The sequence below is a fragment of the Corynebacterium sp. HMSC071B10 genome, from assembly GCF_001814825.1.
Lineage (GTDB): Bacteria > Actinomycetota > Actinomycetes > Mycobacteriales > Mycobacteriaceae > Corynebacterium.
In genome coordinates, this window is the sequence record NZ_KV818026.1 from 1 (window position 1) to 56932 (window position 56932).

At 63.8% G+C, this 56932-nt stretch carries 50 protein-coding genes, 1 tRNA gene and 1 pseudogene (1 of these 52 cut by a window edge); 25 read left to right on the top strand and 27 right to left on the bottom strand.

What is annotated here, in order from left to right; genetic code table 11:
* The 5 genes and pseudogenes from HMPREF2990_RS11100 to HMPREF2990_RS11120 all read right to left on the bottom strand — a co-directional run.
* Nucleotides 1-244, bottom strand: a pseudogene (locus HMPREF2990_RS11100) (HNH endonuclease); the annotation flags it as partial.
* 102 nt (nucleotides 245-346) lie between these two features.
* Nucleotides 347-1972 (bottom strand): MFS transporter, encoded by a 1626-nt coding sequence (locus HMPREF2990_RS11105; protein WP_246817545.1) that lies wholly within the window; start codon nucleotides 1970-1972, stop codon nucleotides 347-349.
* 81 nt (nucleotides 1973-2053) lie between these two features.
* Complete coding sequence (locus HMPREF2990_RS11110; protein ID WP_070764684.1) at nucleotides 2054-2584, bottom strand: GNAT family N-acetyltransferase; 531 nt, start codon at nucleotides 2582-2584, stop codon at nucleotides 2054-2056.
* 89 nt (nucleotides 2585-2673) lie between these two features.
* The gene (locus HMPREF2990_RS11115; RefSeq protein WP_070764685.1) at nucleotides 2674-3282 is read right to left on the bottom strand and encodes an LGFP repeat-containing protein; all 609 of its coding nucleotides are present in this window, start codon (nucleotides 3280-3282) and stop codon (nucleotides 2674-2676) included.
* 64 nt (nucleotides 3283-3346) lie between these two features.
* Complete coding sequence (locus HMPREF2990_RS11120) at nucleotides 3347-4027, bottom strand: type 2 periplasmic-binding domain-containing protein (RefSeq protein WP_070764686.1); 681 nt, start codon at nucleotides 4025-4027, stop codon at nucleotides 3347-3349.
* Between the two features lie 24 nt (nucleotides 4028-4051).
* Here HMPREF2990_RS11120 and HMPREF2990_RS11125 point away from each other — a divergent pair, with 24 nt between their 5' ends.
* Nucleotides 4052-4411, top strand: a complete 360-nt coding sequence (locus HMPREF2990_RS11125) for a DUF5997 family protein (RefSeq protein ID WP_070764687.1) — start codon at nucleotides 4052-4054, stop codon at nucleotides 4409-4411.
* On the opposite strand, the gene glyA is transcribed toward HMPREF2990_RS11125, so the two are convergent.
* Nucleotides 4408-5700, bottom strand: coding sequence for a serine hydroxymethyltransferase (glyA, locus tag HMPREF2990_RS11130; protein ID WP_070764688.1), 1293 nt, complete (start codon nucleotides 5698-5700; stop codon nucleotides 4408-4410). The two genes, HMPREF2990_RS11125 and glyA, sit on opposite strands and share 4 nt — an antisense overlap.
* A 148-nt stretch (nucleotides 5701-5848) precedes the next feature.
* Between glyA and coaA the strand changes: the two genes are divergently transcribed.
* Nucleotides 5849-6784 (top strand): type I pantothenate kinase, encoded by a 936-nt coding sequence (coaA, locus tag HMPREF2990_RS11135; protein WP_070764689.1) that lies wholly within the window; start codon nucleotides 5849-5851, stop codon nucleotides 6782-6784.
* A 3-nt stretch (nucleotides 6785-6787) separates the two neighbouring features.
* Here coaA and HMPREF2990_RS11140 read toward each other — a convergent pair whose 3' ends face one another.
* Genes HMPREF2990_RS11140 through mca form a run of 3 tightly spaced genes read right to left on the bottom strand, consistent with a single transcriptional unit; the run spans nucleotide 6788 to nucleotide 8779 of the window.
* Nucleotides 6788-7558 (bottom strand): isoprenyl transferase, encoded by a 771-nt coding sequence (locus HMPREF2990_RS11140; protein WP_038589441.1) that lies wholly within the window; start codon nucleotides 7556-7558, stop codon nucleotides 6788-6790.
* A gap of 26 nt (nucleotides 7559-7584) precedes the next feature.
* Nucleotides 7585-7896 (bottom strand): hypothetical protein, encoded by a 312-nt coding sequence (locus HMPREF2990_RS11145; RefSeq protein ID WP_070764690.1) that lies wholly within the window; start codon nucleotides 7894-7896, stop codon nucleotides 7585-7587.
* A 25-nt stretch (nucleotides 7897-7921) separates the two neighbouring features.
* The gene (gene mca, locus HMPREF2990_RS11150; protein ID WP_141757901.1) at nucleotides 7922-8779 is read right to left on the bottom strand and encodes a mycothiol conjugate amidase Mca; all 858 of its coding nucleotides are present in this window, start codon (nucleotides 8777-8779) and stop codon (nucleotides 7922-7924) included.
* Between the two features lie 127 nt (nucleotides 8780-8906).
* Between mca and HMPREF2990_RS11155 the strand changes: the two genes are divergently transcribed.
* The 3 genes from HMPREF2990_RS11155 to HMPREF2990_RS11165 all read left to right on the top strand — a co-directional run bounded on the left by HMPREF2990_RS11155 (nucleotide 8907) and on the right by HMPREF2990_RS11165 (nucleotide 10528).
* A complete protein-coding gene (locus HMPREF2990_RS11155) occupies nucleotides 8907-9377 on the top strand; it encodes a DUF4307 domain-containing protein (protein WP_070764692.1) in 471 nt (156 codons plus the stop codon).
* Nucleotides 9378-9501: 124 nt separating this feature from the next.
* Nucleotides 9502-10020 (top strand): transcription elongation factor GreA, encoded by a 519-nt coding sequence (greA, locus tag HMPREF2990_RS11160; protein ID WP_070764693.1) that lies wholly within the window; start codon nucleotides 9502-9504, stop codon nucleotides 10018-10020.
* 43 nt (nucleotides 10021-10063) lie between these two features.
* Nucleotides 10064-10528: a hypothetical protein gene (locus HMPREF2990_RS11165; RefSeq protein WP_070764694.1), complete on the top strand. Its 465-nt coding sequence runs from the start codon at nucleotides 10064-10066 to the stop codon at nucleotides 10526-10528.
* A gap of 60 nt (nucleotides 10529-10588) precedes the next feature.
* Here HMPREF2990_RS11165 and HMPREF2990_RS11170 read toward each other — a convergent pair whose 3' ends face one another.
* Nucleotides 10589-11365, bottom strand: coding sequence for a Bax inhibitor-1/YccA family protein (locus HMPREF2990_RS11170; RefSeq protein WP_070764695.1), 777 nt, complete (start codon nucleotides 11363-11365; stop codon nucleotides 10589-10591).
* 103 nt (nucleotides 11366-11468) lie between these two features.
* On the opposite strand from HMPREF2990_RS11170, the gene HMPREF2990_RS11175 reads away from it, so the two are divergent.
* From HMPREF2990_RS11175 to HMPREF2990_RS11190, 4 genes are read left to right on the top strand one after another with little or no spacing between them, the layout of a single operon-like run.
* Nucleotides 11469-12467, top strand: coding sequence for a suppressor of fused domain protein (locus HMPREF2990_RS11175; protein WP_083317165.1), 999 nt, complete (start codon nucleotides 11469-11471; stop codon nucleotides 12465-12467).
* Nucleotides 12468-12524: 57 nt separating this feature from the next.
* The gene (locus tag HMPREF2990_RS11180) at nucleotides 12525-13283 is read left to right on the top strand and encodes an SDR family NAD(P)-dependent oxidoreductase (RefSeq protein WP_070764696.1); all 759 of its coding nucleotides are present in this window, start codon (nucleotides 12525-12527) and stop codon (nucleotides 13281-13283) included.
* 11 nt (nucleotides 13284-13294) lie between these two features.
* Nucleotides 13295-14851 carry a phytoene desaturase family protein gene (gene crtI, locus HMPREF2990_RS11185; RefSeq protein ID WP_070764697.1) on the top strand — a complete coding sequence of 519 codons (1557 nt, stop codon included), beginning with the start codon at nucleotides 13295-13297 and terminating at the stop codon, nucleotides 14849-14851.
* Nucleotides 14852-14865: 14 nt separating this feature from the next.
* A complete protein-coding gene (locus HMPREF2990_RS11190; RefSeq protein WP_141757903.1) occupies nucleotides 14866-15675 on the top strand; it encodes a hypothetical protein in 810 nt (269 codons plus the stop codon).
* A 17-nt stretch (nucleotides 15676-15692) separates the two neighbouring features.
* Here HMPREF2990_RS11190 and HMPREF2990_RS11195 read toward each other — a convergent pair.
* Nucleotides 15693-15769: transfer RNA gene (locus HMPREF2990_RS11195), tRNA-Leu, on the bottom strand.
* A 171-nt stretch (nucleotides 15770-15940) separates the two neighbouring features.
* On the opposite strand from HMPREF2990_RS11195, the gene HMPREF2990_RS11200 reads away from it, so the two are divergent.
* Together HMPREF2990_RS11200 and HMPREF2990_RS11205 are read left to right on the top strand one after the other, a co-directional pair.
* Nucleotides 15941-16963, top strand: a complete 1023-nt coding sequence (locus tag HMPREF2990_RS11200; RefSeq protein WP_070764699.1) for a DNA cytosine methyltransferase — start codon at nucleotides 15941-15943, stop codon at nucleotides 16961-16963.
* A complete protein-coding gene (locus HMPREF2990_RS11205; protein ID WP_070764700.1) occupies nucleotides 16960-17601 on the top strand; it encodes a CPBP family intramembrane glutamic endopeptidase in 642 nt (213 codons plus the stop codon). The genes HMPREF2990_RS11200 and HMPREF2990_RS11205 overlap by 4 nt, the downstream gene beginning before the upstream one ends.
* On the opposite strand, the gene mfd is transcribed toward HMPREF2990_RS11205, so the two are convergent.
* Both mfd and HMPREF2990_RS11215 read right to left on the bottom strand, forming a co-directional pair.
* On the bottom strand, nucleotides 17591-21220 hold the full coding sequence (gene mfd / locus HMPREF2990_RS11210; RefSeq protein ID WP_070764701.1) for a transcription-repair coupling factor: 3630 nt from the start codon (nucleotides 21218-21220) through the stop codon (nucleotides 17591-17593). The genes HMPREF2990_RS11205 and mfd overlap by 11 nt on opposite strands.
* A 4-nt stretch (nucleotides 21221-21224) precedes the next feature.
* Nucleotides 21225-21863 (bottom strand): TetR/AcrR family transcriptional regulator, encoded by a 639-nt coding sequence (locus HMPREF2990_RS11215; protein ID WP_070764702.1) that lies wholly within the window; start codon nucleotides 21861-21863, stop codon nucleotides 21225-21227.
* 217 nt (nucleotides 21864-22080) lie between these two features.
* Between HMPREF2990_RS11215 and HMPREF2990_RS11225 the strand changes: the two genes are divergently transcribed.
* Nucleotides 22081-24114, top strand: a complete 2034-nt coding sequence (locus tag HMPREF2990_RS11225) for an acyltransferase family protein (RefSeq protein WP_070764703.1) — start codon at nucleotides 22081-22083, stop codon at nucleotides 24112-24114.
* Here the strand turns inward: HMPREF2990_RS11225 and HMPREF2990_RS11230 are convergent.
* Entirely contained in the window at nucleotides 24092-25507 is a 1416-nt protein-coding gene (locus HMPREF2990_RS11230; protein ID WP_246817546.1) for a multicopper oxidase family protein, read from the bottom strand. The genes HMPREF2990_RS11225 and HMPREF2990_RS11230 overlap by 23 nt on opposite strands.
* A gap of 121 nt (nucleotides 25508-25628) precedes the next feature.
* Between HMPREF2990_RS11230 and HMPREF2990_RS11235 the strand changes: the two genes are divergently transcribed.
* Genes HMPREF2990_RS11235 through hisC form a run of 5 tightly spaced genes read left to right on the top strand, consistent with a single transcriptional unit; the run spans nucleotide 25629 to nucleotide 31760 of the window.
* Nucleotides 25629-26873, top strand: coding sequence for an MFS transporter (locus HMPREF2990_RS11235; protein WP_070764705.1), 1245 nt, complete (start codon nucleotides 25629-25631; stop codon nucleotides 26871-26873).
* 60 nt (nucleotides 26874-26933) lie between these two features.
* Entirely contained in the window at nucleotides 26934-28373 is a 1440-nt protein-coding gene (gene glmU / locus HMPREF2990_RS11240) for a bifunctional UDP-N-acetylglucosamine diphosphorylase/glucosamine-1-phosphate N-acetyltransferase GlmU (RefSeq protein WP_070764706.1), read from the top strand.
* 9 nt (nucleotides 28374-28382) lie between these two features.
* Complete coding sequence (locus HMPREF2990_RS11245) at nucleotides 28383-29360, top strand: ribose-phosphate diphosphokinase (RefSeq protein WP_070764707.1); 978 nt, start codon at nucleotides 28383-28385, stop codon at nucleotides 29358-29360.
* Nucleotide 29361: 1 nt separating this feature from the next.
* Entirely contained in the window at nucleotides 29362-30714 is a 1353-nt protein-coding gene (locus HMPREF2990_RS11250; RefSeq protein ID WP_239244818.1) for an amino acid permease, read from the top strand.
* Between the two features lie 11 nt (nucleotides 30715-30725).
* Nucleotides 30726-31760 carry a histidinol-phosphate transaminase gene (hisC, locus tag HMPREF2990_RS11255; RefSeq protein WP_070764709.1) on the top strand — a complete coding sequence of 345 codons (1035 nt, stop codon included), beginning with the start codon at nucleotides 30726-30728 and terminating at the stop codon, nucleotides 31758-31760.
* On the opposite strand, the gene HMPREF2990_RS11260 is transcribed toward hisC, so the two are convergent.
* On the bottom strand, nucleotides 31757-33226 hold the full coding sequence (locus HMPREF2990_RS11260) for an NAD-dependent succinate-semialdehyde dehydrogenase (protein WP_070764710.1): 1470 nt from the start codon (nucleotides 33224-33226) through the stop codon (nucleotides 31757-31759). The genes hisC and HMPREF2990_RS11260 overlap by 4 nt on opposite strands.
* Nucleotides 33227-33341: 115 nt before the next feature.
* On the opposite strand from HMPREF2990_RS11260, the gene HMPREF2990_RS11265 reads away from it, so the two are divergent.
* From HMPREF2990_RS11265 to HMPREF2990_RS11280, 4 genes are all read left to right on the top strand, one after another.
* On the top strand, nucleotides 33342-34289 hold the full coding sequence (locus HMPREF2990_RS11265) for a M78 family metallopeptidase domain-containing protein (protein ID WP_141757905.1): 948 nt from the start codon (nucleotides 33342-33344) through the stop codon (nucleotides 34287-34289).
* Nucleotides 34290-34463: 174 nt separating this feature from the next.
* On the top strand, nucleotides 34464-35102 hold the full coding sequence (locus HMPREF2990_RS11270) for a 50S ribosomal protein L25/general stress protein Ctc (protein ID WP_070764712.1): 639 nt from the start codon (nucleotides 34464-34466) through the stop codon (nucleotides 35100-35102).
* Nucleotides 35103-35163: 61 nt separating this feature from the next.
* Nucleotides 35164-35721, top strand: coding sequence for an aminoacyl-tRNA hydrolase (gene pth, locus HMPREF2990_RS11275; protein WP_070764804.1), 558 nt, complete (start codon nucleotides 35164-35166; stop codon nucleotides 35719-35721).
* Between the two features lie 10 nt (nucleotides 35722-35731).
* Nucleotides 35732-36559 carry a fumarylacetoacetate hydrolase family protein gene (locus HMPREF2990_RS11280; RefSeq protein ID WP_070764713.1) on the top strand — a complete coding sequence of 276 codons (828 nt, stop codon included), beginning with the start codon at nucleotides 35732-35734 and terminating at the stop codon, nucleotides 36557-36559.
* On the opposite strand, the gene HMPREF2990_RS11285 is transcribed toward HMPREF2990_RS11280, so the two are convergent.
* Complete coding sequence (locus HMPREF2990_RS11285) at nucleotides 36544-37449, bottom strand: nitronate monooxygenase (protein WP_070764714.1); 906 nt, start codon at nucleotides 37447-37449, stop codon at nucleotides 36544-36546. The two genes, HMPREF2990_RS11280 and HMPREF2990_RS11285, sit on opposite strands and share 16 nt — an antisense overlap.
* Here HMPREF2990_RS11285 and pth (HMPREF2990_RS11290) point away from each other — a divergent pair.
* Entirely contained in the window at nucleotides 37448-38038 is a 591-nt protein-coding gene (gene pth, locus HMPREF2990_RS11290; RefSeq protein WP_371576169.1) for an aminoacyl-tRNA hydrolase, read from the top strand. The two genes, HMPREF2990_RS11285 and pth (HMPREF2990_RS11290), sit on opposite strands and share 2 nt — an antisense overlap.
* Here the strand turns inward: pth (HMPREF2990_RS11290) and HMPREF2990_RS11295 are convergent.
* Genes HMPREF2990_RS11295 through HMPREF2990_RS11305 form a run of 3 tightly spaced genes read right to left on the bottom strand, consistent with a single transcriptional unit; the run spans nucleotide 38035 to nucleotide 40591 of the window.
* Complete coding sequence (locus tag HMPREF2990_RS11295; protein ID WP_070764715.1) at nucleotides 38035-38559, bottom strand: NADPH-dependent FMN reductase; 525 nt, start codon at nucleotides 38557-38559, stop codon at nucleotides 38035-38037. The two genes, pth (HMPREF2990_RS11290) and HMPREF2990_RS11295, sit on opposite strands and share 4 nt — an antisense overlap.
* Before the next feature lie 57 nt (nucleotides 38560-38616).
* Nucleotides 38617-39297: a potassium channel family protein gene (locus HMPREF2990_RS11300; RefSeq protein ID WP_070764716.1), complete on the bottom strand. Its 681-nt coding sequence runs from the start codon at nucleotides 39295-39297 to the stop codon at nucleotides 38617-38619.
* On the bottom strand, nucleotides 39290-40591 hold the full coding sequence (locus HMPREF2990_RS11305) for a TrkH family potassium uptake protein (RefSeq protein ID WP_070764717.1): 1302 nt from the start codon (nucleotides 40589-40591) through the stop codon (nucleotides 39290-39292). Before HMPREF2990_RS11305 ends, HMPREF2990_RS11300 begins: the two co-directional genes overlap by 8 nt.
* Before the next feature lie 47 nt (nucleotides 40592-40638).
* On the opposite strand from HMPREF2990_RS11305, the gene HMPREF2990_RS11310 reads away from it, so the two are divergent.
* A complete protein-coding gene (locus tag HMPREF2990_RS11310) occupies nucleotides 40639-42228 on the top strand; it encodes a peptide chain release factor 3 (protein ID WP_070764718.1) in 1590 nt (529 codons plus the stop codon).
* Here the strand turns inward: HMPREF2990_RS11310 and HMPREF2990_RS11315 are convergent.
* The 3 genes from HMPREF2990_RS11315 to HMPREF2990_RS11325 all read right to left on the bottom strand — a co-directional run bounded on the left by HMPREF2990_RS11315 (nucleotide 42225) and on the right by HMPREF2990_RS11325 (nucleotide 45205).
* On the bottom strand, nucleotides 42225-43088 hold the full coding sequence (locus HMPREF2990_RS11315; RefSeq protein WP_070764719.1) for a patatin-like phospholipase family protein: 864 nt from the start codon (nucleotides 43086-43088) through the stop codon (nucleotides 42225-42227). The two genes, HMPREF2990_RS11310 and HMPREF2990_RS11315, sit on opposite strands and share 4 nt — an antisense overlap.
* Before the next feature lie 73 nt (nucleotides 43089-43161).
* Nucleotides 43162-44052, bottom strand: a complete 891-nt coding sequence (locus HMPREF2990_RS11320; RefSeq protein ID WP_070764720.1) for a patatin-like phospholipase family protein — start codon at nucleotides 44050-44052, stop codon at nucleotides 43162-43164.
* Nucleotides 44053-44056: 4 nt separating this feature from the next.
* Nucleotides 44057-45205: a YihY/virulence factor BrkB family protein gene (locus tag HMPREF2990_RS11325; RefSeq protein ID WP_070764721.1), complete on the bottom strand. Its 1149-nt coding sequence runs from the start codon at nucleotides 45203-45205 to the stop codon at nucleotides 44057-44059.
* 236 nt (nucleotides 45206-45441) lie between these two features.
* Here HMPREF2990_RS11325 and HMPREF2990_RS11330 point away from each other — a divergent pair, with 236 nt between their 5' ends.
* Together HMPREF2990_RS11330 and HMPREF2990_RS11335 are read left to right on the top strand one after the other, a co-directional pair.
* A complete protein-coding gene (locus tag HMPREF2990_RS11330) occupies nucleotides 45442-46866 on the top strand; it encodes an HNH endonuclease signature motif containing protein (RefSeq protein WP_070764722.1) in 1425 nt (474 codons plus the stop codon).
* Nucleotides 46867-46875: 9 nt separating this feature from the next.
* A complete protein-coding gene (locus HMPREF2990_RS11335; RefSeq protein WP_070764723.1) occupies nucleotides 46876-47274 on the top strand; it encodes a hypothetical protein in 399 nt (132 codons plus the stop codon).
* Nucleotide 47275: 1 nt separating this feature from the next.
* Here HMPREF2990_RS11335 and HMPREF2990_RS11340 read toward each other — a convergent pair whose 3' ends face one another.
* From HMPREF2990_RS11340 to HMPREF2990_RS11360, 5 genes are all read right to left on the bottom strand, one after another.
* Nucleotides 47276-48769: a DASS family sodium-coupled anion symporter gene (locus tag HMPREF2990_RS11340; protein WP_246817549.1), complete on the bottom strand. Its 1494-nt coding sequence runs from the start codon at nucleotides 48767-48769 to the stop codon at nucleotides 47276-47278.
* Between the two features lie 67 nt (nucleotides 48770-48836).
* On the bottom strand, nucleotides 48837-51077 hold the full coding sequence (locus HMPREF2990_RS11345) for a zinc metalloprotease (RefSeq protein ID WP_070764725.1): 2241 nt from the start codon (nucleotides 51075-51077) through the stop codon (nucleotides 48837-48839).
* Nucleotides 51074-52630 carry a Rib/alpha-like domain-containing protein gene (locus HMPREF2990_RS11350; RefSeq protein WP_070764726.1) on the bottom strand — a complete coding sequence of 519 codons (1557 nt, stop codon included), beginning with the start codon at nucleotides 52628-52630 and terminating at the stop codon, nucleotides 51074-51076. Before HMPREF2990_RS11350 ends, HMPREF2990_RS11345 begins: the two co-directional genes overlap by 4 nt.
* A 39-nt stretch (nucleotides 52631-52669) precedes the next feature.
* Nucleotides 52670-54769: a zinc metalloprotease gene (locus HMPREF2990_RS11355; protein WP_141757907.1), complete on the bottom strand. Its 2100-nt coding sequence runs from the start codon at nucleotides 54767-54769 to the stop codon at nucleotides 52670-52672.
* Between the two features lie 460 nt (nucleotides 54770-55229).
* On the bottom strand, nucleotides 55230-56932 hold the 3' portion of the coding sequence (locus HMPREF2990_RS11360; RefSeq protein WP_070764728.1) for a zinc metalloprotease. The gene runs 616 nt beyond the window's last position; only the last 1703 of its 2319 coding nucleotides appear in the window; its start codon lies off the right edge, out of view — the gene reads right to left on this strand; it ends in the stop codon at nucleotides 55230-55232.

Genomic DNA, 56932 nt, shown 5'->3' on the forward strand with positions numbered 1-56932 from the left:
AGCGGGTGATGTAGGCAAGTGTGTCCAACCGGTGGCCGTTGACGCGCGCGCCTTCCTGGGCACGCGCCTGGTACTTCGTGTGCGAGGTTTTCCCGCACAACACGCTCGCGGTGTCGCGTAACTGCTTTGCGCGGTCGTGTTGGATGCCGTGTGCCTGCAATTGGGCAAGCTCAAGTCCGGCCGCTGCGTGAACGAAGTCGTATCCGCAGCGGTCAACCAAAGCAAGTGCATCCAAATCTGTCATGCACCCGACGATAAACCACGTTTACCTGCCAAACCAAGGGAATGTGAGAATACACCCATTATTGGCCCGAAACGGAACCAACGACCCAAAACTTGCGTCTAATCATGGTTGGGCGTTTGCAGATTGGCGCTGCACCATCAGCGCGCCGAGAAGGCCGAGCACCAGGAAGGCTGCGGAGAAACCGATGGACCAGGCCGCGGAGTGTGCGAACGCGGCGGAGAGGCTCTCCACTATGGCGTCGCGGTCGCTGCCGAGTGAGGCGACGAGGGGGTCGTTGGGCGCGGCGTCGCGAAGCTGCGCGATGGTGGAGCCGGCGGAGGCTTGGGTGGCGTGCGAGAGACCGTCGAGAAGCTGCGGGGGCAAGCCCTCGAGCGCCGCTGGGATTGTGCGGGCCATCGCCGCCGCCAGCGCAGAGCCGGCGATCGCGGCACCGAGGGCGGAGCCGAGCTGGCGGACCGTCGACTGGGTGGCGGAGCCGGCACCGGAGAGTTCCTCCGGGATATCGCGCAGCACCGTCGAGGTCAGCTGCGCGGACGCCAGGCCGAGCCCGATACCGTACAGCACGAGCGCTGCGACCAGCCACCACGTCCCCGCTTGGGTGTCCACCAGCCAGGCCAGCAGCGCCACGCCGACGACCTCGAGGCCCAGGCCAAGTACAACGACGCCGGGCGCGGTCAGCCGCGCGGCGAGGTGGCGGGCGGCGGCCCCGGAGGCGAAGGCACCGAGTGCCATTGCGGCGAGGACGAGGCCGGTGGAGAGCGTCGATAAGCCGACAGCATTGATGAGGAAGAGCGGGAGGACGAACATGAGGGAGAACTCCCCGATCGCCACGGTCGCGGCGGTGAGGTTGCCCCAGGAGAAGGTGCCGACCTTGAACAGGTGTAGGTCCAGGAGCGCGTCGCGGCCGTTGCGCGCGCGGTGCAGCTCCCAGCGGACGAAGAGCCCGATGAACACGATCCCGATCCCGATGGCCAGGGGCACCGGCGAGAGAGACCACTGCTGCGGCCACGACCAGCTGCCGATCTGGAGGGTCTCTTTCTTGGTCCACCAGCCGAGCGTGGTCGCCTCGATCAGACCGAAGACGATCAGGCCGAAGCCGATCGCCGAGGTGAGCAGGCCGTCGACGTCCACACCGCGGGCGTCGCGCTTGCCGTAGGTCTGCGGCACCCAGGCAAAGATGCCAACGAGCACGAGCGCGCCCAGCGGGAGATTCACCCAGAAGATCCAACGCCAGGAGGCGTACTCGGTGAGCACGCCGCCGAGCAGCGGGCCGAGCGCAGCAGTGCCGCTCATCACCGCACCCCAGACGCCGAAAGCTGCGGCGCGGTCCTTGCCGCTGAACAGGGAGTTGACCGAGGACAGCGTCGCCGGCAGCACCAGCGCCCCGCCGACGCCCTGGACCGCGCGGGCAGCGATGAGGCTGCCTGCGCCGCTCGCCGCCGCAGCGAGGAGCGAACCGCTTACGAAGAGGATCACGCCCGTGGCGAAAGTCGTGCGTCGGCCGATGCGGTCACCAAGCCTGCCCGAGCCTAAAAGCAGGGCGGCGAAGATCACGTTGTAGATCGCGTTGACCCACTGCGCGTTGGTCAGGCTGAGATCCAGGGCGGAGATCATCGTTGGCAACGCCACGCCGACGATCGTCCCGTCCATGACGATCAGCGCCAGCCCGAAGGCAAGGACGGCAAGGGCTTTCCACCGATTCGTGGTTTGAGTATTCAGCGTGTGCACGATCATCCTTTCGACGATTCCGACAGTAGGCCTGGTCAGACACTGTCAACATCGACCGATCGGATGATTCGCGGTTACACCTTACTTCTGATCGGGCTTGGGAAGCAGAAGCTCGTAGATGTCAGAGTCGCGCCACTCCCCGGCCTTCTCGCCGTAGGTCATCTTCGCCATATGGTGGAAGGTGCCAACTTTTTCAAAGCCGCGCGAGATGTGCAGGCCGGCAGAGCCGGTGTTCTCCGGGAAGATCCAGGAGTGGATCGACCACTTGTCCAGCTCGATGCAGGTGGCGATGAGCTTGTCCAGAAGCGCGCCGGAGACACCCATGCCGCGCGAATCCGGGTGCGTGTAGATGGAGTCCTCCACCACGCCGTGGAAGACACTGCGCGAAGACGCCTTCGCGGCCGCCACCCAGCCGAGGACCTTCTCGTCGTCCTCGGCGTCCACAGCTACGAAAGCGGTCTCGATGATCTTGCCGCGGGAGAATTCTTCCCACGTCTGGCCGCGCGTTTCGTAGGTGGCGTTTCCTGTGCTCAGTCCCATTTCATAGATCGCCCTGACCTGCGTGTAGTCCTCTGGGCGCATTGGACGAATGTTGAAACCGTTTTTGGTCATGCGCTCCATTCTCATGCGCAAAAAGCCCTCGCGCAAACTGCGCAGAGGGCTTCGTTTCACCACGGCGGGTGAGGTGCTAAAACGGGGCTTTAGGCCTCGTTGATAATAGGCGCGAACGCACCGTCTTCACCGCGGGTCCACTCGATGGTGCCGTGCTCAAACTCCTGGATCCAGCCGGACTCATTCGGCAGCGGGGTCTCCGCCTCCGTGGGGAAGCCGAGGACGGACTCGTGGTTGCCGTTAATCCACTCGTTGGCGATCTCGCCCCAGATCGGCGCGCCACCGGTGTTCTCGTTCCAGGTGACGTAGTGCTCGCCGTCGTAGGAGACGATCCAGCCGTTCTCGGTCTCTTCGACGGAGACTGGCTCGCCCCAAGCATCGTCGGCGTACTTGTCCATCGCGGCTGCCAGGCCGGACGGTGCCATTACAGACTCGCCGTCAGCGGTAGCGATCTCCGCAGTGTCGCCCTCAGCGCCCTCAGCACCTTCTGCATCCTCGGTGTTGTCGGCCCCCTCAGCGCCCTCGGCATCGGTTGCGTCTGCGTCAGCGGTCTCGGTTGCGGTGTCCACCTCGGTTGCGGTCTCCTCGACCACGGAGGTGCCGTCGGTGCTCTCCGCATCGTCAGAGGAGCAAGCAACCAGGCCAGTTGCCAGGGAGAGGGCTGCTGCGGATGCGGCGAGCTTGCGGGAGATGGTCATAAACTAAGCACTCCTTTGTACGTTTTTGTACTGATTTATTACGGCCCCATTATGCAGGCTTTGCTTATCGACGCCGCCGCTTCCCACCCTTACGGGGGTGATTTGCACGCTGCCCCTTGCGGAAATCACCGGTATGCGCCTTAGTGCGCGTCTTCTCCAGTTTGGCTGCCTGGGTCGTGCGCGAGGAGCGCACGGAACGCCCCTTGGTGATGCCGACGAAATCCTGAATCGCGTCGCAGTCGTCGGCTTTTCGCCACACAAGCGCCACCGGCGTCGGTGCCACCGAGGGACCAGTCACCTCGAGCGGGACGACCTGCTTCTTCGAGAGGTGGGTCAACAGCGGCAGCGGGCCGTAGGCAATGCCGACGTTCGCGGCCACGACCTGCAGCGCCTCACGCACCGCGCCAACGTCTGGCCGCTGCGAAAATGCAAGATTCACGTGCTCGCCTTCCAGGTCACGCTCGGCGACCTTCTCCCCCACTTCGGCGTAGACAGAGTCTTTCGGTACAGCCACCCCCGGCGCTTCCTCGTAGAGGCGCACCACGTGAAAGTCTTCGCTCGCCTCGTCAAGCCGCGGGTCGGGCAGGCGGATGAGGGCGACGGGAGGTGGGGACGACGGGGCGTCGATAAGCAGGGCCCAAGGGTCGGGAGAATCGACCGCCTCGATGCGATTGCCGGTGGCCTGCTGGTAACGGCGGATCCACTTCCCCGGCGCGGAGCCGGTGACGAAGGCGAAAGAGAGCATGGACAGAATGCTACCGTGTGCAGCATGACTCAGAAGACGCCGTCGAGCACGGCCATGAAGCCGGAAACCGCCGCCAAGAAGCTGGGCGTGTACCTGCCCGCCACTCCGCAGGAGTTTCAGGAGGGTGCGGTCACCCACGCCGAGCTGCGCGAACTGCAGCACAACCCGCCGGAGTGGCTCAAAGAGCTGCGGCTGAACGGCCCGCACCCGCGGCCGGAGGTGGCGCGCAAGCTCGGTATCTCCATTACCGCGCTGAAGAAGCACGAGATGGATCGCCCGCTGACCACCGCAGAGATCAGCGAGCTGCTGAAAAATCAGCCTGATTGGCTGCGCGAAGCCCGCGCCGCGCTTGCCGCGCAGCGCGGTGACGCAGAAGAAGCCTAGAGCATCTTCCAGTCTTCCAGCTCTGGGTAGAGCGGGTACTTCTCCGCCAGCTTGTCGACGCGGGCGTGCAGCGCCTCAACGTCGGCAGCCTCGCCCTTGATCAAGGTCTCGGCGATGATCTCGGAGACCTCGATGAAGTCTTCCTTGCCGAAGCCGCGGGTTGCCAGCGCCGAGGTACCGATGCGCAGACCGGAGGTGACCTTCGGCGGGCGCGGGTCAAACGGCACGGCGTTGCGGTTGACGGTAATGCCCACGCTGTGCAGCAGGTCCTCTGCCTGCTGGCCGTCCATCTTGGAGTTGCGCAGGTCCGCGAGCACCAGGTGCACGTCGGTGCCGCCGGAGACGACGTCCACGCCAGCCTCCTTCGCATCTGGCTGGGTGAGGCGCTCGGCGAGGATGCGTGCGCCCTCGATGGTGCGCTCCTGACGATCCTTGAACTCGGGCATGCCCGCGATCTTGAACGCGGTGGCCTTCGCCGCAATGACGTGCATGAGCGGGCCGCCCTGCTGGCCGGGGAAGACCGCGGAGTTGAGCTTCTTGTGCAGGTCCTCGTCGTTGGTGAGGATGAAGCCGGAGCGCGGGCCACCGATCGTCTTGTGCACGGTGGAAGAGACCACGTGAGCGTGCGGCACCGGGGAGGGGTGCACACCGGCGGCAACCAGACCAGCGAAGTGGGCCATGTCGACCCACAGGTAGGCGCCGACCTCGTCGGCAATGGAGCGGAACTCAGCGAAGTCCTCGTGGCGCGGGTACGCGGACCAGCCGGCGATGATCACCTTCGGCTTGACCTCGCGCGCCTGCTCGCGCAGCTTCGCCATGTCGATGGTGTGGGTGTCTTTTTCCACCTCGTAGGCGGCAACGTTGTAGAGGCGGCCGGAGAAGTTGATCTTCATGCCGTGGGGGAGGTGACCGCCGTGCGCCAGGCTCAGGCCAAGGATGGTGTCCCCCGGCTCCGCGAGCGCCATGAGCACGGCCGCGTTCGCCTGCGCGCCGGAGTGCGGCTGTACGTTGGCAAACTTCGCGCCGAAGACGGCCTTGGCGCGTTCGATAGCCAGCTCCTCGACCACGTCGACGTGCTCGCAGCCGCCGTAGTAGCGCTTGCCCGGGTACCCCTCGGCGTACTTGTTGGTCAGCACGGAGCCCTGCGCCTGCAGGACGGCACGCGGCACGAAGTTCTCGGAGGCGATCATCTCCAGGGTGTTGCGCTGCCTGCTCAGCTCGTTGACAATGGCGTCGTGCACCTCTGGGTCAAAGGTGGCGAGATCCTGGTAGCGGAAGTCTTCAGACACGTGCTCCGGGTCCTTTCACTTGTATTCAGTAGCAATTCTGCGCAGCTGCGTTCAAAGCGGCCGCTGGCTAGCAGTATAAACGGCCAACCGGGCGCGCGGGGCCACCTGTATTCACCTGCCCTCACGGGTGGATGGAAGAATAGCTGGCATGGCTCAAGGCGCACGGGGCTTCGATTCCAGCCCGTATCTGGATTTCCACCGCGATGACTGGCGCAAGCGGCGTGCGAAGATGCCGCAGGTGCTCACCGCAGACGAGGTAGAAAAGCTCAGCGGTATCGGCGAGAACCTGGATCTGGAGGAGGTCGCGGACATCTACCTGCCGCTGTCGCGCCTGATCCACCTGCAGGTGCGGGCGCGCCAGAAGCTCACCAACGCCACCGAGACCTTTATCGGCGGCGACCCGGGGCACGTGCCCTTCATCATCGGGCTGGCAGGCTCGGTGGCGGTGGGCAAATCCACCACCGCGCGCGTGCTGCAGGTGCTGCTGCAAAGGTGGGATTCGCACCCGCGGGTAGATCTGATCACCACCGACGGCTTCCTCTACCCCACCGCGGTGCTGGAAGAGCGCAACTTGATGGCGAGGAAGGGGTTCCCGGAGTCCTACGACCGCCGTAACCTCATGCGCTTTGTTACCGAGGTGAAATCAGGCAAGCCCGTGGTCAAGGCCCCGATTTACTCGCATAACGCCTACGACATCCTGCCCGGCGAATACATCGAGGTCCGCCAGCCCGATATCCTCATCCTGGAGGGCCTCAACGTGCTGCAGACCGGGCCAACGCTCATGGTCTCAGACCTGTTCGACTTTTCCATCTACGTCGACGCCGCGACCGAGCATATCGAGCACTGGTATATTTCGCGCTTCCTCAAGCTGCGTAACACCGCGTTTACGAAGCCGGGCGCGCACTTTGCCAACTACGCGGGCCTCGACGACACTGCCGCCTCGCGCGAAGCCCGCGAGCTGTGGCAGTCGATCAACCTGCCGAACCTGGTGGAAAACATCCTGCCGACGAAGGTGCGGGCGTCGCTCGTGCTGCGCAAGGGCTTCGACCACACCGTGCAGCGGGTCCGCATGCGCAAGATGTAGCCGCTACTTTCCAAACCGACGCGAGCGCTGCGAGTATTCACGCAGCGCGCGCAAGAAGTCGATCTTGCGGAACGCCGGCCAGTAGGTATCGGTGAACCAGATCTCCGAGTACGCGGCCTGCCACAGCAAAAATCCTGAGAGGCGCTGCTCTCCCGAGGTGCGGATGACCAAATCCGGGTCCGGCTGGCCAGAGGTGTAGAGATGCTCGGAGATGGAATCCACCGTGACTGCCTCCGCGATCTCGGCGGCGCTGGCCCCCTTGCCCGCCTCGTCCTGGATGAGCTCGCGTACCGCGTCGACAATCTCCTGGCGGCCCCCGTATCCCACCGCGATGTTCACGGTCAGCCCGGCCTTGCCCGTAGTCGACGCCGCGGAGCGCTGCATGCGCGCCACCACGTCCTCCGGCAACAGATCAAGGTGGCCGACAAGACGAACGCGACACGTGTAGTGCTCGGTGGCGAGGCCGTCGATGACGTCCGAGATGATGTCAAAAAGCAGCTCGACCTCTTCGGACGTGCGCTGGAGGTTCTCCGTGGACAGCAAATAGAGCGTGACGACGTCCACGTCCATCTCGGCACACCAGCGCACGAGCTCGCCGATTTTGGCCCCGCCCGCGCGGTGCCCCTGCGAGATGTCGCTCAGCCCGGCCTCGCGGGCCCAGCGGCGGTTGCCGTCGGCCATCACGGCGATGTGCTTCGGCCGCTTCTTGCCGCGCAGCTCGCGCCGCAGGCGGTACTCGTATAGCGGGTACAGGATCTTTTCCAGCACAGTCACGCCCCTCACCTTACCTTTTGGCGCTGCTAGAAGATGCGCTTCTTGCTCCGGTCGTACACGCCGGCTTCCTGCATCGCTTTGTCCACCGCCTGTGTATCGAAGGGATCAATGCCGTGCGCTTGCGCGAACTGCTGGCGGCGACGGAAGCGGGAGAAGCGCCGGTGAAACGCGTATCCGAGCGTGAGGATCGCCGCAGCCAGCACGACGATGATCAACAGCCCCACCGGCGAGGCCTTGCCAAAGTCCGGCCCGACCGGCGTTTCCGCCGGTGCCTGGGCAAGCACAAAACTGGTGGCGTTGGTGGCGGAGGCGGCCAGCGTGGAAAACATCGAGCTCATTGTTCTTTAAGCGTCCTTCACTTCTCTACTTCTCTGCGGCGGGTATCCCCGCGAACAGGTCATCCTCGGGCAACGTCGTCTCAACGCGGCTGCGCGCGAGCTCAAACTCCTCAGTCGGCCAAACTTCCTGCTGGTCTTCGACCGGGCTGGCCAGAAACGCGCCGGCCGGGTCGATCTGCGTGGCGTGTGCCCTTAGGGCCTCGGCTCGGTTGGAAAAGTACTCGCTGCACTCCACCCTGGTGGTCACTCGGCTCATCACGTCCGCCTTGTTCTGCTCCCAGCGGGCAATCATCAGCTCGTAGGGGCTGGGCTTGCCCTGGGCAAAGAGCCGCTCCTGCAAAAGCTTCATGCGCTGCAGGATGAAACCGTGGCTGTAGTACATCTTCAGCGGCGTCCACGGCTCGCCTGCCTCGGGCGCAAACTGCGGGTCGCCGGACTTCTCCCAGGCCAGCATGGAAATGGCGTGCACCATGAGGTGGTCCGGGTGCGGGTAGCCGCCATTTTCGTCGTAGGTGATGATCACGTGCGGGCGGAACTCGCGTATCGACGCCACGAGCTTCTTAGTCACCACCACCGTGTCCTGCACCGCAAAGGAGCCTTCCGGCAGCGGCGGCCGCGGGTCGCCCTCTGGCAGCCCGGAGTCCTGGTAGCCGAGCCATTCGTGCTCGACGCCGAGCGCAGACACCGCGCGCGCCATTTCTTCCTCGCGCACCGCGATGATGTTTTCCAGCACCCCGGGGCGGTCCATCGCCGGGTTGAGAATGTCGCCGCGCCGGCCGTCGGTACAGGTCACTACCTTCACGCGGTGCCCTTCGGCGGCGTAGCGCGCCATCGTTGCCGCACCCTTGGACGACTCGTCGTCGGGGTGGGCGTGGATTGCCATTAACCGCAAGCCAGTCACTGAGAAACTCCAACTTTTGTAGGGGGTAGTGCGTTAGCTTCGGCCCATCTTAGTACGATCAGGGTCAAAGTCATCTTTCACTCCCGCAGCAGTTTGTGAGGTCACCGTAGTGTCTAGCTCGAGGTCGCACTCCTCTTCCACTTCCACCCGCCAGCGTTATGGTGCAGACGCGGAGAAGAGCTCGAACCTCCCCGGGCGCATCGTGGCTATTGCCGCTGTGTTGCTCGTCGGGTTCATGATCTTCGCCGTCGCCCGCGTGGTGAGCGACCGCTCCGCGCAGCCGATCAGCGCGGATTTCATCTCCCAGGAGCGCGTCGACGATAGCACCTCCCGCCTGTGGATCGACGTGACCCGCGACGACCCGGAGGTTCCCGCCTATTGCATCGTGATCGCGGTGGACTACAACCACGCTGAGATCGGGCGTCGTGAAGTGGTGCTCCCCGCAGGGGGCGAGACGATGCAGCGCATCCCGGTAGACATGCCGGTCAGCGGGGACCTCGCCTCGGGCCGCGTCTACGGCTGTTCTGAGCAGATCCCGCCCTACATGGATGCGCAGAGTGCCTTCTACGCTGCCAGGTAGCACCTCGCCAGTGTGATAAAATCCCGGCTGTATATTTGTACGAGCAAGAAGAGTGTTCCGTCGGACTGTGCCCGACCTGTATACCAGGCGGGCTCGTTTGACGTATGAGGGAAGGGTAAACCGCATGGCTGATACGCAGAAGCAGTACATCACCCCGGAGATGAAGGCCAAGCTCGAGGCAGAGCTGCAGGCGCTGATTGATAACCGCCCGGTCGTCGCAGCCGAGATTAACGAGCGCCGCGAGGAAGGCGACCTGAAGGAGAACGCGGGCTACGACGCAGCGCGTGAGCAGCAGGACCAGGAAGAGGCCCGCATCAAGCAGATCTCTGAGCTGCTGGCCAACTCCACCACCGAGCGCACCGGTGTGGTCGAGGGCGTCGCGCACGTGGGTTCTGTCGTGCACGTCTACTACGACGGTGACGAGAACGATAAGGAGACCTTCCTGATCGGGACCCGCGCGGCCTCCACCGGCAACAAGGACCTGGAGACCTACTCGGAGAACTCCCCGCTGGGCGCTGCCGTGGTTGGTGCCTCCGAGGGCGAAACCCGCACCTACACTGCCCCGAACGGCCGCGAGATTTCGGTGACGATTCTTAGCGCGGAGCCGTATGATTCTGTTAAGGCGTCCACGCCGCGCGCTTAACCCGCTAGATTTTAAAGTTCAACCTTAAAGAAGGACTGATCCTGTGATTTCCGTTTCCCGCACCGCTGCGGCCGGCCTCGTCGCCGTGGCAGCTGTCTCCCTCGCCGCATGCCACCCGCCGCACCAGGTCGATTCTGAGCAGAAGGTCGACACCGCTACCAGCCAGAAGGCTGAGTCGCTGGCATCCTACGGCGCTACCACCACCGTCTCCAGCGCCACGGCCACCTCCGCGGCTGTGGCGGATGAGACGCCGACGATTGCCAACTGCGGCGCTGTCGAGCTCGAGCGCCCGACCGAGTTGACGCTGGATTGCCAGGGCCAGGACGATGTCCTGCGCAACATCACCTGGGATTCCTGGGAGGCAGACATGGCCACCGGCACCGGTACCCGCAATGCGCAGCAGCCGGAGGTTGCCATCTCGCTGAGCAACCCGCAGGTGGTCAACGGCGTGCTGGCCTACACCGACATCACGGTGGACGGCACCGCGATCTACCCCGAGGGCAACTAGCCCACAGCGTAAAAGCCCGGCCCCGCAAAGATTGCGGGGCCGGGCTTTTGTTGTGCGCGCCTAGCGGTTTTGGAAGATGTAGAGCAGGCGCAGGATCTCGGTGTAGAGCCACACGAGGGTCACGGCGAGGCCGAGTGCCACGCCCCACGCAGCCTTCTCGGGCGCGCCGGTGCGCACCAACTTGTCAGCCACGTCGAAGTCCTGCAGGAAGGACAGGGCGGCCAGCACGACGCAGACCAAGCCGAAGATGATGGCGAGCGTGCCACCGCCGCGCAGCGGGTTGATCCCGGTGAAGATAGCGAGCAGGAAGTTGCCCAGCGCCATGATGGCCACGCCGAAGATCAGGCCAGTGATGATGCGGTTGAAGCGCGGCGTCACACGGATGGCACCCGTGCGGTAAACCACGAGCATGCCGATAAAGACGCCGATGGTGCCGACGATCGCCTGGAAGACGATCATCATGCCGTTCGAGTCACCGACCTGCATGCCCGCGAACAGGAAGGAGAAACCGCCGACGAACAGGCCCTCGAAGACGGCGTAGAGCAGCGTGAGAGTCTTCGAGCCGAAGTTCTTCGAGAACGCGTGCACGAGCACGGTAATGAAGGCGGCGATGGCACCGCCGAAGGTCAGCATCATGCCGAGGCCCATATTGGAGAGGCTCAGCATGAAGTTCGCGATCGCGAAGACGACGATGACAGCGAGCGTGATGCCGGTCTTGCTCACCACGTCATCGATGGTCATCGGGCGGTCGGCGTCCTGCATCTGCGGCTGGTAGCCGTAGCCCTGCTGGTGCTCTGCCTGGGGCAGGTTTTTCAAAACTGGGTTGTTACTTCGCACTTTGAGGTCGAGTCCTTTCAGTGAAGCTTTCGCATGTCCGTTCTTCACAATATGTAACGCACCACTGCCTTGGAAAGTTCCCGAGCGGGCCTAAAGTGTTGGTATGCAGCTGCCCAGTTGGGGCGCGCCAGAGCTGTTTGCCCGCGCCCATCCTCAAAGGTTTCGCCCCGCGCTCGTGGGCGACGCGTTGCGCGAACGCCTGATTTCGTGCACCAGCGACCCGGATCCTTTTGCCACGTCTTACCGCGGCGTGGACATCCTCGCCTTCCGGGTCGATGCGCCACTGCCCCATTGGCTGTATTCCACTTTTGGGCTCGCGCCGGTGCGTTCCTCGCAGCCTCTGGCTGGTACCCATACGGAGCTGACCTTGCGGGTGCCGGTTACACACGACCCGCTGCCTCCGGTGTGGCCCGCCGCGCTTCTCGCACACTTGGTGCGCCACATCCGGCACCGCGGGGCGAGCATCGAGCCGGGTCACTACATGGACTTGCGCCACCCAGTGCGTCCCGACGCCCGCCTGACCGGGCTGAGCTTCGTCACCGACCCGATCCTCGGGCTGGTGGATGGCCCTCTGGCGCTCGCCCAGTTCACCTACGCGGTCGGGCTCACCACAGCCGACCTTGAGGCGGCACTCGCATGGGATCCACTGAAGCTCACGGGCGTGCTTGGCGACGTCTTCCCGCTCGGACTCAGCGACCCCGAACGCGCGGATCTCGCCGCAGATCCCCAGGCTGCGGCCCGGATCGCGGCAGCGACCGCAGCCGAAGGCTCGAGCATTGGTGCGGCGAGCGTGCGCCTGCTCGACGCGGAGCCGGGTGGGCGCGTCGACGTCGACATCGCCGGCGCGCGGGCAATCCTGCGCGCAATGCGCCACCGGCTCCCCTTCGACCGCAGCTTCGCACTTGTCGAGGACACCGGCAACGCATGGCTGCTATTCGAACCCGACACAACTGCGGCGCTACTGCCACAGGACCAGGGGCTGCTCATTCACACTCCAGAAAACCTGCGCAACGAAATCCTGGCCACCCTGGATGCGAAGCCAGGCAAGTACAGCTTCGTCAGCGCACCCCTGACGTTGCACGTGGTGGACACCAGCACGTAAGGCCCGGAAGTTTTACAGTGGGGAAAGCAAGGTACACGCATAAGGAAAGGACTCCCCATGGGTATCTTTGACAATCGCGTCGCGCTGGTCACAGGCGCAGGTTCCGGTATCGGCAAGGCAATCGCCCAGGACTTGGCCGCCCACGGCGCCAAGGTCGTGGCCAGCGACATCAATCTGGAGGCTGTAGAGGCAGTCGTCGCTGAAATCGAAAACCACGGCGGCACCGCCAAAGCCTTCACCCAGGATGCCTCGAGTAAGGAGGACAACGCCGCGGCGGTCGCCTTCGCGGTGGAGCACTTCGGTGCGCTGCACCTGGCGGTCAACAACGCGGGCATCGGCGACCAGGTGCCGCTCGCGGAGAAGAAGCTCGAGGACTGGGATCGCCTGATCAACCTCAACCTCAACGGCGTGGCCTATGGCTGCCACTACCAGCTCATTCAGATGCTCGCGCAGGACGACGAGGCGCCGTGCGCGATCGTGAACATGTCGTCGATCCACGGCTCGGTGGCGCGCAGGGGTGGCATCGCGGCCTACGCCGCCGCCAAGCACGGGGTAATCGGCCTGACCAAGTCCATCGCCGCCGACTACGCAGACAAGGGTATTCGCTGCACCAGCGTTGGGCCGGGCTACATTGATACCCCGCTGCTGGAGCGCCTGGGTGAGGAGAAGCGCCAGGAGCTGATGCACCGCCACCCGCAGGACCGTCTGGGCAAACCCGAAGAGGTCGCTGCCTTAGTCCGCTTCTTGCTCAGCGATGAGGCTTCCTTCATCAACGGCTCCTACCACCTCGTCGACGGCGGCTACACCTCAATTTAGAAAGCATTCCCGTGTCCACTACTTCACCTCAGCGCGCGGCCGTCATCGGTGCCGGTTTCGCGGGTCTGGCAACCGCGGCGCTGCTCGCCCGCGAGGGCTACGACGTCACCGTCATCGAAAAGCTCGACACCGTGGGCGGGCGCGCCGGCGAGGAGACCTACGAGGGGTTCCGCTTCGACATGGGCCCCTCGTGGTACCTCATGCCGGACGCCTTCGACCACTTCTTCGCGCTGTTTGGCTACCGCACCGAGGAGCTGTTGGACTTGGTACCGCTCGACCCGGCCTACCGCCTCTTCCCGCAGGGCCAAGATCCGATCGATGTACCCAAGGACCCGGCGCAGGCCATTGAACTCTTCGAGTCCATCGAGCCGGGTGCCGGGAAACAGCTCACCGAGTACCTGGATTCTGCCGAGCGGACGTATGACCTCGCGCTGCGGCACTTCCTCTACACCACCTTTTCTTCCCCGGCAGCGTTTCTCACCCCGGAGGTGCGCGCGGGCTACGCAGACCTGGCCAGGTTCCTCACCACCCCGCTCGACCGCTTCGTCGCCCGCCGTTTTCACGACACGCGCCTGCGGCAGATGCTCACCTACCCCGCGGTGTTTCTGTCCTCGCACCCGTCGAAGACCCCTGCCCTGTACCACCTGATGAGCCACACGGATCTCACCCAGGGCGTGCGCTACCCGCTCGGCGGTTTTGCCGCGGTGGTGGACGCCGTCTACCGGATCGCCCGCGAGCAGGGCGTGCGCTTCCGCATGGGCAGCGAGGTCAGCGCAATCACCTACTCAGGTTCGCGCGCCACTGGTGTGCAGGTGGGCACAGAGCAGTTGCTTTTCGACGTCATCGTGTCCGCCGCGGACCTCCACCACACAGAGACTCGCCTCTTGCCTCCCAAGAAGCGCACCTACGACGAGCCATACTTCAGCACACGCAACCCCGGGGTCAGCGCAGTGCTGGTGCTGTGTGGGGTGCGCGGGAAGCTACCCCAGCTGGACCACCATAATCTGTTGTTCAGCCGCGACTGGGACACGGACTTCGACGCGGTGTTCGCAGGCCCGGTCGCCGAGCGCCCGTTGGGCGCCTCGCAGTCGATCTACGTCTCGAAGCCGTCGGCCACCGACCCGAGCACTGCCCCGGACGGCGATGAGAACCTATTCGTGCTCGTGCCTGCCCCAGCTTCGGCGGCGCTGGGGGCGGGCGATGCGTACGGCGAGGGGGCGTCGATAAGCGTGCAGCGCATTGCGGAAGCCGCGCTGGACCAGATCGCCCAGTGGTGCGACATCCCGGACCTACGCGAGCGCATCGTGGTGCAAAAGACAGTTGGCCCGGCAGATTTTGCGGCGCGCTACCACGCTTGGTCTGGCGGGGCGATCGGACCGGCACACACGCTGCGGCAATCGGCGTTCCTGCGCGGGCGCAACGCCTCCCGCAAGCTGGAGAATCTCTACTATGCCGGCGCAACGACTGTGCCCGGAGTTGGCGTGCCAATGTGCCTGATCAGCGCGGAAAATGTGCTCAAGCGACTGCGCGGCGATACAAGTTCCGGCCCACTGCCGACCGATTTTTAAGTATGGTCGGGCGCATGAAACGACACACTGCAATTGCCGCATCCATCGTGACCACCATCGGCCTGACCCTGGCCGGCTGCGCCGAGGACGACGCCACCGTCGCAGAAACCTCTGAAACCGCAGAGGCCGCAGACACTGCTGAGTCGGCGGAAACCTCCGCAGCCGATGATGCTGCCAACGGCGAGGCCCCCACCGAGCACAGCGAGAAGGCCCAGGAGCTCATCGCCGCCTTCAAGGAGCAGTACCCCGACGCCGAGGAGACGGACCTCAACGAGCTCTACGCACAGATGGAACAGGCCAATGAAGAGATGCCCGAAGAGGCAGACGTGAAGGTGGACCCGCCGGAGTGCGACTTCTCCGATAAGACTGACGAGCTGGATACGCTGGCCACCGACCGTTCCTTCGGCACGCTGGTCTCTACAACCGTGGGCGGCTCGGAGCCCACCGAGGATGACATGGGGATTCCCCCGATGGATGCCACCTCGATCGATCTGGTGATCCACGACTTCGCCGACGAGAAGGACGCCAAGACCTACCTCGAGGGCAGCGACCTGTACGACGGCAAGTGCTCCGAGATCACCGTCACGAACGGCGAGGGCGAGGGCGCGTTTGAGGCCCACCAGACCTTTGAGAAGACCGACCTGACCCTCGACGGCGCGGACGATTCCTTCTCCAACAACGTGACTATGGATGGCGCGCTCAGCCAGAGCGGCGGCATGCTGTTTGCCCGCTTCGGCGGCACCGTGGTGACCATTTCCACTTCTGGCCAGGACCCGGAGGAGGCCCGCCAGGCGCTCGAGGACACCGTTGCGGCCCTGAATTAAGGGAAAACGGGCAGATTTGGTGCCCCCAGTGGGACTCGAACCCACACTGAATCGATTTTAAGTCGACTGCCTCTGCCGATTGGGCTATGGGGGCAACAGCCAAATATCGTACCTGCCCGCACCGCTTCATCCCGAATCGGCACCGTGCACATATTCCACAACCAAGCCTAAGGAAACATATGTTCGACTAAAGGGCTTCTGATGTTCTCCCCCGACAATACGCTCATGCCCCATACAGGCAGGTTCGTACAAGGTGGGTTGCACGTTGAAGAAGCTCAATTCAGTCGAGATTTGCGCAGGTGCCGGTGGTCAGGCCTTAGGCCTGGAACAGGCTGGATTCGACCACAGCGCTGTTGTAGAAATTGATGACCACGCAGTTGCAACGCTTCGCGCCAATCGTCCGGAGTGGAATGTTATCCACCAGGACGTCTTAGAGTTCGACATCTCCCCCTATACCGAAGATCTCGATCTTTTTGCTGGAGGTGTCCCCTGCCCTCCTTTTTCCATTGCCGGTAAGCAGCTCGGCCAGGATGACGAACGCGATCTTTTCCCGCGCGCAATTGAGTTGATCGCCGAGGCTCACCCTAAAGCTGTCATGCTTGAGAACGTCAGGGGGTTGGCGCAACCACGCTTCGAGGCCTACCGAAGCCAACTCGTCAACAAACTCGCGGATCTGGGCTACCAATCGCATTGGGAGCTCATCACCGCGGCTGACTATGCGGTGCCCCAACTAAGGCCACGCTTTATTCTCGTCGCGCTCAAAGACGAGTACGCGGAATACTTCGCATGGCCCAAACCTGTTGGCACCAGAACAACAGTGGGCGAAGCACTTGAGCCCCTCATGGCCGAGAATGGCTGGCCTGGCGCAAAGGCATGGGCGAAGCAGGCTAACAATATAGGCCCCACCCTCGTTGGCGGTTCGAAGAAGCACGGTGGCCCGGACGTCGGCCCGTCACGGGCCCGTGAAGCCTGGAAGAAACTCGGCGTGCGCGGTACCAGTATCGCGGAGGAACCTCCTGCCGCAGATTTCCCAACAGATCTCCAGGATGAGCTTCCTCGCCTGACTGTAAGAATGGGCGCAGTAATCCAGGGCTTCCCTTCGGAGTGGAAGTGGGAAGGCGGCAAAACCGCCGCCTGGAAGCAAGTGGGTAACGCGTTCCCGCCGCCGGTCGCGAGAGCTATTGGCACTCGCATAGCGTGTGCTTTATATAAAGAACCACTCGGCCACCTTGCTCCCGCAACCCCAATCATCCCTGAACTACCGCTCTTCCAGGATTTTTCATCATGAAAACGCCCCCAATGCCCCGCCAATGGCTCTTCCTCCTGCCCTGCGCCCTCGGCGCGCTTGGGCTCTTCCTCGCGCGCCGCGCCGGCGACGGCTCCCCCGGCTTCTTCGCCGCCACGCTCGCCACCGCCGCGATCTACGGTCTCGCCTGGTGGGTGTGGGGAAATCGTTCGGCGTTTGCCGGGCCGCGCAAGCTTAACGACGTCGCGCTCGGGGTCGCCGCCGGCCTCGCCCTCGCGCTCGTGTTCTTCCTCGGAGCACTCGTTGTCGCCCGCATCCCGTTTCTGGCCGAGCCAGCGACGGAGCTGCTCGCCACCCCAGAGAAGGGCGGGCTCGCTCCCACGCTCGCCGTGCTCGTGCTCAACGGGGTCGGCGAGGAGCTGGTCTACCGCGACATGGTGCCCCGCCAACTCCGCCTCTTAGGAATGAGCATCAATGCCCAAGGATTATGGTCCACGCTGCTCTATACGCTGATCACCGTGGCGATGGGCGTGCCGCTATTACTCGTCGGTGCCTGCCTGCTCGGTGCGCTCGCGTTCGTGCTCGCCGCGCGCACCGGCAGGTGCCTCGCCCCAATCGCAGCGCACCTGACCTGGAGTACCTCGATGGCCCTGGTGCTGCCGCTGCTACTTACTCGCTGACGGAGATCACTTTCTTCTTCTTGTGCTTCTCTGGTTGCGCAGTCCCGTTGACGTCGATGGTGTCGATGTCGAACATGCTGGAGAGGAAGTCGGCGACCCACTGCACGAGTTCGATGTCGCGCAGGTTCGGGCTGTTGATCGTCTTCGATTCGCGCGGCATGGGCACTTGCAGCGTCTTCGCCGCGGCACGGTAGTTCGCCCCGGAGTAGAGGCGCTTGAGGCGCACCTGCTTGGAGTCGGGCAGCTCCACGGGGTGGAACTTGATGCGAGTGCCCTGCACCATGATGTCGGAGACGCCAGCCTTGCGCGCCTGGTGGCGCAGCCGCGCCACGGCCATGAGGCGATCGACCTCCACCGGCATGGGGCCGAAACGGTCCACCATTTCTTCTGCCACGCGGCGCAGGTCTTCCTCCTCGCGCGCCTCGGCGAGCTTGCGGTAGATCTCCAGGCGGAGGCGTTCGGCGTTGACGTAGGTGTCGGGGATGTGGGCGTCGACGGGCAGGTCTACCCGGATCTCCTTCGGCCCCTGGTCGGTGCCGTCGACGGGCCCGCCGTCCAGCATGGTCTTGAAGGTTTCCACTGCCTCTCCCACCAGACGGACGTACATGTCAAACCCCACCCCGGCGATGTGGCCGGACTGCTCGGCACCCAGCACATTGCCGGCGCCGCGCATCTCCAGGTCCTTCTGCGCGACGGCGATACCCGCGCCCAGGTCGTTGTTCTGGGCGATGGTGGACAGCCGGTCGTAGGAAGTCTCGGTGAGCGTCTTTTCCTTCGGGTAAAGGAAGTAGGCGTAGCCGCGCTCGCGGGAGCGGCCGACGCGCCCGCGCAGCTGGTGCAGCTGGCTAAGTCCCATGTTCTGGGCGTTTTCCACGATGAGGGTGTTCGCGTTTGCGATGTCCAGGCCGGTTTCCACAATCGTGGTGCACACGAGCACGTCGTATTCGCGGTCCCAGAAGCCCTGCACCGTCTGCTCGAGCACCTGCTCGCTCATCTGCCCGTGCGCGACCACCACGCGCGCCTCCGGCACGAGCTCGCGTAGGTTCCGCGCAGTCTTCTCGATGTCGGAGACCTTGTTGTGGATGTAGAAGACCTGCCCATCGCGCAGCAGCTCGCGACGGATCGCCGCCGCAACCTGCTTCTCCTCCTGCGGGCCAACATACGTCAGCACCGGGTGGCGGTCCTCGGGCGGAGTCGTAATCGAGGTCATCTCGCGGATTCCGGTCAGGCTCATCTCCAGGGTGCGCGGGATCGGTGTGGCGGTCATGGTCAGCACGTCCACGTGGCTCTTCAGTGCCTTGATGTGCTCCTTGTGCTCCACGCCGAAGCGCTGCTCCTCGTCCACAATGATCAGGCCGAGGTCTTTCCAGTGCACGCCAGTAGCTAACAAGCGGTGCGTGCCAATGACGACGTCAACGGAACCGTCCGCCAGCCCGTCGGTAATCTCCTTGGCCTCCTTGGCGGAGGTGAAGCGGGAGAGCTCGCGCACCGTCACACCGAAGTTTTCCATCCGCTCAGCAAAGGTGGTGTAGTGCTGCTGGGCCAGCAGGGTGGTCGGCACGAGCACGACGACCTGCTTGCCGCCCTGCACCGCCTTGAAGGCAGCGCGGACCGCTACCTCCGTCTTGCCAAAGCCGACATCGCCGACGATGACGCGGTCCATCGGCGTCGGCTTTTCCATGTCGTCTTTGACCGCCTCGATTGCGGCGAGCTGGTCCTCGGTTTCCACGAACGGGAAGGCGTCTTCCATCTCCTGCTGCCAGGGGGTGTCCGGGGCAAAGGCGTGGCCCGGCGCGGCTTGGCGCTTGGCGTAGAGCTCGATGAGCTCTCCGGCGATCTCGCGCACGGCGGCACGCGCCTTGCGTTTGGTGTTCTTCCAGTCCGAGCCGCCCATCTTGGACAGGTGCGGCTTCTCCCCGCCGGTGTATTTGCTCAACAGGTCGAGCGATTCCATGGGGACCCAGAGCTGGTCGCCGGGCTGGCCGCGCTTGGCCGCCTGGTATTCCAGGACGATGTACTCGCGCCGCGAGTCCTCGTCGCCGGTCTTGATGGTGCGCTCGGCCATCTTCACAAACTTGCCGATGCCGTGCGTGTCGTGCACGACGAAGTCGCCCGGAGTCAGCGCGAGCGGATCGACGCGGTTGCGCCTGCGCGGAGCGCGCCGCTTCGCGCCGGCGATGTCGCCGACGCGGTTACCGGTGACGTCGGTCTCCGTGACCACCACCAGGTTGGGACCCGGGAACACCACACCGGCGTGGCTGAGCGCTTGATAGAGGGTCACCGCGCCCTCAACGGGTTCGAGCCCATCGGTGGCGATCCGGGCAGACACCCCGTGCTCGCGCAGCCGCTCGGCAGTGCGCTCGATCGTGCCCTTGGCGGGTGCGACGAAGGCGACCTTGCCGTGGTTTTGCTGGACGTGCAGTTTCAACGTGGCGTAGAGCTGTTCGATCGCCTTCGGGTCGCCCTTCGGCGCGGGGGCGGGCTCGAATTCCAGGGGCAGGGTCTCCGTATCGTCAGCGGTGAACATGCCGGGCGGGGCGAACGTCCACCAGGCGTTGCCTGCCTTTCGCGCCGAGACTTCCAAAGACTCGTAGGAGCGAAACGACGACGCAGAAACATCAAGCCCCTCCACGGCGAGCGGGCCCTCCGCCCCCATGGCTGCGGCCTCCCAGCCCGCCTCGAGAAACTCCTGGTCGGTGACCTCCAAGTCCGCGATGCGGGAGCGTACCTTCTCCGGCGAAGTCACCAAGCAGATGGAGCCGGAGGGCAACAGCTCCGGCAAGACCGAATACGGCTGATCCGTGAGCGCGGGGATGAGCGCTTCCATGCCGTCGGCGTGCATGCCCTCGGACACGCGGGTGAGCAGCTGCACCAGGGTCGGGTTGGAGGGGAATTTCCGGGCGAGGGCGTCGGCTTTTTCGGACACGGTGACGTCGATAAGCAACTGCCTGGCGGGGAAGATTTCGACGAGCTCGGTCTCTTCGATGGTGCGCTGGTCCGCGACCGCGAAGCTGCGGATGTCGGTGACCTCATCGCCCCAGAACTCGATGCGCACCGGGTGCTCGGCGGTGGTTGGGAAGACATCGATGATGCCGCCGCGGGTAGCGAAGTCCCCGCGCTTGGACACCATGTCGACGTGCTCGTAGGCGTAGTGGGAAATCTGCTCGGTGAGCTGCCCGAAGTCGTACTCGTGGTCGCGCTCGATGCGGATCGGCTCGATCTTCGGCAGCACCGGCTGGCAGGCGGCCCGCGCGGCGGCGACGATCACCTGCGGCATCTCCCACAGCACCTTGGCGCGGCGGCCCACCACATCGGGAGCGGGCGACAGGCGCTCGTGCGGCAGCGTCTCATACGCCGGGAACTGCGCGACCTTGTCCGGACCCAACAGGGCTGCAAGCTCGGCGGAAAGGTCCTCCGCCTCGTGGCCCGTGGCTGTGATCACCAGCAGCGGCACCTCGCGCGCGAGCGCACCGGCGGCCCAGGCGCGCACCTGGTCGATCCCGGTCACGTGCAGCGTGTCCATCCCAATGTTGGCCACCAGCCCCTTGAGCTTGGGGTCGGTCAGGGCCATGGTGAGCAGCCCGCCGAGTGCAGGTGCCGAAGAGACAGTATTTGGCATGTACTTAGTCGTCCTTACTTCCCTTTGTAGGCTCAATCTCAAAAGGCACGATGTGCGGCTGTGCCTCCAGGCCGCGCAGCCCGTTCCAACACATGTTGGCAATGTGGGCTGCGGTTTCGTACTTGTCCGGCTGCCGCTTATCCAGCCACCACAGGGCAGTATTGGACACCGTGCCAACGAGTGCCTGCCCGTACAACATGGCCACCGACGCATCTAATCCACGCTGCGTAAACGCCTGCTCCAACAGCGCGGAGACCTGCGAGGTCACCCGGTTAAGCAGCGTGGCGTACGAGGGCCTCTCCCCCGGCGGCTGGCCGCGCGCGATAATGATAAACCCGTCGGTTTCCTCCTCCACGTAGGTCAAGACGGCGACCACGCCTTTCTCGATGCGCTCGCGCCAACGGCCGTGCTGGATCACCGTGAAGATGCGCTCCTCCAGCTTCGCCATCTCCTGCTCGATCACTGCGCGGTACAGGCCTTCCTTACCGCCGAAGTGCTCGTAGATGGCGGGCTTGGAGACCTCCGCGCGTGCGGCGAGCTCCTCGACAGAAATGCCGTCGAGGCCGCGCTCCGCAAAGGCGGCGCAACCGACGTGGATGAGTTGGTCCCGACGCTGCGCGCCGGTCATTCGCTGACGAGCCATGCCACCCAGCTTACGTTCCGCGCACCGCAGCCTGGTATTTAAGGTTTTGACAACCATGCGCTAGAATCGGTGCCTGCTGTTCCCCATGGTGTAATTGGCAACACTACGGTTTTTGGTACCGTCATTCTAGGTTCGAGTCCTGGTGGGGAAGCAACTACCCGGCCCGCGACTCCGCGGGCCGGTTTTCGTTCACGCCCCACCGGAAGGTTCGCTGTATATGCCCCGCCCTATTCACAGCTCAACCAAGTACGTCCCCGCACTTGACGGTATCCGCTCTATCGCGGTGCTGTTGGTGATTGCGTACCACCTCAACCTTCCTGGCTTCGGCGGCGGGCTGCTTGGCGTCGGCGTGTTCTTCACGCTCTCTGGCTACCTCATCACCCTGAACCTGATGAACTCGCACCTGCGCCACGGCACCTTAAAGTTGCGCACGTTTTGGGTCCGCCGCTTCCGCAGGCTGGCGCCCGCCATGCTCACCACCGTGCTCGCAGTGCTCATCCTGAGCGTGGCTTTCGACGCCGCAAACCTCCGCACCCGGGCATTCGAGGCCTTAAGCTCCGTTGTCTACCTGAACAACTGGCACAACATCGCCACGGGCACCTCCTACTTCGACCGCTTCAATGGGCCGGGCCCCTTGGACCACATGTGGTCGCTGTCCATTGAGGAGCAGTTCTATCTCCTCTGGCCACTGGTGTTCTGGCTGCTGCTCAAGATCTTCCGCCGCCCGTGGCTCGTGGCAGCCGCAACGACTGTGCTCGCCGGAGCCTCTTTCGCCTGGATGTGGGTGCTCGCCCAGCCCGACGTTGACCCGACCCGCGTGTACGAGGGCACCGATACGCGCGCCGGCGGCCTGCTGCTCGGCGCAGTGCTGGCCATCATCGTTGCTTCTCGACGCCACGAGAACAAAAAGGTCGCCAACTCCCCCATCGCCGGCACCCTGGTCGGCGCGGTGGGCTTCGGCGGCATCTTCGCGCTCAGCATGCTCGTGGCCCAGGAGAATATGTTCCTGTACAAGGGCGGGATCCTGCTGCTGAATGTGGCCACCGTCCTGGCGATCTACTCCGTGCTGGGCACGCGCGGGCCGTGGACCGCCATCTTGAGCTGGGAGCCGTTGCGCTGGATCGGCGAGCGCTCCTACGGCATCTACCTGTGGCACATGCCGGTGATCTACTTCATGCCTAAGACCTGGCTTACCGAGCACCTGTTCTGGGCCTCGGTGCTGGCCATCGGGCTGTCGGTGGTCCTCGCCGCGCTGAGCTGGACGCTATTTGAAAACCCGATCCGCCGCCACGGCGTGTTCGGCCCGCTGAAGAAATACAAGACACAGCCACTCCAGGCCCTGCGCCCGGCCTCGCTCGGCTCCATGATCACCCTGGTCAGCGTGATTTCCATCGGGATTATCGCCCTCTTCGCCCAGCAAGGCAGCAACGCACAGAAACCAGCGATGGCGCTGCCCGCCGAGGCCCAAAGTGGCGGCAGCCGCGAGCGCACACAAGAAGAAGCAACCACCACCGAGGAGGCACCCGCCGCCACCTGGGAGGACCAGGACGCAGACACGACCATGGCGTGCAGGCAGGTCATCCACGTCGGCGACTCCACCTCGATCGGCATGTTCGATCCGGGCCAGCTGCCCGAGGGCGCGGAAACGGCCATCGACCGCTACCTCGACGCCGGTGCCGAAAGCGTCGAGACCAGCGTCTTCGGCGCCCGCGCCACCAACCAGGGCTTCAACGGCAACGGCGAGAACTACCCTTCCGCCATCGAATCCGTCCAGGAGCTGCTCAACATGGGCGTGGCCGACGAGGGCACCTGCTGGGTCATCGCCACCGGCGTCAACGACGCGGCGAACGCGGACGCAGCACGCTCCTACGGCTACGACCCGACGGGCGAGCTCGAGGAAAACATCCGCAAGATGCTCGAGCTTCTCGACGGCTACCGCGTCATGTGGCCCACCGCCGCCACCGGCTCGCCGTCAAACTCCTACTACGCCAACGAGAACATGGAGGAGTTCAACGCGGCGCTGCGCAAGGTGGCCAAGGAGCGCAACGACGTCGTCGTCTACGACTGGGCGGCAGAAGCACGCGCCAACCTGGACTGGTTCCTCGCCGGCGACGAGGTGCACTACAACGCCGAGGGCAACGACATCCGCGGCATCCGTTTCGCCGCCGCCCTTGCCCACGCCTTCCCCGCCGGTGTCGAAACCGCGGACATCCCGAAGGATGCCGAGGTTAGCTCCGAGGGGCCGAAGTAGGGATTCTGAACTGCCCCATCATCCCCTCGTCCTCGTGGAAGAGCATGTGGCAGTGGTACATGAACGCGTAGTCGTCGTTGCGGTGCATCGGGATGTCCACGCCAAGGCGCACCGTTGACAAGGGCGGCACGTAAATAGTGTCGTGCCAGCCCTCGCGGAACTCCACATCGCCGTTCTCAACGTCGAGCACGCGAAAGCGGGCGTTGTGGATGTGGAAGTTGTGCGGCCAGTCCGCGTTCTCGTTCGTCACCGCCCACAGCTCTGGGCCGGCCTCTGTCTTTTCAAAGTCGATGCGCTCCATGTCCATGGACTGCTCGTTGATCTGAAAGCCGTTGAGGCGGAACTCGCGCTCGGCTACCCAATCGGTGCCTACATCCTCCGCGCCCACCAACCGCTCCGGCAGCGCGCCTTCGCTCCGCGCCTCCTTCCCCACGATCTCCAGCAGGTCGAACGTGTCATTGAGCCCGAAGCCGTTGGCCACCTCTTCATCCGGCAGCCCGCCCCGGTTGTCCACGCCGATGCTGCGCAGCATCAGTTCGTCGCCCGGCTCCACATCCACGATCACCTCGGCGCGCTCACCCGGGCTGAGCAGGATGGCATCCACCTCTATCGGGTGTTCCAGAAGCCCCTGGTCGGTGGCAATCACATGGAAAGGTACACCAAGGCTCAGGTTGTGGAAGCGCATGGTCGCGCCGTTGACCAGGCGCAGGCGCAGTTTGCCCGCAGGTGCCTCGAACCGCGGTTTGGTAATCCCGTTGACCAAGGGGGTGTCCCCGAGCAGGCCGTAGGTGGGGTCGATCGTCTCGTCGAGCTGCCCGTCTTCGGTGAACTTTGCGTCCGTGAGCACGACCGGAATGTCGTCGATCCCATATTCATCAGGCAGCCCCAACGCATCCGCCTCATCATCCGCCACGACAATGCCGCCCGCCAACCCCCGGTAGGCGTGCAGACCGGAGACCCCGTGCGGGTGGGGGTGGTACCACAGCGTCGCCGCGTCTTGGTCCACCTGCCACGTCGGCGACCACGTTTCGCCCGGCGGGAAGGCGAGCGCCGGACCCCCGTCCGCGTCCGCGGCCAGGTGCATGCCGTGCCAGTGCACCACTGTCGGCTCGGTGACCTCGTTGCGCACCGTCATGTTGATGGTCTCGCCCTTGCGCATGTACAGCGTCGGGCCGAGGAAGGCGCCGTTAAATCCCCAGGTCGTAGTTGTCACACCAGGCAGAATCTCGTGGGTGCCTTCCTGCGCCGTCAGCTCAAAGGTGCGCGTGGTCCCCTCTACCTCGCCCTCATACAAGGGCGGGATGGGCAGCGGCCGTGCCTCTTCATCAGCACCTTTCGGCTTTGGCTGGTCACTCGTTGCACAGGCCGCGAGCACCGCTCCCGCGCTCAGCACCACTCCTTTAAAGAATGTTCGCCGGGACAATCCACGTGTCATGCAGTACCTCCTGCTCGCCTGCGGGTTTGGTGCGCCTAATACGCGCAGCCGTTTCTCCCCAACCCTACTATTTGGGTGTATGAGCACATCCCCAGATTCCGCCATGCCGCACCAGGAGCACAATGCCCGCCGCTTCATCTGGTCGAACGGCTTGCAGGGCATCGGCGATCAGATCGTCGCTGCCAAAACAGTGCTGCCCTGGCTGTTTACCGCAGCGGGCGTCCCGGCGGCGTTCACTTCGCTCCTCGTGCCGATCCGCGAGTCCGGCTCGATGCTCCCGCAAGCCGCACTCACCCCGTGGATCACCGCGCAGGCGCAGCGCAAGCGCGCGTGGCTCATCGGTTCCTGGGGCCAAGCGATCTCGGCAGCCCTTATCGCGCTCAGTGCCATGCTTTTCGACGGCGCGTTGCTCGGCGTCGTCGTCCTTATCCTCCTCGCCGCGCTCTCGGTCTTCCGCGCCCTGTGCTCCATTGCGGGCAAGGATGTCCAGGGCCGCACCATCGCGAAGGGCACCCGCGGGCTGATCACGGGCCGAGCCACTGCTTTATCCGGCGCGTTTACCTTAGGCATCGGCCTCGTCTTGTGGCTACTGCCAAACGACCTCCCACGCTGGGCGATCGTGGTGCTGCTCGCGGTGGGTGCCTCCACGTGGGCCTTCGCCTCCCTCGTCTTTAGCACCATCAAGGAACCTGCAGAGGCGCCCTCTCCGAAATCCAAGGACAACTGGGCCAAGCAAACCTATGACTTGGTCAAGGGCGACAGGCAGCTGCAGAAATTCCTGGTCGTGCGCTCGCTCATGCTGGTCACCGCGCTGTCCACCCCGTTCATCGTGGTGCTCGCACAGGAAGAAGGCGCGAACTTATCCAGCCTGGGCGCGTTCATCATCGCCTCCGGTGGCGCGGCGCTGCTGGGCGGGCGCATCTCCGGTGTCTTTTCGGATCGTTCTTCAAAATCGACGATGGCGTGGGCGGCCGGGGTGGCGTCGACAAGCTTGCTCCTGCTCGTGGCGAGTGCCAACCTCCTGCCTGCCGCGGCCAACGCGTGGATCATGCCGATCGGGTTCTTCGTGGTCAACCTCGCGCACACCGCGGTGCGCGTGAGCCGCAAGACCTACCTGGTGGATATGGCCGACGGCGACCGCCGCACCCTCATTACAGGCGCGGCAAACACCGTGATGGGTGTCGTGCTGTTGCTCGTCGGTGCGCTCTCTTCGGCCATCTCCATGTTCGGGCCGCAGATCACGCTCATCTTCTTGGCTATTGTCGGTTTCATCGGCGTCGCCTCTGCCGCAAGCCTGAAAGACGTCTCCCGCGGCACCGCATAGCGGCCGATACGTTAACGTAAGAAGACATCTGCCCCCTGTAGTGAATCAAAGGAGCTAAGCGTGGCCAACCACTCTCAGCGCGCCGTCGTCGTTCTCGCGGCCGGCGCTGGTACCCGGATGAAGTCGACGAAGCAGAAGACGCTGCACGAGATCGGCGGGCGCAGCCTGCTCTCGCACTCGCTGCACGCGGCCGCTTCCGTCGAGCCTGCGCACGTCGTGGCCGTGGTGGGCCACCAGCGCGACCAGGTCGGCCCCGCAGTTGATGCGATCGCTGAAGAGATGAACATCCAGATCCTTAAGGCAGTGCAGGAGGAGCAAAACGGCACCGGCCACGCAGTGCAGTGCGGCCTAAGCGCGATCCCGGACTTCGACGGCACCGTGGTGGTGACCAACGGCGATGTTCCCCTGCTGCAGCCAGAAACCATTGACGCGCTGATCAGCGAGCACGAGCAGGCACACGCCGCCGTGACCGTGCTGTCCCTCGAGTTTGCCAACCCGACCGGCTACGGCCGCATCATCCGCGACGAGGCGGGCAACGTCCGTGAGATCGTGGAGGAAAAGGACGCCAACGATGAGCAGAAGCAGGTCCGCGAGGTCAACTCCGGCGTCTTCGCCTTCGACGGCGCGGTGCTGCGCGACGCGCTGACCCGCATCAACTCCGATAACGCGCAGGGCGAGCTCTACATCACCGATGTGCTCGGCATCGCCCGCGGCGACGGCAAGAAGGTCGCCGCCTTCATCGCTCCCGACGCCCGCGAGCTCGCCGGGGTCAACGACCGCGTGCAGCTGGCCGCAGCCGGCAAGGAGCTCAACCGCCGCCTCGTGGAGAAGGCGATGCGCGGCGGCGCGACCGTCATCGATCCGGAGACCACGTGGATCGGCGTGGACGTGGAGATCGGCCAGGACGTGACCATCTACCCCAACACCCAGCTGTGGGGTTCCACCGTCATCGGGGATCGCGCCGAGATCGGCCCGGACACCACTCTGACCGACATGGAAGTACACGCGGGCGCGAAGGTCGTGCGTACCCAGGGCGAGCTCGGTGTGATCGGCGAGGACGCCACCGTCGGCCCCTTTACCTATATCCGTCCGGGCACCGAGCTGGGCGCTCGTGGCAAGCTCGGCGGCTTCGTCGAGTCCAAGAACGCCAAGATCGGCGAAGGCTCCAAGGTCCCGCACCTGACCTACATCGGCGACGCGACGGTAGGCCGCGAGTCCAACATCGGTGCCTCCTCCGTCTTTGCCAACTACGACGGGGTGAACAAGCACCACACCACGATCGGCGACTACTGCCGCACCGGCTCTGACACCATGTTCGTCGCTCCGGTCACCATCGGTGATGGTGCGTATACCGCCGCGGGTACAGTAGTGACTGAAGATGTCCCGTCTGGCGCGCTCGCCATCAAGGAGGGCCGCCAGCGCAACATCGAGGGTTGGGTGGAAAAGCGCCGCCCCGGAACCGACGCTGCGGAAGCGGCGAAAAACGCACGCGAGAACTAAAGGATCGCAATGACTGGATACTCAACTGAAAGCCACAAGGACCTCAAGGTCTTTTCTGGTCGCGCACACACGGCACTTGCTGAGCAGGTTGCCGATGAGCTCGGCATCGAGCTGGTGCCTACCACCGCCCGTGATTTCGCCAACGGCGAGATCTTCATCCGCTTCGAGGAGTCTGTCCGCGGCGCCGACTGCTTTGTCATGCAGTCGCACGCGCAGCCGCTGAACAAGTGGCTCATGGAGCAGCTCATCATGATTGACGCGCTCAAGCGCGGCTCCGCGAAGCGCATCACCGCGATCCTGCCCTTCTACCCCTACGCCCGCCAGGACAAGAAGCACCGCGGCCGCGAGCCGATTTCGGCCCGCCTGATCGCGGACCTGCTCACCACCGCTGGCGCGGACCGCATCGTCTCGGTGGACCTGCACACCGACCAGATCCAGGGCTTCTTCGACGGCCCGGTTGACCACATGCACGCCCAGCCGATCCTGGTGGACTACATCAAGTCCAAGTACTCCCTGGACAACCTGGTCGTTGTCTCCCCCGACGCGGGCCGTGTGAAGACTGCGGAGAAGTGGGCCAACGCGATGGGCGACGCCCCGATGGCGTTCGTGCACAAGACTCGCGACATCGACGCGGCGAACAAGGTCGTCTCCAACCGCGTCGTCGGCGAGGTCGCCGGCAAGGACTGCGTGCTCATGGACGACATGATTGACACCGGCGGCACCATCGCGGGCGCGGTCGGCGTGCTGAAGGAAGCGGGCGCGAAGTCCGTCGTCATCGCCTGTACTCACGGCGTGTTCTCCGACCCGGCGCGCGAGCGTCTGAGCGAGTGTGGCGCGGAGGAAGTCATCACCACTGATACCCTGCCGCAGTCCACCGAGGGCTGGAAGAACCTCACGGTGCTGTCCATCGCCCCGCTGCTGGCGAAGACGATCCGCGAGATCTTCGAGAACGGCTCGGTGACTACCCTTTTCGAGGGCCAGGCATAGCTTGAGTGAATCAACCGCCCTCCCGGTCGATGATGGTGGCCTCAAACGTGGCGTGAAGACACGCCACATGCTGATGATCGCCCTGGGCTCATCCATCGGCACGGGGCTGTTCCTCGGCTCCGCGGAGTCGATCGACTACGCCGGCCCGGCGGTGTTACTCGCCTTTCTTTTCGTCGGCGCGATCGTCTACCTGCTCATGCGGATGCTGGGCGAGATGGCCGTGGCCCACCCGGTCTCCGGCTCCTTCGCCGCCTACGCACGCGACTTTATCGGCCCGCGCGCCGGCTTCATCGTCGGCTGGAACTGGTGGTTTACCACCATCGTGGTGGGCATGATCGAGCTCACCGCGATGGGCACATTCCTGGACTTTTGGTTTCCGGAGATCCCCCACTGGCTCACCGCGCTCGTCACCCTGGCGATTGTAGTGCTCATCAACGCCGCCCGCGTCAGCGTGTTTGCCGAAGCCGAGTATTGGCTCTCCCTGATCAAGGTCGTCGCACTGAGCCTGATGATCATCTTAGGGCTCGTGCTGGTGCTCGGGCTCGGCCCGGAGCCCGCGGTGGGCACGGAAAACCTGTTTATTCACGGCGGGTTCTTCCCCAACGGGGCAACGGGCGTGCTCTTCTCGCTCGTCGCCGTGACCTTTACGTTCGGCGGCATCATGTCGATCGGCACCGCCGCAGGCGAGGCTGAGAACCCATCAACCACCATCCCGCGCGCGGTCAACTCCGTGATCTGGCGCATCCTGCTGTTCTACTTGGGCGGCATGAGCGTGATTCTGCTGCTCGCACCGTGGGACGAGCAGGGCGATTCCGCCAGCCCCTTCGTCCGCGTGCTCACCGCCGTGGGCATCGACGGCGCAGCACACGTGCTCAACCTGGTCATCCTGGTCGCGGTGGCGTCCGTGTGCAACACCATGACGTACTCGGGCAGCCGCATGCTGCGCGACCTAGCCCGCAACGGCCAGGCCCCGGAGTTCTTCGGGGCCACCACAAAGAAGGGACTGCCCCTCCGGGCTCTGCTTTTCGACGCCGCGCTCATGGGCGTCGTCGTCATCCTCAATTATTTCTTCGAGGGGAAGGTCTTCGCGATTCTCCTGGCGATCATCGTGGGCTCTGAGCTGATCACGTGGGCGTCGATAAGCTTTGCGCACCTGCGCTTCCGTGCGAACGGCGGGCATTCGAGCTTCATGGCACCGTTCTACCCCTACGCCAACTGGCTGTGCGGTGGTTTCTATGTGCTGGTGCTCGTGCTGATGGCGTTCCTTCCCGACTACCGTGTCGGGCTCGGCGCGCTGCTCGCCTGGATTGTTGGACTGAGCATTATTGGGGCGACGCGGAAACAGTCGGCCTAAGATAGGCAGGCATGATCCGCAACGACCTCGCTTCCCTGCCCGCTTACGTTCCCGGTGCGCGCGAGCACTCGCCCGACACCATCAAGCTTTCCTCCAACGAGTCGGCCGCCGGCCCGCTGCCGGCCGTGCAGGAGGCGATGCGCGAGGAACTCGCCGGGGCGAACCGCTACCCGGATATGGGCGCGGTGGAACTACGCGAAGCCCTCGCCTCGCACCTCGGCGTCAGCTTCGAGCAGGTAGCGGTGGGAACCGGGTCTTCGGCGCTGTGCCAGCAGCTGGTGTGCGCGACCGCGCAGCCTGGCGACGAGGTGATTTTCCCCTGGCGCTCCTTTGAGGCCTACCCCATCTTCGTGCAGATCGCTGGCGCTACTTCGCGCCCCATCCCCCTTGATGCACACCACCGCGTCGACCTAGACGCTATGGCGGCGGCAATCACCGATTCCACCCGGCTGATCTTCGTCTGCAACCCAAATAACCCGACCGGGACCACCCTCACCACCGCCGAGTGGGATGCGTTTATGGCAAAGGTGCCCGAGCATGTCACGGTCGCACTCGACGAGGCCTACTTTGAGTACAACCGCGCTACTGATACCCCGGTGGCCACTCAGGAGATCACGAAGTACCCCAACGTGGTGGGCCTGCGCACCTTCTCCAAGGCCTACGGGCTCGCGGGCGTGCGCGTCGGCTACGCCTTCGGCCCGGCGGAGCTGATTGAGGGCATCAACAAGGTTGCCGTGCCGTTTTCAGTCAGCTCGGTGGCACAGGCCGGAGCACTTGCCTCATTGGAGGCATCTGAAGAGCTGGCCGAGCGCGTCGAAGAAACCTGCGCCCAGCGTCAGCGTCTCACGGAGACGCTCAAGCCTTTCGGCACGCCGGAGTCACAGACGAACTTCGTCTGGTTGCCAAATGCCCCAGAAAATCTTGCCGCTGAGATGGCGGCCCAGGGCATCCTCGTCCGCGCCTTCCCCGAAGGTATCCGCATCACGGTGACCAACGAGGAAGAAACGGACGCGCTCCTTACTGCCCTAGATACAGTCCTGAATTAGAAGCGCGCGTAGGGGTCGCGCACGCCGATCATCTGCACCTCCGTGTACTCCAGCATGCCCTCGAGCGAGCCCTCGCGGCCCAGGCCGGAGGCCTTGACCCCGCCGAACGGGATGGAGGCATCGGAGACGACGCCGGTGTTGTAGCCCACCAAGCCGAACTCCAGGTGGTCGGAGGCGCGCCACATCACGTCCGGGTCCTCGGAAAAGACATACGACGCCAAGCCGTACTCGGTATCGTTGGCCAGCGCCCACGCCTCCTGCTCGGTGCTGAAGGTGAAGATCGGGGCGATGGGGCCGAAGATCTCCTCGCGGAACACCTTCGCGTCCTTCGAGGCACCGGTGATCACGGTCGGTTCGAAGAAGAAGCCCTTGCCCTCGACCGCTTTGCCGCCGGTGAGGATGGTGCCGCCGTGGGACACCGCGTCGTCGACAAGCGCCTGCATGTGCTCCTGAGCCTTCTTTTCCACGAGCGGGCCCACCTCAACACCCTCGTCCATGCCGTTGCCAACCTTCAAATTACTCACCGCCTTAGCCAGCTTGGTGGCGAACTCCTCGGCGATCGACTCGTGGACCAGGATGCGGTTGGCGGCGGTGCAGGCCTCGCCGATGTTGCGCATCTTCGCGGCCTTGACCCCTTCGACGGCACCGTCAATGTCGGCGTCCGCAAACACAATGGCGGGAGCATTGCCGCCCAGCTCAAGGGAGACCTTGACCACGTTGTCTGCGGCCAGCTTCATCAGCGCGGAGCCGACAGGGGTGGACCCGGTAAAGGAGAGCTTGCGGCAGCGCGGGTCCTTGAGGATCGGCTCCGAGACATCGGAGGCCGACTTGGAGGAGACGATGTTGATCACGCCCGCCGGCACTCCGGCCTCCACCATGGTTTGCACGAAGTACTGCATGGTCAGCGGGGTCAGCTTCGCCGGCTTGATCACCACGGTGTTGCCCGCAGCCAGGGCCGGTGCGATCTTCCTCGTCGCCATGGACAGCGGGAAGTTCCAGGGGGTGATCAGCAGGCAGGGGCCGACCGGCTTGCGCACGGTGACCATGCGGTTGCCCTTGGCCGGGTAGCGGTTGGTGTGGCCGAAGAAGTGGTTGGCTTCCTCGGAGAACCACAGCAGGTAGTCCGCGCCGTAGTCCACCTCGCCGAGTGCTTCGGTGTAGGACTTGCCCATCTCCGTGGTCATGATGGCCGCGAACGCTTCCTTGCGCTCCTTGACCAGGTCGTAGCCCTTACGCAGGATCTCCGCGCGCTCGCGGGGCGAGGTGTGCGCCCACCCGGCCTGCGCCTCGTCGGCTGCGGCGAGCGCGTCCAGGGAATCTTGGCGGGTCCCGGAGGCCATCGTCGCGATGACTTCCTCGGTGGCGGGGTTGAGCACCTCGTAGGTCTCCCCTTCTGCGCCATCGCGCCACTCGCCGTTGATGTACAGGCGGGTTTCTACCTCGCCCAAAATTTTTTGGATATCCATGAAGTGCTCCTCATTTCAGTGCGTACCTTCTTGTTACCGGTTTACCAGAGGCAAACCGATAGTGCTTTCGAACACATGGAAGACCATGTCGGCCCCCGCGACTACCTTGACGGCCATGGATTCCAACATAGACACCGTGGATGCTGTCCTCGCAGACCTCCTGAGCCGCCTGAGCAACCCAGCGCTCATTGCCGAGAAGTACGCGGAGATGCTGAATGCCGTGATCATTCGCCCGCCGCAGCTCTCCCCGTTTAACGCTTTCCTCGTAGAGCAACAGCGGCCTGGTGCCAGCCCGATGCTCCGTCTTAGCGAGTGGCAGGAGTACGGACGGCAACCAAAGCCCAACGTGCCAGCCGTGCTGATCCTCCAGCCTTTCGCCCCAGTCATCCCGGTCTACGAGTTCCGTGACACCGAGCCAATCCCGTATTTCGATGGTGAAGTTCTCGAGCAGGCACCATCCTTTACCGCAGTGACAGAAGGGGACGTCGACGCGGCGTCCATCGTGCGCACTCTCGTCGACCGCGCCTGCCACATCGGTGCCGATGTCCACGCGGTTCACGTTGGAGAGCGGCTTGGTGGTGACGCACGCCGAGAAAACCGTGGAACCCGAGTCATCAAGCGCACGCACGTGGAGCACCATTTTCGGCTCATCTTCTATGTCCGATACCAAAGTCAGGCTGAACCAGCTGTCCAGTGCGCCACCTTGGTTCACGAGTTCGCGCACATCCTTCTCGGGCACCTCGGTCCAATGAATGACTCCCCCGGCGCACCCCAGCGCTGGTCTCCGGAGCAAAGGGAGCGACTTTTTCTGTCGAAGGAGATTAAGGAGCTCGAAGCAGAAACCGTGGCGTACCTCGTCTGCTCACGCCTGGGCATCCGCCCAAACTCCCCGGAGTACCTTGCCGGTTATGTTGGAGACATGATCGCGTCCAGCGGCACTTGGCCCGCGCAGATGTCGATCACGAAAGTGCTCGAGACGACGCACGCGATCGAAGAGCTGCTCGGAGATTATGCAAACATCCGACGCCGCGCGGCGATCCGCACGTCTGAAAGTTTGGTCTAGCAGCGCGAGTGGGATATACTTGCACGGTCTCGGCGAGGGCTTAAAAAGCCGTTATCGACGCGATATGTATCCAGACTTTCCTTTCAAGCCTGCGATCACTCGACGAGCACCTGTTCACGTTCAAGTGGTCGCAGGCTTTTCTGTGGCCCACCATTTACAACAAAGGAGTCACACATGGCTGTTACCCCGACCCTGGTCAAGGTTGAAAAGCGCGAGGAGTTTGGCAAGGGTGCCTCTCGCCGCCTGCGTCGCGAGGGCCGTATCCCCGGCGTCCTCTACGAGGCTGGCATCGACAACGTGCACTTCTCCGTCGACCGCATCGAGATCTCCGCGATCGTGCGCAACGAGGGCGTCAACGCCATTCTTGAGCTCGAGTACGAGGGTGAGAAGCTGCTGTGCATGGTCAAGCACGTCGATCAGAACGTCCTGACCCTGGACATCGACCACATCGACGTCCTGGGCATTAAGCGCGGCGAGAAGGTCAACGTCGAGGTCCCGGTTGTCACCACCGGCGAGGCTCACCCGGACGCTGTGGTCCTGGTGGAGAACGACCTCATCGAGATCGAGATCGACGCCCTGAGCATCCCGGACGAGCTCGAGGTGTCCATCGAGGGCAAGGAGATCGGCGACCAGATCCTGGCTGGCGACGTTGTCCTGCCGGAGGGCGCAGAGCTGCTCTCCGACCCGGAGGACCTGCTGGTCAACTTCACCTACGAGCAGGTTGACGAGGACCTCGAGGAGGCTGCCGAGGAGGCCGAGGAGGGCGGCGCCGAGGCCGGTGCCGAGTCCGCCGAGGAGTCTTCCGAGGAGTAATTCCTTCTTTAAAGTCTCGCCCACTGCCGCGCGCAGTGGGCGTTTCTTTATGCTTACGGGCGTGTCTTCTTCTCCAGTTCTAGTTGTCGGCCTGGGCAACCCGGGCCCCAAGTATGCAGGCACCCGCCACAATGCGGGCATCGCGCTTATCGACGAGCTGTGCTCCCGCGCCACCCCTATGCCCGCTCAACTCGCGGTGCACAAGCGCACGAATACCGAGGTCGCCGAGCTCGCCGCAGGCAGGCTCCTCCCCGACCGCCAGGTGATCCTTGCCCGCACCCGCGCCTTTATGAACGTCTCCGGCGGCCCCGTCAAGGCACTCGCCGACTACTTCCGCGTGGCACCAGCGGATGTGTTTGTCGCCTACGACGAGCTCGACCTTGACTTGGGACAGGTCAAACTCCGCAAGGGCGGCGGGGACCACGGGCACAACGGCCTAAAATCTGTAACCAAGTCTTTGGGCGGCAAGCCCTACCACAAGCTCGCTATTGGGATCGGGCGCCCGCCTGGAAGAATGGCTCCCGCCGACTACGTGCTCAAGCCGTTTTCTGCCAGTCAGCAGGTCGATCTGACAATCGCGGCCGCCGACGCGGCGGATCTCTGGTTGAAATCCGTATAAGTTTAAGAGCATGCGCTTAGTCACACTGCGAGTCCCCGGCCACGATCTCACCGTCGCCGCCCGCCTGGAGTCCGACACCACCGCCGTCACCTTCCCGGGCTACCCGGACGTCGGTGCTCTCCTTAGAGCAGGCGACAGTACTGCGTGGCAGGAGGGAGAAAAAGTCGAGTTCACTCCCGAGCAGCTCGCCCCTGTCGTCCCCCGCCCGGGAAAAATCATCTGCGTCGGCCTGAACTACGCCAAGCACATCGACGAGATGGGCCACGAGCGCCCCGACGTGCCCACCCTGTTCATCAAGTTCCCCGAGGCGCTCATCGGCCCCTACGACGACGCGGAGATCCCCGACTTCAACGCCGACACCCTCGATTTCGAGGGCGAGCTTGCCGTGGTGATTGGGAAGTACACCCGCCACGTCAACGAGGTTGATGCAAATGAACACATCGCCGGATACGCCGTGATCAACGACTACACCCAGCGCCACATTCAAAAACGCACCAAGCAGTGGCACCAAGGGAAATCACTCGAAAAGACAGCCGGGTTCGGCCCCTGGTTGGACACCGAGTGGCAGCCCGGCCCCGTGCTCACCACCACGGTCAACGGCGAGGTCATGCAGCAGGCCCCGACCGACGACCTGGTGTTCTCACCCGCGAAGCTCATCGAGTTCATCTCGCACCTCTACCCGCTCGAGCCCGGCGACGTGATTGCCACCGGCACTCCCGACGGCGTGGGTCACGCAAGGAGTCCCCAGCGCTACCTCGCCGACGGCGATACGGTGCGCGTGGAGATTGAGGGCCTCGGTGCCATCGAGAACACGACCCGGGTCTACCCGGCCAAGTAGGCCTCGATCTCCTTCGCCGGTGCTTCCATAAGTTCGCCGCGATCCTTGCCCACCAGGCAGTAGTCCGCGTCCGGTGTCATCGGGCGCAGGTAGGGGTAGATCGGTGGAATGTCACGATAACGTTTGGTCAGCTCATTTTCTATCCCGCGCGCGGGACGGCCAGAGAATGCCCTGCTCACCACGGTGCGGCGATCAGTGCACAAGAGTTCGCGGTTCCGCGGGCTCGTGCCTGCCTCATCAGCTAAGAGGAACGCCGTGCCACAAGCAACAGCATCAGCGCCCAAGTTGATGAGCCGCTCCACATCCTCCGGTCCGCGCACCCCGCCCGCGGCGATAAAGGGCACACCCAGCTCTGCGACCTCCTCCACGATGGTGTCCAGGTAGAGGGTGTCCGGCACCTCTTCCGGCGACCAGGTGCTGCGGTGCCCGCCTGCCTCGGGCCCCTGCACGATCAGGCCGTCTGCATTCCACAAATCGCCCATCGCTTCCCGCGCATCCTCGATACGAGTCACAGTGACCCACACCTCCGAACCCACCGAGTGCAGCCGCTCGACATGCTCCGGATGAAGAGGCCCGAACGTTGTGCTTACGATCGGCGGTGCTGCCGCTACCACCAGCTCAAACTTTTCCTCGAAACCGCTGGTGACATCGGCCTGTGGGACCTCAGCGCCAAGCTCGGCGGCGACCATCTCGACGTCGATAAGCGAAGGCTCTGGCTGCGGCATGAAGAGATTGACGCCAAAGGGCGGCTCACATGCTTTGAGCCAGGTACTGGCCTGCTCAACAGTGCAGGTGCCCAGCGCCAAAAAGCCGAAGCTGACTGCGTTCACTAGCTCTGGCGTGGTCGGGCCGCCTGCCATTGGTGCGGCGACGATGCGTGGAAGGTCCATGGTTATGCTTGTCCTCGTGTTCGATTTTCTCAAGCGCTTCCGGCCCACGTCCCCTATCGCCGAGTGGCTCGTGGTGGGGCTGGGCAACCCCGGCCCCAAGTACGAGACCACCAAGCACAACGTGGGCGCGCTCGCTATCGACCAGTCTGCCAAAAACCTGACTCCCGTGCGGGGGATCAAGACACAGGTGGAGCACATTGGCGACGTTGCGTGGGCCCGCCCCACCACCTTCATGAATCTCTCTGGCGAGGCCGTAGCCCCTCTTGCAAAGCAGCTCGGCGTACCGCCCGAGCGCATCGTGGTCATCCACGACGAGCTCGATCTACCCGCGGGCAAAGTACGCATCAAGCTCGGCGGGAATGAGAACGGTCACAACGGGCTGAAATCCATCTCCGAGCACCTGGGCACGCGCGACTACGTGCGCGTACGCGTCGGCATCGGCCGCCCGCCGAAAGGACTCGCTGTCCCCGACTGGGTGCTCGGCCCCCTAGATGGAAATGAGGCGATCGAGACAGCCGCCGAGGCCGCGCGGCTTGTTTGCTCAGACGGTCTAGCTGCCGCGCAAAACGAAATCCACGCGAAGAGCTAGGCCAGCGCCTGCTCGATGTCGCCGAGCACCGTGGTGAGGTCCTTGTGCTTCTGCTCGCGCGGCTGTGGGAAGTCGTCGAAAAGCGACAGCGCGACCTGGTTGCGCACGCCGAACATGGAGAAGTTCGCCACGATCTGGCGCCAGTGCTCAACCGCGCGGACTGCACCGTCGGCACCGTAGCCAACGAAGGCCACCGGCTTTGCGGCCCACTCGCTGCCCAAGGAATCAAAGGCGTTCTTCATCGGACCCGGCACGGAGTGGTTGTACTCGGGGGTGATGAAGATGAAACCGTCGCAGGCGTCCACTGCGGCCGACCACGCGGTGGTGGCCTCGTCCGCGTACTGCTTGTTGGCGGCACCGGGGATCATCTCCGCTTCCAGCAGCGGAACGCGGAAGTCCGCCAGGTCGAGCAGCTCGTACTCGTAGCCCTCACGCCCTGCTGCGTTGTCCATGACCCACTTGGCCACGGACTCGCCTGCGCGGCCCTTGCGGATGGAGCCGAGGATGACACCGATTTTCATACGTTTCTCTTTCTCGCCGACATTGTTGACGTGTCTACATTGGGTATACAGCGTATCCTAACATCTCGAGAACTTTTCCAAATCCGCCGGACTTCCCGCCGCGACGATGAGGTCGGATCGACGCAGCTCAGCCCCCACTTCAAGCGGCACCCACTGGCCTTGTCCCTGCCGCACAGAAACAAGTTGGACGCGGTAGGTTTTCCACACCTGCGCTGGATCGATAGGCGCGCCCACCACCGCGGCTGGTGTGCTCAGCTTGGTCACGCCATAGCCCTCCGCAATCTCGGCGAAGTCCTGGAAATCGCCGCTGAGCAGATGCGCCACGCGTCGCCCGGTGTCGCGCTCCGGGCGCACCACGTGGTGCACGCCGATCTGGGAGAGGATGCGCGCGTGGGCCTCCGAGTCCGCCTTCGCCCAGATGTCTTTGACCCCCATCTCCACCAGGTTGGAGGCGGTCAGGATGGAGGCCTCCAGGTGCGAGCCGATCGCCACGACGACGCGCTCAACTTCCTCGATCCCGAGCTGCTGCAAGGCCTCCGGGTCGGTGCCGTCGGCAATGAGCGCTTCGGTGAGGTAGGCGACCTGCTCGCGCACCTCCTTGTCGCCGACGTCGATGCCTAGCACCTCGACGCCGTTGTCCATCAGCTCGTGCGACAGCGCGGTGCCGAACCTCCCCAGGCCGATCACCACGACCGGCGGGATATCAATCGTTGCGCGAGAACGGAAAAACTTAGCCAATGAAGGGCCTTTCTTCGGGGTAGCTGAAGCGCCTGTCGACGGTCCGTGCCGCCAACGCCGCTACCAGGGTGGTTGGGCCAACTCGGCCCAGGTACATGATCATGCACAGCACAAGCTTCGACGTTGTTGAAAGGTCCGCCGTAATACCTGTAGACAATCCGGAAGTGGCAAAGGCGGAGATCACCTCAAAGGTGACCTGATCTGCCGTGAACTGTGGGTCGAAAATGCGCAGCGTGGCCACGCCGACAACAACCACCACCACACCCGCGACGCTCAACGCGAGTGCCTGGCGGGTCACCGTATGCGGCACGCTACGGTGCCCAATTGTCGTGTTTTTACGACCGCGGAACTCGGCCGCCATCGCCGCAAGCAGCACACAAAACGTAGTCACCTTGATCCCGCCTGCGGTACCCGCGGATCCTCCGCCCAGGAACATGAGCATGTCCGTGCCCATGAGCGTGATTGGGTGGGCCTGCCCATAGTCCACGGCATTAAACCCAGCGGTGCGCGGAGAAGCACTCGCAAAGAAAGCGTTAAGCAGCTTCTGCCCTAGCGGCATCGGCCCCAGGACCCCGCGCCACTCCGCGCAGGCGAAGAACACCATGCCAAGGAGTAAGAGAAGACCCATCGCCCAAAGCGTCATGCGCCCGGTGATAGATATCCTGCGGCGTACCAGCTCCGCCCAGACGGGAAACCCAAGGCCACCGCCAATCAGCGCGGCGGCCAGCGGCAGCAGGATCCACGCGTCGGCAGCAAAGGAAACGAGATTGTCGCTGTGCGTGGAAAATCCCGCGTTGTTGAAGGCGGAGATCGCGTGGAAGATGCCCTCCCACGCCGCACGCGGGAAGGAATACCCATAGCCCAGCATCAGCCGCGCGCCCACGAGCACCGCAATCGTGGCCTCGACCACCGCGGTAAACGCGAAGGTAAAGATGAGGGTCCGAAGAATACCCCCGGACGTCATCGGCCGCCCCTCGTACGCCCCTGTCTTGCGTGCCTTCAAACTGATGCGTCCGGTCAAAATATACCCGGACAGTGAGGCCAGCGACATGATGCCGAGCCCACCGAGCTGGATCAGCACCAGGATGATCACTTGGCCCGCGGGACTGTAGAAGGTAGCTGTGTCCTCCACAATCAGGCCCGTCAGCGAGACCGCAGAGGTCGCTGTAAACAGTGCCGAAAGGAACGAGGCACCTCCAGCAAAAGGCATCATCAAAAGGACAGTACCCACAATGATGAGCAGCAAAAACCCGGAGGCTGTCAGCCGCGCTGGGCTCGAAAGCAACTGCTTCACGCTCTCGAACTATAGACCCCTTTTTCCCACCGCGTAGACTCTTCGGCATGAGTTCTGTCGCTTCCGAGGCCACACGCCGCCGCACCTTCGCTGTCATCGCCCACCCCGACGCCGGTAAGTCCACGCTTACCGAGGCGCTGGCGCTGCACGCACACGTCATCTCGGAGGCCGGCGCTGTCCACGGCAAGGGCAACCGCAAGTCCACGGTCTCCGACTGGATGGACATGGAAAAGGACCGCGGCATCTCGATCGCCTCCTCGGCCCTCCAGTTCGAGTACGCCCCCGCCGACCACGAGGGCGAGCCCTACGTGATCAACCTGGTGGATACCCCTGGCCACGCCGACTTCTCCGAAGATACGTACCGCGTCCTGTCCGCCGTGGACGCCGCGGTCATGCTTATCGACGCCGCGAAGGGCCTCGAGCCCCAAACCCTCAAACTCTTCCGCGTCTGCAAGGCCCGCGGACTGCCGATTGTCACCGTGGTGAACAAGTGGGACCGCGTTGGCCGCGAGCCCCTCGAGCTTGTCGACGAGATCGTCAACGAGATCGACCTCCAGCCCACTCCCCTGTACTGGCCCGTCGGCGAAGCGGGCGACTTCCGCGGGCTGGCCCACATCAGCGACGAGGGCGAGGCCGATACCTACGTCCACTTCATCCGCACCGCGGGCGGTTCCACCATCGCGCCGGAGGAGCACTACTCTCCCGACGAAGCCTCCGACAAGGAAGGCGAGACGTGGGACACCGCCGTCGAAGAGGTCGAGCTGCTCGCCGCCGATGGCGCCCTGCACAACCAGGAGCTCTTTGAACAGTGCGTGACCTCCCCGATCATCTTCGCCTCCGCGATGCTGAACTTCGGCGTCCACCAGATCCTCGACACGCTGTGTGCGATTGCCCCGGCACCCCGACCGAAACAGGACCGCGAGCTCGACGGCGAGTTTTCCGGCGTGGTGTTCAAGGTGCAGGCGGGCATGGACCGCAACCACCGCGACACCCTGGCGTTCATGCGCGTCGTCTCCGGCGAGTTCGACCGCGGCATGCAGGTCACGCACGCTCAATCGGGCCGGACCTTCTCCACCAAATACGCGCTGACCGTCTTCGGGCGCAACCGCGACACGGTGGAAACCGCCTACCCGGGCGACATCATCGGCTTGGTCAACGCCGGCTCGCTCGCCCCCGGCGACACGATTTACACCGGCAAGGCCGTCCAGTACCCGCCCATGCCGCAGTTCGCGCCCGAGCACTTCCGCACGCTGCGTGCCAAGTCGCTGGGCAAGTACAAGCAGTTCCGCAAGGCACTTGACCAGCTCGACGCCGAGGGCGTGGTGCAGATCCTGCGCAACGACCTGCGCAGCGACGCCGCCCCGATCATGGCCGCAGTCGGCCCGATGCAGTTCGAGGTCATGCAGGCCCGTATGGAAGTGGAGTACAACGTGGAGACGGTCACCGAGCCCGTCCCCTACTCCGTGGCGCGTCGCACCGATGCAGAATCCGCGGAGGCGCTCGGTCGCCAGCGCGGTGTGGAGATTTTCACCCGGAGCGACGGCGAACTCATCGCGCTGTTTGGCGATAAGTGGAAGCTCGCCTTCGTGGAGAAGGAGAACCCGGACCTGACAATCGAGCCGCTCATCGCGGATTAACTGAGGAATTCTTCCCACGCGGGCCACTCGCGCTCGAACTGCTCCTTACCCGCCACGTAGTTGCGTTGGAGTCGGCTCGTGCGCCGCTCGATGGATTCCGCCTGCATGTTGTCCGGGAAGAAGACGAGCGCATCACCTGCACTTTCTGCGGCGAGGATCTCGCGTTTGGAGGCGTTGTAGCGCGCCGGACGCTCGTGCAGCGCCGCGCCGATTTCCGGGTAGCGGCGAAACATGCCGCGCACGGCGGTCGGCTGCACCAGGGGTTTCTTCCAGTAGTCGCGGGGGCGGGTTGCTAGGACGAGAAAACGGGTGAAGCCGGCCTGGCGCGCGGCGTCGATAAGCAGGCCCCCTGAGGCCCCGAGGGCACCGTCGACGTAGGGAACCCCCTCGATCAGCGTGATCGGCATGACTTTGGGCACGGTGGATGAGGCGCGCGCCGCACTGCTGACCAGCGAAGGGTCTTGCAGAAAGTCTCCTCTCCCCCAACTCACCGTGGTGCCGGTATCCGCGCGCATCGCCTCGACGTGGACCTGCGTGGGCGAAGCAGCGAAAGAGGCGAAGTCGAAAGGCAAGAGCTTCTCGGCGTGCCCGTAGATGAAGTCCGAGTTGAAGTAGCCCTTGCCTTTGGCGAATTTGAGCACGCCGCCGAAGTGGGGATGCGCTGCCAACTCTGTGAATGCGGCGCGCGCTCGATTCGGATCGGCCGACGCGTAGTTCAGCGCGTGGACCGCTCCGGCGGAAACCCCGCCGACCCAGCCAAACCTGACTTGTTCGATGAGGTGGACGATCGCGGGGGCGGTGTAGGAATTGCGCATCCCGCCGCCCTCGATAATCAGGGCCACATCCCGCGCATCGATCATGCGCCAAAGTCTAGAGCCAAAATGCTGGTCCTGCTGGGTAAGGGATTCTTCGTCATCGCACTCGGCCGCGCGATTAAGGCCGCTCGTTAAGGAATTCCCGGATCGCTTCCCACTCGCGCTCGACCTGCGCTTGGCCAGAAGCATAGTTGGCCTTGAGCTTTTCCACGTGCATCTCCGTGGATTCCACGCCCATCTGCTCCGGGTAGAAGACATAGGCATTACCCTCGGCTTCTTGTCGCTTCACCTCGGCGAGCGCCTCGTTGTAGATGCCGGGTCGCGCGAGCATGGCATCTACCACGCGTGGGGTGCGGCGCAGGATGCGTCGCAAAGCACGCTCCCGCTTCTCCGGCGGCTTGACGTAGTCGCGCGGGCGGGTGAGCACCACCAAAAACCTTTGAAAGCCCGCGTCTTTTGCCGCCTGGATGAGGATGCCGCCAGAGGTCCCCAGCGCGCCGTCGACGTAGGGCACGCCGTCGACCTCGCGCATCTTCATCACTAGCGGCAGGGTGGACGAGGTCCGCGCGGCGATATTGATCTGCTCGATCGTGCGCAGATCTTCGCGGTTGTAGGCGACGGTCTCGCCCGTGTCGGCGCGCACCGCCTCGATGTGGATCTGCTCCTCGGTGTGCAGAAAGGTCTCGAGGTCAAAGGGCAGCTTCTGCTCGTAGCCCTCGTAAATAAACTCGCCGTTGAGCAGCCCTTTGCCGCGCACGACGGTGCGCCACCCACCGAACTCGCGATTGCCGACAAAATCGGTGAAAGATGCGTGCGAGCGCTCCGCATCCCGCGAGGCGAAGTTCAATGTGTGGCTCGCGCCCGCGGAAACGCCGCCCACCCAGCCAAACTGCACATTGTTGGCGATGAGTTTTTCCACGACTGGCGCGGTATAGGAATTACGTGTGCCCCCACCTTCGAAGATGAGGGCGGTATCGCGGGCGTCGATAAGCACTGGCTTGATTGGCATGGGCCTATCCTAGAAGATCGACCCGGGAGTTCTTGACTTCCCGCTCACTCCGCGCAATCCAACGCTGCACCTTCAGGCGCCACTTCGTCCCCTCACTAGAACGCGGGCGCGCCTGAATCGTACGCTCGGAGTCGTAGCCAACCTGCAGCTCTTTCGCGCGGAGCACTTCCGCGTCAATCTTCACCCCTTCGAGCAGCACGATGTTCATCACCCAGACCAGCGCGAGCACTGCCAGCACAGTCCCGAAGGCTCCATAGGCACTACGCACACCGATCGTGGAAAGGTAGACGCCAAAGCCCCACCAGAGCAGGAAGCCGACGAGCAGCGCGGCCGCGGATCCCAGGGTGAGCAGCCGGAACCTCCCCGGCCGCACGTTGGGACTGAAGTAGTACATCAGTGAGAGCAGAATCATCGCCATCAAAACGATAGTTGGGCCCCGCAGATACCCCCACACCGGCAGGAACTTCCCGGTCAGATAGTCCAGCATCCCTTCGAGCCCGAGCGGCCGCGCGATTGGCCCGAGCACCGTCTCCACGATCGATTCGGTCAAAAGCGTCCCGAGCAAAATCCCGACCGCACCAACGACCAGCATCAGTGTGATCAGCCACATCGTCACCCACGTCACCACCATCGGCCGCCCCTCGGTGCGCCCATAAACCAGGTTGGCGTTGCGCGAAAAACTGCGCACGTACGCCGACGCCGCAAGCAGCGAAAGCACCAGGGACACGGTCAGGGCCACAGTGCTTTGCGACGGCGTACCCACAATCACTTCCAGCAAATTCATCGCCTCACCACGCAATGCCTCCGGCACGTAGTTCTGCACCAGCTGGGCCAGGAGCTGGTCGACCGCGCCCGGGTCACGCGACAGCAGCAGCGTGGCGATCGCGTACGTCGAGACCACCATCGGTGCGAGCGAAAGCACCGTGTAATAGGTCAGGGTCGCGCCGCGGTCTACCATCGCGTCGTTGGAAAAATCGGCGACCAGACGCTTGGCCACCAGCACCCACCCCGCCTTAGTGAGCCGATTACTTTTGTCGAGCGGATTCGGCTTGGTGTCCGGCGGAGGCGGGACATCGAGCTCGCCAATGCCGTAGGGCAGCACGAAATCGATGCGGCGCGAGACAATCTCGGGGCCCTTTTCGGCATCTTCCATAGTTTCTAGGGTATCGCCCCCTGGGTAAAACCCGCGCAGGTGTTGGGGTGATTCGAACAGAGGATTGGGGAAAGTACCCGCTCTGCGGGCCGCATTCGCACTTCTGTTCTAATTTTCGAGAAATTTTCGTTCCCATGTTCGGGTGGGTCTATAGAGTGCGGTGCATGAACACTTTAGACAACGAACGCCCTTGTACACCCTTCTTTCGAATCGACAGACCAGGCGACGCCAATTGCATGCTCGGGCGCGCCCTGCGAGAAGCCGAGCATGCGCTGTTTAGCCCGTTTAGTAAAGATGACACTTGCATCGAGGACTTCGACCTCGCCGTCGACCGCTTAGCCCAGCAAACCGGGCACGCAAAGACCGTCATCCGCGGCGGAATCTTGGCATACAACCGGCTCGTAGATCTGCCACAGCTCCGCGCGCTGCAGGACGAGCACACGCGGCTTTCGCTCGGCCACCTGCGCGCGATCCACCGCAAGATCGACGAGCTCGGTCCCGAGGCGGACGAAGAGCTCCTCGCCGACATCGACGCCTACCTTGCCGACCTCTTTACCCCGACCAAACCGAACCAGCCTTTCCCGGACCCCGCAGCAGTTACGCGCAAGCTGCGCGAGGAGATCCGCCGTATCGATCCGGGCTTGAGCTACCTGCCGCGCAGGCGTCGACAACGCGAAGCGCAGCGCGAAAACAGCGCGGAGTTTACGCACGAATCCTTCGGAGGCCGGCGCAAGGGCGTCCTCTTCCTCACCACCGACACGACGACGCTGTCCGCGGTGCGTGCGTTCGTGGAGGAAACCGCACGCGAGCACAGCTTAAGCCTGCACGACGCGGTCATTGGGCTGCTCAGCGGAACGTATTCCCCAGCCGCGAAGGCCAACATCCAGGTCTATGCGCCCAAGGGCCGCAAGGCCGGCGAGCCCGTCTTCATCCCAGGTTTCGGATGGACGGACCCGGAAGCCACGGTCGCTTTCGACGAAATGTGTGAACAGGTCCCTCCGCGAACCGTCGACCTGGAGGCGGCAGCGTCTGCGAAAACCGACAGCTACACCCCCACCGCCGCGATGCGCGCACTCGCGGAGGCCCGCGACGGCACTTGCTGCTACCCCGGCTGCAGTCGGCCCGCGCACACCTGCCAGCTGGATCACCGGATTCCCTTCGGCGAGGGCGGCGAAACGTGCGTGGACAACCTCTACTGCCTCTGCCAAAAACACCACAACGTGAAGACAGATAAGCAGGCATTCTACGTGCCCGACCCGGCCACAGGCGACATCATCTGGCTCTACGAGGACGGCCACTACGAGATCGCTGAGTCCGAGGGCATCCTCGACCAGCAACTCGGCACCCCGCACCCCCGCTGGGTTTCCTCCCTCGAGGCGGTGAAACAGAATCGGGCCAAGATGGCGGAATTCAACGCCCGCGGGCACGCGATCATGGATCAATACGACCGCGACGGTGACGTCGTCAGCTGTGAGCTCGCCCTTGCAGAACTGGAAGACGCGTTCGGCATGTGCTTCCAGTTCCACCCCGACCCCGAAACGATGGTGCCGCAGCGAGCACCGGACGAGGAGGAGCCCCCGTTCCCGGACTACGAGTTTGAGAACAACCCCGACAACTACTGCATCGACGACGCGAACCTGCCACTACCGACGGCCGGATAGACTTCCACCATGGCTTTCTTAGAACGCATCCGTGCCCTCTTCGCTGGAGACGACACCGCCCCGCTCGTGGAGTACCCCGATCAGTTCGAGCGCGTGGAAGTCCCCCGCCTCGAGGTACATACTGCGAACTTGTCGCCGGATACCGACGAAGTCCTGGTCATCCTCACCACCACCCCGGCGCTACTTGGCGTGCTCAAAGAGACTCCCGGCCCCGTGCAGGCGGTGTGTGAGGGTGCGCGGCCGGTGACGTTCGTGCCCGTCGAGAAGCGAGCGGACCCACTGCTCGACCCAAACCTTGGGTGGTTGATCCCGGTGACGGAGGCGACTCGTCGTGAAATTGCGACAACCCCCGATGGGCCCGGGGCGCACGAGTTTTCCTCGCTGCACCTCGGGCTAGTGTTGGAGTGATTTAGAGTAGCCCGATCCACTGCCAGTATGTGGCAGAAAGGAGCAAGACCAGCAGGTAACCCGCAATGGTCAGCGGGATGCCCGTCTTCAGGAACTGGCGAGTCGTGAACGCGCCAGTACCGTAAGCCAGCATGTTCTGCGGCGCGGAGATTGGCAGCAGGAACCCGAAGCAGATGACAAACTGCTGGATTACCACAAACCCGATCCCGCCGTTTGGCACATCCAACGTTGCTGCGAGCGCGATGAACACCGGGATCAGCGCGGAAGCCAGCGAGGTCGCCGACGCAAATCCCAGGTGGATGATGATGTTAAACAGCGACACGATCGCGATCGTCGCCAAAATCGGCATGGAGGCGATACCCAGCGCGCCGAAGGTCTGCTCGGAAAGCCAGGTTGCCGCCCCGGTCTCCAGGAGGAAAGAGCCCAGGGAGATGCCCACCGCAAACACGATGAGCGTGCCCCAGTTGATGTTGTCCTGCGCATATTTGAAGTCCATGACGCCAATGCCCGGCAGAAGCATCAGCGCGATCGCGGCAACCGTGATCGTCGAGGAGTTGATCGGATGCAGGAAGCCTTCGGTCGCCCAGAAGCAAAGCAGCACCACGGCGATAGCGGTGAGACGCTTTTCCGCGCCCGTCATCGGCCCCATCTCCGCCAGCTGCTTTTCGACGAGCGCGCGCCCACCCTCAATGTGATCCACCTCAGGCTTAATCGCCGCGCGCATGATGAAGTACAGCGCAATCGACATCAGCACCGACCAGGGTGCGGCCCACAAAAACCACTGGCCCCAGGACACGGTCTGCCCCATCTGGTCTTCGATAAACCCGATGGCCACCAGGTTCTGCGCCGCCGCGGTTTTGATGCCGACGTTCCAGATGGAGACGGCCTGCACTGCAGTAATCACCAGCAGCGCAGACAGCTTCGAATCAACGGCCAGACCAAAGGCCGCGACCATGCCCAGCAGAATCGGCACGACGGCACCTGCGCGGGCGGTCGCCGAGGGCACGAAGAAGGCGAGGATGATGGAGATGATGATCGCGCCGGCGACAATGCGCGAGGTCTTTTCACCTGCGATTTTGAGCACGTAGAGCGCGATACGACGATGTAGTCCGGTAGCCTGCATCGCGGTCGCGAGCGCGAGTGCCGCGGCCACGAGCGCCACCGCGCCGCTGGAGAAACCGGAAAGCGCCATGCTCAGCGCCGGTCCGGTACCGAAGACCTCCCCGGGGGTCTCTGGATCAGGCGAAAGGCCGACCAGCAGGGAAATCAGCGAGATGATCAGCACCGAGCTGACCGGATAGCTCACCGCCTCGGTCACCCACATAATGACGGCGAACGCGAGCATCCCCAGCGCGATCTGCCCCTGCCACTCGATCCCCTCAATTGGGACGAGCAGCACCGCCGCCAGCGCCACAAAGGCAAGGAAGAACGAGATGATCTTGACCTTGCTTCTCGACGCCTCCTTCTCCTCGTGTGCTGTGGCTGCCGTTGTCACGATCTTCTCCCTTTCTTCAAATTGGTGCTACCACCAATCTTAACGTCGGCAGCACATTTCGCTCTAGCTAGAACATTCCCGACGCCCACGCGGCGCCGCCGAGCAGCGCCGCGATCCCGCCGATCGCGCCGAGGACGGCCAGGATGATGTTCAGGTTGGAAGAGCCCTGCTGCGGTGCTGGGGGTGTTTCTTTTTTTTGCCCAAGCTCCGCGCCCAACTTGGTCTCGGCAAGGTCTTTCACTTCCTGCGAGGCGTTCGGGTTGTTCAGGATCTCCTCGCGTACGCGCCTTGCTTCGTCCTTGGAGTAGTCCAGCAGGGACAGCTCGTAGCGCTCCGCGAACACCTCGTCGCCGCGGGCGTTGTGTATCCGGACCTCCAGCGGCATGGTTGCGCCTGTCAGGCCGGCGACGCCCGTGATCGGGATGTCGAACTTCACGGACGGATCGGAGGCCAGCTGGCCGGGCACGCGGATCCGCTCGGAATACTGGCCACCCGGGTAGGTCACGGAGAGGTCGTAGTCGTGCAGGTCCAAGCCCAGGTTGCGCAGCTCGGCCGTGACGGTGTTGTCGGTGCGGGAGGTGATGATGGAGTTGGTTTCGGCGTCGATAAGCCGGAAGCCCGCTTGCCCGTCATTCTCCTCCGCTGCCGCGAGCTCGAGCTCGCGGGCGGTGACGTCCTTGTGCGCGGCAACCACATCGTCCGCGCCGGCGGTCGCCTCGACCCTGCCGATGAACTTGCCACCCAGGTCGAGGTTGTCCCAGTCTGGGGCCACGGCGTACGGGCCGGTGTAGCAGGTGTACTCGCCGCAGCGCTTTGCATCGCCGCTGCCCTTTGAAGTTTCCGTGCTGTAGTCGAACTTGGAGAACTGGTAGAGGTAGTTCATCACCGAGGCGTAGTTCTTCAGCAAGTCCTGGGTGTCCACGCGCGTCGGCGACAGCGCCGCGCCGGTGTGGGTCAGGCCCAGGGTGTGGCCGAACTCGTGCAGGATCGTGTTGCGGAGCTGGTCCTGGCCGGTGAGGTAATCGTGCTTCGCCACGTAGAAGACCGAGTCGCTGACCAGCCCCATGCCCGTGGAGTAATCGTCGGCCTCCAGGCCGTCGCCGATCATGCCCACTCGGAACACGGGCAGGCGCGAGCCTAAGAGGCGGTCGCGGTCGGCGGCAAGCTGTGCGTTGTGGTTGCCGTTTTTGAAGTAGAACTCCTGGAAGTCCTCGGTCGCGCCACCGTAGCGGGTGCCATAGTTGGGGATGTTGGTGTACATCTCGCCGGCGTCGATGTGCAGGTTGATCCCGCGTTTATCAAAGAGCTCGACCAGCTGGATCAGCGCGCCGCGGGAGGGGCGGTACACGTTCGCATTAGCGGCGGCGCACTCAGCGAACTCGTTGAAGCCGTCGGCATCCGCGCCGTAGCGCTGGTCGCGGTCGCAACCAAGCGTCTCCCACTGCGACTTCGACCAGTTCAACTGCAAAAACAGGTCAGGGCGCTGCGGATCCGCACCCCACAGGTGGAGGGGGAACTGCTCGCCGTCGGCGGTGGTGAACCCTTCGCGCTCCCACGCATCCGGCAGCCCGTCGAGGTCGGAGTCTACGGCAGATTCCTGGGTGGCAACCTCCATCTCCATCGACGCAGTCAGCGAGCCTTGTGCGGGCACTTGCTGTTGCCAGGATCCGCGCTGGAAGGAGGACCCCTCCCCCACGTGTCCAACCTTGCCTGCGGCAGTGGTTTCGTCCTGGTCCGTGTCTACTCTGGAGGCGGTGGCGTTGCGGTAGTGCAGCGTCGTCTCGTAGCCGCCCTCCGGAGGGGCGAGAACGAACGCGCCGTCGGCAAAGCGAGCCTTGTGCTCCTCGTAGTTCATCAGGCGCGAGTTGAAGTCGACCGCGAATTCGCGCTCCTCATCTGCCAGGTTCTCCAGCGTCACGTCGACCGTGAGTTTGGTCTTCTCCACGGTGAACACGCGGGTGACTTTTACCTTCCGAGTATTATCCTCGTGCACCAGGGTGATCACGTCCGCGCCGCCGCGCTTGCTCTTGCTCACAGAGGTATCGCTGGGCAGGTAACGCACCCTTCCGCCGTCTACCTGCATCGCCACGTCAAAGCTGCCGGACATCAGACCAGCGACAGAGGCCGGGTGTTCGAAGGTGAACGTGGTGGTACGCCCCTTCGACACGTCGACAACGGCGAAGCCCTCTTCGTCCGCGGCCGGCGTCATGTGCACGCCGAAGGGCATGTCCTTCACCGTCGCCACTGCGGGCACGGGCACCATCAGCATCGCCGCGGCGAGGGCGGCTGCTACGCTCGCACGTTTCACTTCAAGCCTCCAAACTGGCTCCACGCCCACTGCGCGCCTGCGCCGACAGCGGCCATCACTACCATGACCAGCGGAATCCACCAAGTGCCCTTCACGCTCGAGGCGGGTTGTGGTGCGGGCGGTTGCGGCTTTTCATCCGCAGTCAGCCGGATCTTCTGGTCCTTGCCATCGACGCGCAGGTTCACCTCGTAGCTCGCGTCACGCATCGCGTCCTCCGGAACGGTCGCGGTTACCTTGCCGGTAGCTTTGTCCACGTCCAGGCGCACGCCGCCGTTGTCGATGATCTCGACCTCGGAAGCCTGTGCGTCGAGGATTTCCGTCTTCTTGCCCGGCGGCAGCACTCGTGGTGTGTCCGCTGGAGTCTCGCCGGACTGTGCGGTCGGCTCGGTGAGCTTCAGCGGCACGGCCACCTGCTCCTGGGAGCCATCCGAATAGCTCACGCGGACATGCAGCACCGTTTCCTGCGCGCCCTCATCCGGGGACGCGGAAATCGTGCCGTCGACCTGGTCGATCGAGACGCGCCAGCCGGAAAGCTTGGTGTTGTCGGCGCGCAGCCACCAGTACTCGGCGTCCTTAGGCATGTTGCGCTCGCCAGTCTGCTTGACCGCCGCGTGCTCGCCCGGGGCTACCTCAATCGGTGCCCAGCCGGGGGTGAAACGCTTCGCGGAAGGCAGCGCGTTGATGTGGAAAGCCGCCTGCGCAGTGACCTTCTTCCCATCCGGCATGGTGGCAACGACCGGGACCTGGACGGTCTCGCCTGCTCCCTGCTGCAAGCCAGCAGTGTCCAGCGTGACGCGGCCGGTGTCTGCGTCGACCTGCGCGTTTGGCGCGTCGGTGGAGAACTTCACGCCCTCCGGCACCGGCTGGCTGGAAAAGTCGCGGCCCTGGTGCGAGATGGTCGCCATCGGTGCGGCGCTCGTCGCCGACCGCCCCTGCTCCACAGAGGTCACCGGGTACTTCAGCGCCTTGAGTGTCTCCGGGCCGGTGACGTGTACCTTCACGGTGCTGACCTGGCCAGCGGAGGTGCGGACGTCTACCTCATAGTCCCCCGGCGTCGTGCGTAATGGCGGCATCACTTCAATGGTGCCGTCTGCAAACACCTCGGCCCAGGCGGGGCCGGCCATCTTCTCGACGCTCACACCCCGCCCGTCGCCCGTAGTCTGCGGGTTAGCTGCAGCGCGGCTCCCTGCCGCAACGCTCATATCTTCCCAGGAAAAGTCGACGTTGCGCTTTGTGCCGTTAGTGAACCTTGCAACAACATCCTTCGGCCGAGTCAGCTCGACGGTGGTGAGCTGGCTGCCCGTCCCCTCCACATCCACCCGGTAGCTGTACGTGCCGGGTGGAACCTGGAACTCAACCAGTCCTTCATAATCCGTGACGCCGCTGAACTGCACAGTCGGGTCACCATATTTTTCAATCTTGACCTCCGCGGCCTCAACGGGATCGTCATGGTTTTGCACTTTCACCGTGAGTTGCACGGTTTCTTGCGCCACGGCGACTGGGGCGACAGCGACGGCAACGGCGACCGTCACCGCCGCGAGAGGGTTTGGCATCCAATGCATGTTCAGGGCCCCTTTGTGGGTAGGAGTGGGTTATATGAGGTTGTTTGCCCAGGCGAAGGCGGCTCCGCCGATGAGCGCGAGCAGCAACACGACCGGCACGGCGATCGCGGCGGCTGAGCTTGTCTTTTCTGGCTGCGGGTGCTTCTCCGATGGCGCTTGCACAGCTGTCGTCGGAGGCGTGGGAGTTGCTTGTCGACGATCCGCGCCCTGCATCGCCGTCGTCGCCGGTGCCTCACCAGCGCGCACCGGGACAGCAAGGCGGTCCTCGAAAGCCGTAACCCCGCGTTCGCTTCTGATCATCACGTCCAGCGGCACGCTGCCCTGGGTCTCCGGGGCGACCGGGACGCGCACCGTCGCGGTGTTGTGGCCGGTACGCACCCCGCCGAGCACGACCTGCGTTTTGGTCTCGCCGACGATCACGTCGAAGCGGCCGAGATCCAGGCCCGGGTTGCGCAGCTCGAGGGTGACCGTGCCTTCTTTTCCAGCGGTGAGGTCGCCCTCATCGACGATCTCCACGTCAATGCTGCCGTTCTCGCTTTCCGCCTGCGCGATCTCCCGGTCGAGCTTCTCCAACGCGCGGACGTCCACCTTCTCAGCCTCTGCGCCAGCGGTTCCCACGGGACGGCCAAGGCGCGCCGAGTTGATGGCGAGGTTGTCCCAGTCCGCGGGGATGCGGTAATCGCCCGTGTAGCAGTCCACGCCAGCGCGGTTGCACTCCTGCGGCAGCGGTCCGCCAGAGACAGCCTCCTCATCCGAGTAGTCGAAGTAGCTGAACTGGTACAGGTAGTTCATCACCGACTTGTAGTTCGGCAGGTAGTCCGACTTCGGCACCTGATCCTTGAACTTCGTCGCACCGTTGTGGTTCAGGCCCAGGTTGTGGCCGAGTTCGTGCATGATGGTGTTGCGGAGCTGGCTCTCCTTCGTCATGCGCTCGTGCTTAGCCACGTAAAAGCCGTTGTCACCCACCAGGGAGACGCCGACCGAGTAGTTGCCAGGGCTCATCATGTCACCCACCACACCCGAGTGGAACACTGCGGAACGCTGCCCCAGCAGGCGGTTCACGTTGCTCACCATGCGCAGGCCCGGAATGGAGGACCTGAAGTAGTACTCCTCGTAGTCCTCGGTTTCCCCGCCGTGGCGTGTGCCGTAGTTGGGGATGTTGGAGTAGTACTCACCCGCGTCGATGTGCAGCGCGATATCGCGCGCGGCGAAACGCTCAACGAGCTCATCGAAGCTTGTGCGGGAGGGACGGTAGCTGGTGGTCTTTGCGTCCGCGCACTCGGTTTTGCCCGGGTTCTCGAAGCAGCCAAGGGTCTCGTACTCGGAGCGCATCCAGTTCATCTGCAGGAAGATGTCGGGGCGGTGCGGGTCTGCACCCCACTCGTTGAGTGGCAACCGCGTGCCGTCGTTAAGCGTGACGCCCTGCTCTTCCCACAGATCCGGGAGGCCGTCGCGGTCGCTGTCCTTGGCGGACTCCTGGGTCTCAATCGTCAAGGTTGCGCGAGCGCGCAGCGAGTCGCCGGGAGCGACCTCATCGAACCAGCGGCCGCGCTGGAACTGGGCGCCGTTCTTATCCACGCTGCCGAGCTCGCGGGAAGCGGTCGTGTCGTTGAACGAGGGGCCGACGCCCGAGTAGCGTGCACCGGGGAACTCCAGCACCGTGTCGTAGCCGCCGAGCTCGGGGCCCACGGTGAAGCGGCCGTCGGCAAAAGCGCCGTTCAGCGCGCGGTCCGTATTGATGGAGTTGGTCAGGTCGACCTGGAGGTAGCGCTCCTGCGCGCCCGTGTTTGTGACGGTGACTTCGACGTCCACGACGTTGCCGCGCGTGCGGATCTCCCGCTTCACGCGCACCTGCCGCTCGGCATCGTCGTACTCGACGGCAGTGTCCTGGACTGCAGTGTTTGCCGGAGCCATGCTGTGGGCACCCTCAACCATGATGTCGGTATACAGCGTGCTGGAGAACTTCCCAGCAACCGAATCTTCATCCTTGTAGGTCAACTGAGCCTGACGGGAAGCATCCAGCTCAACCTTGGAAGTTTGGGCTGCTGCATGTGCAACGACTGGCTGCCCACCAAGCACCAACGCACCCCCCATCGCAGCCGCGGTGCACGCCCTTGCCAGCCTCTTCATGCGGCATTTCCTCTCTTTTATCAAAAACCACGCGCGGCCCGTTTACCTCGCACCTCAAGGTTTATGCACTTTTGATACCGAGAGGGGCCGCGCTCACTGAAACTTAAAGGTACAGGAAATGCCACGATAAACAAGGTGTTGAACAATATATGGACTGGTCGTCGACAGTGGTATACCAACTGGTCACGGTGATTATTTTGCACCGCCGACGCATAGTATTCACCGAGTGCGGCATTATCCGCCCAGAGACACGTTGACGCCTCACATATTTTGGCGTAAATCTCTCAGAAAGCCCTAGCAAACCTTATCCCTACCAGCCAGGCAAGGCCAATCGCACACTCAGGTTCCTCGCGGCAACTCTATGCAGCCCGCCGAAGTAATGTGGCACACACTTAAGCGGGGCGCAATTACACCTCACGGACCGCATGAAAAATGCGGTTTTTGTGAATTTACTCACACTCTAGATGAGGCCCTGACTCATCGCCCACCCCAGGCCAGCGGCACCGACACCACCAAGCGCAAGCAGCACAGCAATCACAATAACCACAGTGGAGGGCCCCTCGGCAGGCTTCTCCTTCTGCGTCCCGTCCGCACCCGGTTTGGTGTGTTGGTTTGCGGGTTTCGCCGCTGACGGATCCTCGATCCCGTCGAGCTTCGACTTGGCAAGACGCTTGACCTCAAGGCTCGCGTCGGAGGCAAGCACCTCGTCGAGCACCCGGCGCGCTTCTTCTGCGGTGTAGTCCAGCACGGAGACCTCATAGCGCTCCGCAAAAACGCGCTCGCCCTTGTGGTTGGTGATCTGGATGTGTACCGGCATCACGGGGCCGGCCAGGCTCGCCGCGTTCTTGATTGGGATGCGGATCTCCCGCTCATCCCCTGCTTTCCCAATTGCCGGCAACTCGACGACCTGGCTGTGGCGCTGTCCGCCGGGGTAAGTTGCCTCGATGGTAAAGCGCCCCACGTCCGCGCCCAGGTTGCTGATCGTGCCCTGCAGCGCGTTGTCGTTACGCGAAGTCACGATGCCGTTGACACCGTCGCGGGTGGTGTCCATGTAAAATCCGGCGCGGCCCGAGTTCTCCGCAGCCGCGTTGGCAGCCAGCCTCCGCGGGTCCTTTTCGTGGTGCTCGTCTGCGTCAATCTCGCCACTGCCGGTGGTCAGGTCGCCCTTGCCCACGTTGAAGCCGGGCAGGTCGAGGTTCGCCCAATCAGCGGGAATCACCACGTCGTGCTCGCCGCACTCGCCGGACTGCAGGCAGCCATTTACCTTGGTTTTGGTGTCTTTATCCGCGTAGTCAAAGTGGCTGAACTGATACTGGTAGTTCATCACCGACTTGTAGTCCGGGAGCGAGAGATCCCCGCGCAGGGGGTTTTCCGGGACTATTGGGCCGGAGTGCCCCAGCCCGAGGGTGTGGCCGAACTCGTGGAAGATCGTGTTGCGCAGCTGCTCCTGCGTCGTCATGTCCTTGTGGTTCGACACGTAGAAGGCCGAATCGCTCACCAGCGCCACGCCGGAAGAACGGTTGTTCGCCGCCATGCGGTCGCCGATGATGCCGAGGCGGAAGACGGATTTGCGGTCGCCAAGGAGCCGGTCGCGCTCCTCGAGCAGCCGTTCACCCTGGGTCTTTTTGTCGAAATAGTATTTCTCAAAAGGCTCGGTCTTGCCACCGCGCGGCGTATCGAGGCCCACGAGCGACTCGGACTGGTACGAGTCGCCGGCGTCGATATGCAGCGAAATGCCCCGCTTGGCAAACACTTCCTCCAGATCCCGCAGCGTGGCGGTGGTGGGGCGATACGAGTTCACATTCGCAGTGGCGCAGCCCGCGAACTGAGCAAACTCCGGCGCAGTCGGCGCGAAAGCGTGCTGGCGGGAGCACTGCATCGTCTCCCACTCGGCCTCCATCCAGTTCAGCTGCAAGAACAGGTCCGGGCGCTTGGGATCGGCTCCCCAGCGGTGAATGGGCAGCTCCGTGCCGTCCGGCAGGCGCACCCCCTTGACTTCCCACTCATCGCGCAGCCCGTCGCCGTCGGTATCAATCGCCGAATCCTGCGCGGACACCGCGATGTCTACTCCGCCTTCAAGCACCTCGCCCGGAGCAAGGGTGTTTTCCCAACGCGCCATCTGGAAGCGCGGGGTGTCGCCGTTCAGCACACCGGTGTTGCCCA

Excerpts from the sequence above, each read along its gene's own strand:
- HMPREF2990_RS11225 (WP_070764703.1), top strand. The coding sequence starts at position 22,081 with ATGCCCCGCCCTATTCACAGCTCAACCAAGTACGTCCCCGCACTTGAC.
- HMPREF2990_RS11180 (WP_070764696.1), top strand. The coding sequence starts at position 12,525 with ATGGGTATCTTTGACAATCGCGTCGCGCTGGTCACAGGCGCAGGTTCC.
- HMPREF2990_RS11260 (WP_070764710.1), bottom strand. The coding sequence starts at position 33,226 with ATGGATATCCAAAAAATTTTGGGCGAGGTAGAAACCCGCCTGTACATC.
- HMPREF2990_RS11215 (WP_070764702.1), bottom strand. The coding sequence starts at position 21,863 with ATGGCTCGTCAGCGAATGACCGGCGCGCAGCGTCGGGACCAACTCATC.
- HMPREF2990_RS11320 (WP_070764720.1), bottom strand. The coding sequence starts at position 44,052 with ATGCCAATCAAGCCAGTGCTTATCGACGCCCGCGATACCGCCCTCATC.
- HMPREF2990_RS11115 (WP_070764685.1), bottom strand. The coding sequence starts at position 3,282 with ATGACCATCTCCCGCAAGCTCGCCGCATCCGCAGCAGCCCTCTCCCTG.
- HMPREF2990_RS11280 (WP_070764713.1), top strand. The coding sequence starts at position 35,732 with ATGCGCTTAGTCACACTGCGAGTCCCCGGCCACGATCTCACCGTCGCC.
- HMPREF2990_RS11325 (WP_070764721.1), bottom strand. The coding sequence starts at position 45,205 with ATGGAAGATGCCGAAAAGGGCCCCGAGATTGTCTCGCGCCGCATCGAT.
- HMPREF2990_RS11310 (WP_070764718.1), top strand. The coding sequence starts at position 40,639 with ATGAGTTCTGTCGCTTCCGAGGCCACACGCCGCCGCACCTTCGCTGTC.
- hisC (WP_070764709.1), top strand. The coding sequence starts at position 30,726 with ATGATCCGCAACGACCTCGCTTCCCTGCCCGCTTACGTTCCCGGTGCG.
- HMPREF2990_RS11270 (WP_070764712.1), top strand. The coding sequence starts at position 34,464 with ATGGCTGTTACCCCGACCCTGGTCAAGGTTGAAAAGCGCGAGGAGTTT.
- HMPREF2990_RS11245 (WP_070764707.1), top strand. The coding sequence starts at position 28,383 with ATGACTGGATACTCAACTGAAAGCCACAAGGACCTCAAGGTCTTTTCT.
- greA (WP_070764693.1), top strand. The coding sequence starts at position 9,502 with ATGGCTGATACGCAGAAGCAGTACATCACCCCGGAGATGAAGGCCAAG.
- HMPREF2990_RS11315 (WP_070764719.1), bottom strand. The coding sequence starts at position 43,088 with ATGATCGATGCGCGGGATGTGGCCCTGATTATCGAGGGCGGCGGGATG.
- pth (WP_371576169.1), top strand. The coding sequence starts at position 37,448 with ATGGTTATGCTTGTCCTCGTGTTCGATTTTCTCAAGCGCTTCCGGCCC.
- HMPREF2990_RS11175 (WP_083317165.1), top strand. The coding sequence starts at position 11,469 with ATGCAGCTGCCCAGTTGGGGCGCGCCAGAGCTGTTTGCCCGCGCCCAT.
- HMPREF2990_RS11110 (WP_070764684.1), bottom strand. The coding sequence starts at position 2,584 with ATGACCAAAAACGGTTTCAACATTCGTCCAATGCGCCCAGAGGACTAC.
- HMPREF2990_RS11265 (WP_141757905.1), top strand. The coding sequence starts at position 33,342 with ATGGATTCCAACATAGACACCGTGGATGCTGTCCTCGCAGACCTCCTG.
- HMPREF2990_RS11190 (WP_141757903.1), top strand. The coding sequence starts at position 14,866 with ATGAAACGACACACTGCAATTGCCGCATCCATCGTGACCACCATCGGC.
- HMPREF2990_RS11350 (WP_070764726.1), bottom strand. The coding sequence starts at position 52,630 with ATGCCAAACCCTCTCGCGGCGGTGACGGTCGCCGTTGCCGTCGCTGTC.
- HMPREF2990_RS11125 (WP_070764687.1), top strand. The coding sequence starts at position 4,052 with ATGACTCAGAAGACGCCGTCGAGCACGGCCATGAAGCCGGAAACCGCC.
- HMPREF2990_RS11285 (WP_070764714.1), bottom strand. The coding sequence starts at position 37,449 with ATGGACCTTCCACGCATCGTCGCCGCACCAATGGCAGGCGGCCCGACC.
- HMPREF2990_RS11120 (WP_070764686.1), bottom strand. The coding sequence starts at position 4,027 with ATGCTCTCTTTCGCCTTCGTCACCGGCTCCGCGCCGGGGAAGTGGATC.
- HMPREF2990_RS11295 (WP_070764715.1), bottom strand. The coding sequence starts at position 38,559 with ATGAAAATCGGTGTCATCCTCGGCTCCATCCGCAAGGGCCGCGCAGGC.
- mca (WP_141757901.1), bottom strand. The coding sequence starts at position 8,779 with ATGGCAATCCACGCCCACCCCGACGACGAGTCGTCCAAGGGTGCGGCA.
- HMPREF2990_RS11330 (WP_070764722.1), top strand. The coding sequence starts at position 45,442 with ATGCTCGGGCGCGCCCTGCGAGAAGCCGAGCATGCGCTGTTTAGCCCG.
- mfd (WP_070764701.1), bottom strand. The coding sequence starts at position 21,220 with ATGCCAAATACTGTCTCTTCGGCACCTGCACTCGGCGGGCTGCTCACC.
- HMPREF2990_RS11145 (WP_070764690.1), bottom strand. The coding sequence starts at position 7,896 with ATGAGCTCGATGTTTTCCACGCTGGCCGCCTCCGCCACCAACGCCACC.
- HMPREF2990_RS11355 (WP_141757907.1), bottom strand. The coding sequence starts at position 54,769 with ATGAAGAGGCTGGCAAGGGCGTGCACCGCGGCTGCGATGGGGGGTGCG.
- HMPREF2990_RS11205 (WP_070764700.1), top strand. The coding sequence starts at position 16,960 with ATGAAAACGCCCCCAATGCCCCGCCAATGGCTCTTCCTCCTGCCCTGC.
- HMPREF2990_RS11335 (WP_070764723.1), top strand. The coding sequence starts at position 46,876 with ATGGCTTTCTTAGAACGCATCCGTGCCCTCTTCGCTGGAGACGACACC.
- HMPREF2990_RS11235 (WP_070764705.1), top strand. The coding sequence starts at position 25,629 with ATGAGCACATCCCCAGATTCCGCCATGCCGCACCAGGAGCACAATGCC.
- coaA (WP_070764689.1), top strand. The coding sequence starts at position 5,849 with ATGGCTCAAGGCGCACGGGGCTTCGATTCCAGCCCGTATCTGGATTTC.